The organism is Legionella nautarum (assembly GCF_001467895.1).
Taxonomy (GTDB): Bacteria; Pseudomonadota; Gammaproteobacteria; order Legionellales; family Legionellaceae; genus Tatlockia; species Tatlockia nautarum.
In genome coordinates this window covers 1-57,671 of record NZ_LNYO01000021.1, presented here as the reverse complement: position 1 = coordinate 57,671, position 57,671 = coordinate 1, and the positions used below count along the sequence as shown (strand labels likewise).

Genomic DNA, 57,671 nt, shown 5'->3' with positions numbered 1-57,671 from the left:
CGGCGAAGGTTCCATTTTAAATTTTTCTGACCAGGCAATCAGTGGCCGAAACAAAATCTGATCGTATAGAAAAATAACGATAACCATGGTCAAAATGGCATAGCCCACTGCATGCAAATCTCGCTGCTCAATCGCTAGGGCAATATAAGAACCTACTCCCGGCAAGAGAATGTCCTGGTGAGAAACGGAGATAGCCTCGGATAAGACGACGAAAAACCAACTGGCTGACATCGACATCATCAAATTCCACAGTAAACTCGACATTGAAAAGGGAACTTCAACCTTCCAAAATCGCTGCCAAGCAGACAATTGAAACATTGCCGATGCTTCTTTTAAATCCTCGGGCAAGGTTTTTAAAGCTTGATAGAATCCAAAGGTAATATTCCATACCTGAGCAGTAAAAATAGCAAAAATAGAGGCGCATTCAGGCCCCAATAAACTACCAGGGAATAAGCGGATGAATCCGGTTACGGTAATCGATAAAAAACTCAGAACGGGGACGGATTGTAAAATATCAATCGCAGGAATAATGACCTGCTCAGCACGGCGATTCTTCGCAGCCAGCGCGCCTACAGCAAAGGTAAACAGCAAGGATATACCCAGGGCAATGAACATCCTTAATACAGTGCGCAGGGCATAGAAAGGCAGTTTACTGGGGTCTAAAGAAATAACTAACGGCTCTCCTAATTGATAAGGACTCGCCATTTGTTTTCCCGCCCAACCTAGAAAAAACAAAACAAAAAAAATCAGTATCAGTAATAAAATATCCCAACGATTGATATAACGACTTACATTTTCACGGTTGGCAAAGTAAAAACGACTGTTGCGCACAATGCCCCCCTATTTTTTAACTGGTTACGTCGATGGAAAATTTGGATGGGCCTCTGCTTAAATAAGTATTTAGACCGCTAAACCCAAGATCGCCTAAAATAACATAAATTATTTGGCCTGTCGCCGATTGAATCTGAGTTTTCATCGCATCAATCCGTTTTAACCGAGAGGGAATAAAATTAACCAATAAAATTGAACTTTTTTTGACCATCAGTGTCTAATGATATGAGCATAATTTATAATGCTCTGCTCCGCGCTCCCCTCTTTACGCGGAGTAGTGTCATTACTAATTAAAGTAGGACACACTAACTTCCCCGGTTTAGCCGGGGTTTTTTTCACCTTGAAAACGACTACAATTAGAATATATTTTGCTACGATGATTTTGAGGATAACCCCATGAGGAAAATCAATGTTGGTGCTGCTTTCATGCTATTTGCTTTATCTTTATCAGCAAAAGCCCTTCCTCCTGATAATACTCAACTTGCAGTTTGGGCCAATGAAGCCATTATCGCTACTTATACTTTTGATTATAAAAATTTCCTTGAACGCCAAAAAGAAATTGCTAAATATTTTACCGCTGGCGGGTGGACTGCCTATAGCACAGCAATGACTACCTCTAAACTTCCTGATGCGGTAAAGGCCAATTCTTATTATGTGAGTGCTGTAGCCACTTTACCCCCGGAAATTACGACCATCGCGCCTAATCAGTGGCAAGCCAAAATGCCGATCTTAGTGATTTATAAAAATCCTCAATATCAACAAAAACAAAATTTGGACGTTACAATTCATTTCACACAAGCTCCTGATGGACAAGGAGTTCGCGGTTTTGCGATCATGGGGTTACAATCTAAAGTCAGCACCCCTCCCTGTCAGTGTTCCAATGACCCTAGTGAGGCCAATACCACTAGCCCGGCGGCGGCACAGTAATAAGTTTTTTATAATAAACGGATAAACACTACCACAAGATGCAAAATGATTAAGGCGATCAATAAAGCAACAATTAGGTTTAATTTCTGGGGAATGGTGATATCCAGAACCGCTTGATGAGGGTTATTCGGATTATAAAAGACATCGATTTCTGCATTGTTTTCATAAGCAATTGCAGCTTTATAAGCGACTTTACGAGCATATTTGCTATTAGGATTATTATGGGCGGTATCTAAAAAAAGATATTCACCCTGAAAATCCTTATCAAAGACTTGATAACTGTATTCAATTCTAGGCCATAAGCGCGGCCCCTCTCGAGTCCATTCAAATGAAGTAATACGACCTTTCGTGATTAACCAAGAGCGAGCTTGGGCAAGTGCTGATCTATCACGCCAAAAATGTCTTAGCATGAACAATAAAAATAATAGCCATGCTAAATCAAGCAGACTTTGCCCAGATAATAATCGATTTAACACCAAGGGATCCTTTTGCCAGTTAAGCTCTTATCCTAAAGCAAATAGCCCTTGTTTCCAAAGGGCTATCCTAAATTCTACTAAAATAATGCGGTCAAAGATTACCAGCAAGCTCTATGCCGAGGTATCCAATAGCCATTTCGCCAGTATCCTCCGGACCATCCACAATTATAATAGACAGGGCTCGGTCCTATGTAGATACCACCCCCTCGATAGAAACCACCGTAACCCCAACCAGGGCCCCAACCAATTCCTGGCCCCCAACCACCACCTCTCCAGCCACCCCAATGGCCACCCCAATGACCATGACCACCACCCCAGTATCCACCCCTATGGGCATCACTAGGGGCAGAGGCGAATAAACACAAACCCAAAAGCATGGCGCCGAGTATTTTATGGCCTTTAACATTGACGTTCATAACAATCTCCTATTTAGACCATTTGCCCCTTCTATAATTATAGTCTTTTGCAAAGGGTTATTCGGAGATAGGTTGGCCTTTGGGTCCCAATTGGATAGAGAGATCTTTTTAGATGACTTTGTTGGGTCAAGGCCCAATCTACCTGTCAAAATGTGAAAATTGATAAACTGAACTAAAGTTTAGATAAAGATGTGACATCACTCTTGTCGTAATGACTCATCTCGGTATAATCTTCAGCACCAACGCGCGAAAAGAGGGAATCGCAATGATCGCAAAAACCCCACTCCATGCCAATCACTTGGCAATTGGTGGAAAAATGGTAGATTTTCATGGCTGGGAAATGCCCCTACACTATGGTTCACAATTGGATGAACACCACAGTGTTCGTCAGCACGCAGGAATGTTTGACGTCTCGCATATGACTGTCGTGGATATACTAGGTGCTGGCGGCAGACAATTTTTACGCAAATTACTTACTAACGATGTCGATCTTCTTGAGCATACAGGGCGCGCGCTTTATAGCTGTATGTGTAATGAGCATGGAGGGATTATCGATGATTTGATTGCTTATCAACGCGCATCAGATAATTACCGTCTTGTTTTAAACTCTGCAACTCGCACCCGCGATCTGGCGTGGATTCGCAGCAAAAGCGAAGGCTTTTCAGTGGGATTACAGGAAAGAAACGAGCTTGCTATGTTGGCAGTTCAAGGCCCCGAAGCCGTTGCAAAAACAATGTCTGTCCTTACCCCTGCTCAAAATGATGCCGTATCAACTCTCACCAATTTTGAGTGTGTTGACGTTGAAAACTGGTTTTTTGCGCGGACAGGCTATACCGGAGAAGACGGTTTAGAAATCATTTTACCTAAAGAAGCAATTACCCAATTATGGTCCTCTTTATTAGCTGCTGGCATTAAACCTTGTGGTTTAGCAGCCCGCGATACGCTTCGCCTTGAAGCCGGAATGTTGTTGTATGGCCAAGATATGGATGAGTCGACCACTCCTTTGGAATCAGGTCTTGAATGGACCGTAAAATGGCAGCCTGAAGAACGAGATTTTATCGGCATGGGGGCTCTTTTATCGCAAAAACAACAAGCGGTTCAGCGCAAATTAGTCGGTTTAATTTTGCAAGATAAAGGCGTCATGCGCTCTGGTCAACGCGTTATTGTAGAAGGCCAAGCCGATGGCATTATCACTAGCGGAACTTATTCGCCAACCTTGGGCAAATCAATTGCTTTAGCGCGAGTACCTACGAAAGTCGGTGAACAAGTGATGGTTGAGATTCGTGGAAAACTTTTTCCGGCTCAAGTTGGAAAACCAAGATTTGTTAAACGAGGACAAATATTATAACGCCTAAAAACGAAATTTGGATTTTAACAACTTATAATTATAAGAAGAGGACAAGAATAATGGCAGATTTAAAATTTACTCGAACCCACGAATGGTTGGAAAGCAGTGCTGATGGCATCATGACAATTGGTATCACTGAGCATGCTCAACAATTATTAGGGGATATGGTGTTTGTCGAGTTACCTGAAGAAGGTGATGAGGTAAAGGTTGGACAGGAATTAGGCGTTGTTGAGTCTGTTAAAGCTGCCTCTGATTTTTATGCACCGATTAGCGGAGTAGTTGTCGCTGTCAATCAAAACGTGAGCGCAGATCCTGCCCTTGTTAATAGAGAACCTTATGGAGCAGGTTGGTTAGTTAAAATTAAAGCGCAGAACCTCGCTGAATTAAACGATTTATTAAATGCGGATCAATATCAACACGAGATAGCTGAGGAACATTAATATGCCTTATATTCCACACACAGCCGAAGACATAGAAACTATGTTGGCTCAAATTGGAGTCAGCAAAACCCAAGATTTATTTGATGAAATCCCCTACTCATTACTCTATGGGGAACTTAAAAACATCCCTGCAGGCTTGAGTGAAATGGCGATGCTTAAGGAAGCTCAACAGCTCGCGAATAAAAATCAAAATGGCCTTTGCTTTATGGGTGCCGGTAGCTATGAGCATCATATTCCGGCTGCAGTGTGGGATATTGCCTCTCGTGGCGAATTTTTAACAGCCTATACACCCTATCAAGCGGAAGCAAGTCAGGGCACCTTACAGCTGCTTTATGAATTTCAAACCATGATTGCTGAATTAACCGGCATGGAGGTAGCGAATGCGTCAATGTACGATGGCGCCACCGCCTTGGCTGAAGCGGTCTTGATGGCTGTACGTATTAATAAACGCAGCAAAACCAATCGTGTTTTAGTAGCAGGTACTATTCATCCTTTTTATCGAGAAACCTTAGAAACGATTGTTCGCACCCAACATATAGAGGTCATAACACTGCCCTTTGATGAAAAGCAGGGAATTACTGCCCTTTCTGCATTGGAGAAATACCAAGGCGAAGATATTACTGCCCTAGTTATTGCGCAACCTAATTTCTTTGGCTGTTTAGAATCGGTTGATGAACTAACCCATTGGGCGCGTGCGAATCAAACCATTAGTATCGCCAGCGTGAACCCCATCTCACTGGCGCTTTTAACACCACCAGGACAGTGGGGTGAGCATGGAGTTGATATTGTCTGTGGAGAGGGACAACCCCTCGGCTCACCCATGGCCTCTGGCGGACCGTATTTTGGTTTCTTTAGTACCCGCATGGAATATGTACGACAAATGCCAGGGCGTTTGATTGGACGTACTTTAGATAAAGACGATAAAACTGGCTACAGCCTCACACTACAGGCTCGAGAACAACATATTCGCCGCGGTAAAGCCACTTCCAATATTTGCACGAATCAAGGCTTATTGGTCACAGCAGCAACCATCCACATGAGTTTATTAGGCGCTGAAGGACTACTACAAGTTGCCCGTCAATGCCATCATAATACTCAAGCCCTTGTTTCTGCACTCACTCAAATTGAAGGGGTAGAGGCTGTTTTTTCAGCACCTGGTTTCCATGAGTCACTTCTTCGCCTTGCTCAACCAGTCGATGAAGTACTCCGACGCTTACGTGATGAAGGGGTCATCGGGGGATACTCGGTCGAAGCTCATTATCCACAATTAGCAAATACCCTCCTTGTTTGTGCAACTGAAATGCGCACGGATGAGGATATTGCTCATTATGCAAATGCATTGAAGCAAATTTTAGCGAAGCGAGGTAGCTGATGTTTATCATACAGTTAACTTATAAAGAACCGATTAATGAGGTAGATAAGTACTTACAAGCCCATCGTGAGTTTCTTGAATACTATTACAAACAGGGCTTACTTATCGCTTCAGGACCAATGAAACCTCGAACAGGTGGAATTATTATTGCAGCAACCAACGATAGAGTGAAGCTGGAAGAAATATTTAAGCAAGATCCTTACTACCTCGCTGAAATTGCTGATTATCAAATTATCGAATTTACACCCGTTAAATCTTGTAAAGAACTCAAAGATCTGATTCATAGAACGGAGGGGGAATTATGCTAATCTTTGAACGCTCCAAACCTACCCGCCAAGCGACGGCACAGGCTCCGTATAATACAGCAGTGAAATCAGCAATTCCTGAGCAATTCTTGCGCTCCAAACCACCGCGTTTGCCGGCTTGCTCTGAATTACAAGTAGTCCGCCATTATACTAAGCTTTCGCAAAAGAATTTTGCTATTGATACCAATTTTTACCCTTTAGGCTCCTGCACAATGAAATACAATCCGCGTGGAGTGCATAAAGCAGCCTCTATTGCCGGTTTTAGTAATCGCCATCCTTTGGCTCCAGAAGAAGCAAGTCAAGGCTTTTTGCAGATTCTTCATGAACTGCAAACTAACTTGGCTGAAATTACTGGCATGCAGGCGGTGTCATTAACACCTATGGCAGGTTCTCAGGGTGAATTTGCCGGCGTTGCTATGATTAAGGCTTATCATCAATCACGTGGTGATACCCTACGTGATGAAATACTCATTCCTGATGCCGCTCATGGTACGAATCCGGCATCCGCGGTGATGTGTGGTTTTAAGGTTGTTGAAATTGCCACAGCCAAGGACGGGGATATTGATTTAGAAGAACTACGCCGTAAAGTCGGTCCTAAAACAGCAGGAATTATGCTCACCAACCCCTCTACACTAGGGTTGTTTATGCGTCAAATAAAAGAAATAGCGCAGATGGTACATCAGGCTGGCGGCCTTCTTTATTATGATGGTGCCAATTTAAATGCTATTTTAGGTAAGGTAAGACCAGGTGACATGGGTTTTGATGTTATGCATTTAAATTTGCATAAAACCTTTGCAACGCCTCATGGCGGTGGTGGACCAGGAGCCGGGCCAGTAGCCGTGGGCAAACGCCTATTACCGTACATCCCTTTACCCACCGTTATCAAAGAAAATAATGCCTATCGTTGGGCTACTAGCAATGATTTCCCCCAAAGTATTGGCCGTTTATCTTGCTTTATGGGTAATGCAGCTATTTTACTTCGTGCTTATTTTTATATTCGTGTTTTAGGCAAAGAAGGGATGCTACGTGTTTCTGAGTTTGCTACGCTTAATGCGAATTATCTACTGGCTAAACTTGAGAATGCGGGCTTTAATCCAGCTTATCCTGGACGACGTGCAACGCATGAATTTATTCTCACTTTAAACCAAGAGAAAAAAAGGTATGGCATTAATGCGATGGATTTAGCAAAACGTTTACTGGATTATGGCTTTCATGCACCAACCACCTATTTCCCCTTACTGGTTCCCGAGTGTTTACTTATTGAACCGACAGAAACAGAAAGCAAAGAAGAATTGGATGGTTTTATTAGCGCCATGCAAGCCATTCTTCATGAGGCCGAGACCAATGCGAATCTTTTGCGGGATGCGCCACATACTTTGCCAGTGAAACGTTTAGATGATGTAAGAGCGGCAAGGGAATTAGACTTAAATTATTTTAGTCATCATGATTAGTCAGACTCAGACATTTGCTGTCTCGAACTGATTTATCCTCACGGCTAATTGCCATCCCTGCACAGGGATGGCAATTAGCGTATAATAGCTAAGTGGGATTGCTGAGGTTGTTTGCGTTATACTTAACTTACTTCTTCTATTTATGATCCGATTAAATTGAACAAACAATTGATACCTGCGATATTCGCCAGACAGGCAATTTATGATACTCATGCTTCTGTATGCGCTTATGAACTTCTCTATCGAGCAGGTGATCTGAATAGTGCAAATATTGATACCACTGATGAGAAGGCAGGAGACAAAGCAACTGCCCAGGTACTGTCCTATCTGTTTAGACATCTCGATCTCAATTTGATCCTCGGACATCACCCCGCTTTCATTAATTTTACCCGTAATCATTTGTTGCAAAAATTACCCGCGTCGCTCCCTAAACATCGAATTGTGATTGAATTATTAGAAAATATTTTGGTCGACGAGCTCTTATTAGAAAATATAAAAACATTTTCTAAAGAGGGTTATAAAATCGCTCTGGATGATTTTATTTTTCATGAAGACTTAATTCCAATGATTAATCTTGCTGACATCATAAAGATTGAAGTGTTAGGCTTAACCAAGCAAGAAATTAACAAACAACTGACCTTAGTTCGCGAATCTGGATTTAAAGGCAAACTATTAGCTGAAAAAATTGAAAATCGCGAACAATTAATTGTATGCCGCGATTTAGGGTTTGATTTTTTTCAAGGGTTCTTTTTAAATCACCCTAACTTAGTGCAAAACCAAACGCTTGCAGAAGATAAAATTCTTCTACTGCAGTTATTTGCTGAGCTTTATAACCCTGACACCCAGATTGCCCGAGTTGAGGAAATGATTTTGCAAATACCCAAGTTGGGGGAGCGCATACTTAAACTGTCCAACTCAGCCTCAATGTATCAAGGTAAGATGATTAATTCTTTAGTCGATGCCATTCAACGCCTAGGACTTTCAGAAATACGAAATTGGATGAGTCTACTTTTAATAGCAGAACTCGATAATGTAACCGATGATTTACTCGAAAGAACGCTCATTAGAGCCAAAATGTGTCAAATTCTTGCAACTCATTTCGATGAAAAAGACTCTCATCAAGCATTTACAGTGGGCCTGTTTTCTACTTTAGATGCTGTACTGAATCAACCAATGCCTTTTTTATTAACTAAACTGCAATTGGAAAATGAAATTAACGCCGCTTTACTGACACGTCGAGGTACTCTTGGTTATTTATTAGATATGACTCAAGCTTATGAGCAAGCCTATTTTAATAAGCTAGGGTATTCGAAATTTAGCGCAGAAGATTATACAAATGCTTACTTAAAAGGCATTTCTTATGCTAACAATATCATTGCTTTAATTCGTTAAGGTTAGCGGGATAACTAGTTGTTTTTAAAATAAATAGAAAAATACTTTGCTACAGAAAGAAAATAAGTTATAACAGACATACCTGTATCAAGGATAGATAGGTATAGCTTCAAGTTCAAATACTAGCCAGGTTAACCATTCATTTTCAGTGCCGCAACGGAGTAAGATACCTATTCAGTTAGATGGATATAGGCAAATGCGAGCAGATCTGCAGAAAACTTGTGTCTGACCTGCGATAGTATTGAGCAACTGAACCAAAAAATGGTAATTGATTCAGTCCTCCAATCGAACCGTTTACAGAAATTTTTTGTTTTAGGGATCTTAGGCTATTACCCAATAAGCTGTCAGTCTATACTGACCAAATTATTTTTTTCATGGAGTGAAAAAATGAACAGTAAAGTATTTTCTCAACGATTCAATCGTGAATTGTCATTATTAGGATTCCCCGAAGAGTTGTCTGACAAGATTAAGGCAGTTTCTAAAGTCTTTGGCGTTACACGTCATTTGGCTAACGCAATGATCTTCGGCCACATGTTGCCCTCTCCAGAACAACTAGACAAGATAGCAAAAGTATTGGAGGTCTGTCCTCAATGGCTGAGTGGCGCGACAGACAGGAAAAAAGCTTATCCCGGCCAAGAAACCGCTGATAGCGTATAAGTTGACTGCTAATTAGGTTATAATCATCCTAATTGAGCTGCTCGTAATACTCCAAAAAGAGTATTGCGAGTTCTAATATTGTGCAAGGATTATTTTTATCATGGAATGCTTAAGTTATTGCATTGCCAACGCGATTGATTTGTCACGCCTAGATACTTACTTCAAGACCAGCCTACCTGGCTACAGTTCTATCCGCTCTCGAGACGTCTTGAGATTAAACCGCTCTGATATAAATAATACTCTTATCTTTGTTTTTAAAAATGGTACTGTGGTGTCCTGGGGTGTTAAACGTTATCAAATTAAACACTATCTTGATATTATTAAACAATTTGCAGATAAACCCATCTCATTTTTAGTCCGTGATGAATTCAGCTATAAACTGGGCGATAAAACCGCTATAGAACCTCATGGTTTTTTTGATGTGGACTGTTTAACAATGGATGAACCTGGGGAAGACTTGAAGCTAAGCTTCTCTTATGGCTTTTCGCAATCAGTAAAGTTACAGTACTTTGAAACGATCATTGAAACCCTCATCGATAAATATAATCCAATGATTCAAAGCCTTTCGAATAAAGGCCATATGCCTATTAGCCGCAATCAAATTCGTCAAGTTATCGGTGAAATTCTTGGCTCTAAAAGCGAAATGAACTTGATTTCTAATTTCCTTTATCATCCAAAATATTTTTGGCAACACCCAAGCTTAGAAGAATATTACACGATGCTTGAGCGCTATTTACACATTCAACGACGAGTAAATGCCATCAATCACCGCTTAGATACGCTCAATGAAATCTTCGATATGTTTAATGGTTATCTTGAAACTCGTCATTCTCATAGCTTGGAAATCATTATTATCGCCTTGATTGCAGTCGAAATTGTATTTGACGTCCTTAACTTTATTTTTTAGCCAGTTAACATGAATAACCTCAAATCTAGGTTGTCTAAGGATTCTTCTTTTAAAACAGAAGTCTTAGCAGGGATTACTTCTTTCTTAACGATGGCCTACATCGCCTTTGTTAATCCTAGCATTTTGCATGAAGCCGGAATGGATCAAGGGGCAGTTTTTACAGCAACCTGCCTAGTCACTGCATTTGGCTGTTTTTTAACTGGGTTTTTAGCAAATACTCCAATTGGGATCGCGCCCGGAATGGCCCTCAATATTTATTTTGCTTATTCCGTTGTTCTCACCATGGGAATTGATTGGCAACATGCTCTCGCAATGGTATTCATTTCTGGCTTATTATTTTTTCTCATTAGCCTCACAAGATTACGACGCTTGCTGATCGAAGCAATCCCTCATAATTTGCAAATAGCTATATTAATTGGAATCAGCTTACTTATTGCCCTGATTGCTTTGCAATCCAATCAATTGATTGTCAGTGATAATCACACCATGATCCGCTTAGGCGATCTCAGTCGGCCGCAGAGTGGCTTGTTTTTTTTGGGATTCTTGACGATCTTGGTACTTGATTACTATCATATTCCTGCTGCGATTATTTTAGGGATTCTGAGCGTTAGTGTTTTAAGTTTACTCTTAGGCTTAACCCCTTGGCAGGGTTTAGTGGCTTTACCACCCTCCATAGCGCCGAGCTTCTTAAAACTTGACTTTTCTGGTCTTGCTAGCATTCCCTCGCTTAAAGCAATATTTACTTTTTTCTTAATTGCAGTTTTTGATGCAACAGGAACACTTGTTGGGCTTCTTAATCAATCAGTCTTTAGAGAGCATCCCAATTATCAACAACGTCTCAGTAGAAGTTTAACTGCAGATGCAGCTGCATCCACCTTAGCTGGCCTTTTAGGTTCAGCAAGTACGTCTCCTTACATTGAATCAGCCGCAGGAATTCAAGCAGGAGGGCGCACTGGCATAACCGCTTACATCATTGCAACAGGCTTTATCTTGATGTTGTTTTTCTTTCCTCTTGCGCAAATGATTCCTAGCTATGCAGTAGGCCCCGCTTTACTTTACGTGGCTTGTTGCATGATGAAACATTTAGGGGAGTTAAAATTAGAAGATATTAGTGAAACAGCACCTTGCATGGTCACTATTATGCTCATTCCTTTTACCTCATCCATTGCTGATGGTATTGGGGCTGGAATTCTGCTTTACAGCTTACTTAAATTATTCACTCGTCAAACCGTTAATCCGCTATTGATGACCTTAAGTTTAGTCTTTATTATATTTTTCCTTATCCGCTAGAATGTCTTTTTTTTGAACTTTGTGCTCTTATTGGTTGCATTTTGATCAATAAAATGGTTTACTATACTTTACAATACTCCTAATTGTTTTTTGACTAGAATATGTGCCCTCCAACCTCAGAAACTGCTAGCTTTTTCTTCCTTGGTACAAGCCAACATAGAGTGACCAATAAGAATGCTATAACTGCCTTGTATAGGGCAACTAAGAGGAATTATAAAGACAGTGATCCGGAGCTTAGCAGCCATGTTTGCCTTTTCGATGGAGTAGGTTCTAATCCTCAGGGGAAAAGCTCTGATCCTAAGCATTTATCTGATCACAAGTATTCACAGGAAAAAAGAAAAGCAAATCCTATGCCTGGTCGCTATATATATAATGTTGAAACGCGCAAAAAAATACTAATAGAAACCACTGTGCTGCCTCAAAATATTAAAGACTTAATGAAACGTCTAAGTGGCACTGTAGCGGGTGAAGGTATCGACGAATTACTGTTTGAAGCTATTTTGCGTTTAGAGCAGCTAAAAGAAGAGGGGAAATTCCCCAAGCACATCAATCTTCATGGTTTTAGCCGCGGGGCAGATACTTGTGTCAGACTTGCTAATTTATTAAATGACCTTTATCCCGAGCTCAAAGTTAACCTTTTTCTCATCGATCATGTCTCCGGTCCAGGACATAGTGCGGATCCTCAGGCTTATACGATTCCTGCCAATGTACAACATTTTGAATCAGTGACGATGTTGCATGAATACAGGCCCTATTTTGATCCCCAAGATAAATCCAGGTATGTTTTTACCAGTCCAACTACCACCGAAGCAACTTTTAAAGTTTACCCAGGTGGACATGGGAAGGGGATGAATCTTGGTAATAGTGACAAATCTAATCAAGTAGCCAGGCTACTCCATGATGATCTTTTTCGGTTTGCTAAAAAAACGGGCAGCCTTGACGAAGGACAGACGCCTCCAGACATCAATAAAGAAGTTGAGTTTCGTGTGTATGAACCTCAACAAGTTGATCCTCTTGAGGACGAAGAACGCTTTAGGCTTTATACAGAAATACTAGAAAATTGGGGAGATTATTCAGCAGGAGTTCGTCTTAATACCCGTAACATTTTGCAGCAGTACGAACTTAATCCTCTACATCGTTTATTCGTTAACCAAGAACATGCTGAGTTATTCGCAGCTCTGTACCCCAATACTTACAAGTGGTTTTATAGAAATGCTGAAAACTCTTTGGGGCAAATGGAAGATCTCCAAGAAAAAGTAAATTCAGAGCTAAACGCGCTTAAAGATGCGACTCAAAAAGCCCCTCTCTTTTATGAGCGCTTTTGTGAATTCCATAAAATAAAAGATACTTCTTTTCCGGGCCCTGGTTTCTTGCCCGCATATAGCGACCATAAATCAGGAACCCCATTGGTTAATGATGAATTATCTTATTTAAAGCATGCGATAAATTCTATTATCAACTATGAAAATAATCATAGAAAATACTATTCTTTTGATAATGAGGTAGCAATAAGAGTATTAAAAAATACCTTGAAAAAAGTAGAACTTTTCCCTCCCGATCAAGCCTGTCATATCTTAAGAAACTCAATAAATAGTTCACTTGCCTATTTGAAAGGCGAGGGTCATAAACAATACCTATATCATCAACTCTCTAAAGTAAAATTAGAGCTTGGTCCTAGAAGAATTGATTTCGATAAAATTATTGAAAAATATTTTAAAGATTCTGATACTGAAGAACCTTCTCAGGAAAAAAATTATCTTGATGAAGTAAGCAAAACGCTGGAACAGATAGAACAATCTGAGTTAACTTATTTACAAAAATCCCTAGAAGCAAAAAAAATAATAAACCAAGCTGTCCTCTATTTAGAACAACAATATGGAAAAGATGAAGAAAAAGTCCTGAAAAAATTAATTAACGAACTCAATCAACTTACCGTTCCAAGCTTTGACACACCAAGCTTAGCTTTTGAGACTGCTAAATTGTTTGCTGCATACAACAAACGCAATCTGTTTTTGGAGATGGCCCACAAAATTTTATCCAAGGTCACACCTATTAAATTACCCTTTGTATCACCCGAAAAATCTGCCATTTCAAAAGAAATTTATGAGAAATTGGAAAGTTTGGATTCGCAAGGAGAAGGTAATGATTTAAAGAAAATATCCGATATTCTTTCGCTTGGTCAAACCCAATTGCACATGCATTATCAAAATCATTTTAGAGAGCATCATTATTTAAATAAAGGAGAGTTTGATAAGATCCTTATGATGGCTAAAAAAAGAGTTATTGAACAAATGACTGGTTTTAGTATCGCCAAAAATACTGAATCTATTGAGCAGGATCAACCCGACAGTGATGAATTTGAAAGTTTCAGATTTAATTGATCAATTTTTCACAACTCTTATCCCTGTCATTCATCTCTAAAAAAAGCAAATATTATCTTGGATTTTTCTGAAAATTATACTTTAAAATAAACCAATTTATTCTGCGAATGGGTATATAATAAATGAGGATAAGCAAGGAAATTTTGGAGTGCATCATGAATGATAAAGATAATCAGAATGAAGGCATTGGCATTATTGCAATCATTGTTATTGTCATTTTAGCAGCTATTGGCCTTTACTATTTTTTCTCCACTCATCGTCCTGTTACGGCTTTGGCCCCAAATAATCATGTGCCTTTAGAAGCACCTGTTCCAGTATCTGGAAATACAGGCACCTAGTGGAAAGAGCAAAAGGAAATCCTAAATGGGCTACCAACACTTTTCTAGACACTAAGTGGATAAAATGTGAGATACTATTTTTTATTTTAAACCAATTTTGAATAAAATTATGCTTATTTTTAATAACCAACTAGACCACAACCAATTAAGCGAAGTGCATAAGCTAGCTACTTTATGCCGAGAAGTTGATAGCAGCTCCCCTCCTTTATATCCTCATATCCTTGAACAAAAAAGAGCCAATGACAGCAATCTACTCTTTTTTGAAGAGAGCAAGTTGATAGGTTTTTTAAGTGTTTATTTCTTTTATGCAAACGCTTGTGAAGTAACTGTTATCATAGCGCCCTCTCACCGCCGGCAGGGTATTGCTAAACGCTTACTGCAAACAATCATGCCATTATTATTAGCAAAACAAATGGATACTCTGCTTTTCGCTACACCAACAGAGGTCAATAAGCGTTGGCTTTCGCAACTTGGCTTTAGCTATCATAATAGCGAATATCAAATGCAGCGCCATAGCTACGAACCCATTTTGATTACCAAGCAAAGACTTCAAATTCGCAAAGCGAGCGAAAAAGACATGCTCGACCTCTGTACCATCGATGAACTTTGTTTTCCTGAAGAACAGGATGACATGATTGCCCGATTTAATAGTTTGCTCGAAGAAAACAATTACACCGTGCTGCTTGCGTTTTATCAAGGAAGAGCTATTGGAAAAGCGCATATCCGTTGGCAATCAGACAATGCTATTCTATCGGATATTGCTATTCTCCCGCATAGCCAAGGCCAAGGTTTAGGCAGCGAGTTATTATCTTTTTGTATCAATCATGCCTTATCATTAGGTATAACAAAATTGATACTGGATGTGGAAACTTCTAACCACAATGCACTTAATCTTTACATGAGACATGACTTTAAAACGATCAATGCAACAGACTATTGGGCAATTTCCACTAAAAAATTACATACTCTACTGGAAGCACAATAGCTTAAATTTGAATTTTTATTTAAATTCAATCGGTTATGGTTTGAGAGGTCGCATGGAATGTTGAAACTCTAGGATCTCGTACAATCTATTCTATATACCCAATAATCAGGTTATCATTAGCGCTTTGTTGAATAGCGTTGACAATTTATCCTGATGAATTGCTATTATCTTTGCCTGCATTTAAACCAGCTAAGACGCTAATTTCAAACAAAATATCTCAATACAATGAATTCGGCTTGACAGCTTTTCTACTGCACATTTAGTATTGCGTTTTACTGCGGAAGGAAAGCGCTACGGGGATAAGGAATGAAGAAACGGGTTGTAATAACTGGTATGGAAATAGTCTCTTCCATTGGCAATGGCCTTGAGACTTTCTGGCAAGCCGCAATTAAGGGTCAATGTGGTATTAAACGGGTTGAAAGCTATGACCCAACACCTTATCCTACTCAAATTGGTGGCGAAATTACTGATTTATCGCTCGCCCACCTACCCGAGTTTGATAAAAGTAAACGCTTCCCCCGGGTGGCGCAATACGCACTCTTCTGTGCTCACCATGCGATTGAGCGCTCAGGCTTGTCTGCTGAAGACTTAGCAAAAACAGGAACTTATATCGGTACAAGCTTAGGCGGAACGCCTGAACTTGAATCTGCCTACGAATCCTTTTTTAAAGAAAGTTGGAAAAAGATTCCTGCCTTATCTGTGATTCGTGGTATGCCTAATTCGGTCGCCAATCATATTGCAATCGCTTTTGGTTTAGGCGGACCTAATTCAACGACTTCCAATGCCTGTGTATCCTCTGCGGAAGCGATTGGTAATGCCTATCAACAGATTGCTAATGGCAAACTCTCAACTGCTTTATGTGGTGGGACAGAATCACTGCTATGGGAAACCCTCATGGCCGCTTGGTGTAAGCTACGTGTGATGTCTACTCAAAATGAAAACCCTACTTTGTCTTGCCGTCCTTTCGATCAAAATCGGGATGGTATGGTCATGGCTGATGGGGCTGGCATTTTAATCCTTGAAGAATTGCAACAAGCTAAGGCAAGAGGGGCTAATATTTATGCTGAAATCATTGGCTTCGGCGCTAGCTGCGATTCCTACCATGTGACTGCGCCGACTGTACAAGGCCAAGTGCGTGCCATTCATTCTGCTTTAGACGATGCTAAGCTTGCTATCGGCGATGTTCAGTATATCAACGCTCATGGTACAGGAACTCAGTTAAATGATGTCACTGAAACGGAAACGATAAAAGCGGTTTTCGGCCAGCGTGCTTACGAGATTCCAATTACTGCGCAAAAGGCAATGACTGGTCATGCTATAGGTGCAGCAGGAGCCATGGAGATTATTGCAACAACATTAAGCTTGCAACATGATATTTTACTCCCGACAATTAACCTGCATAACCCTGATCCAGCATGCGACTTAGATTACGTGGCAAATCACGCTCGACCCAAGAAAATCGATATCGCTTTATCAAATCATTTTGCTTTTGGTGGTGCCAACGCCGCTATCTTGTTACGTCGGTTTTAATTTCCAAGGGGCTTGGCCTATAGCTGTCAGAGGCTAAGCTGATTTTTCCCTATCTTACTATGGCTCCTCAGCCTGAACGGATAATTATTAGCCGTCCCCAGGCATAGCCTGACAGCAATGGGCAAGGCCCAGCCTACATTTTAATCCCTAGCGAAAAGCATTAAACACGGCTTTAACCCCATGGAAATACAAGAAAAACTGCAAGTTTTATCCTTAAATTCAAAATAATGTGAAATTTCTGCATAATCTTTCTAAACTTAGTTCGCAACTGAAGCTACATCGCGCTATAATCGCCCTATTTTGCATGATTTTATAAGGTTAATAATGAATGCTTCGCTGTATGAAATAGCCAATTTAGTGCAAGGGCTGGTTGTAGGTAACGAGAAGGTTACTATTTCGTCACTATCACCTATCGATAACATCGTGGCTGGCGCTCTTGTTTTTGCCGACGGGCCAGAAAATCTGCAGTTAGCAGAGCAGTCTCCAGCCGCAGCGATTTTGGTTTGCAGCAGCACAAAAAGTGAACTTAAACCTGTTATCCAGGTCTCCAATCCGTTTAAGTCATTTATTCAACTTCTTAGTTATTTTTATCCGAGTAGAAAACCGGTTCCCGGCATTCATCCCACAGCGTCTATCGCTGAGGATGTAAGTCTGGGAAAAAATGTTTTTATCGGTCCTTACACTAATATCGAACCTGGTGTCAGCATTGGCGATAACTGTATTATCAAAGGCCACGCAAGTATTGGTGCCGATGTCTCTATCGGTGCAGATACCGTTTTACATCCTCATGTGACCATTTATGACCGTTGCCAAATAGGGAACAGAGTTTGTATCCATGCTTCATCAGTAATTGGCTCTGATGGTTTCGGCTATACCTTTATCGATGGCCAGCATATGAAAGTCCCTCACGTAGGGCATGTGGTTATCGAGGATGATGTAGAGATTGGTGCTAATACCACAATCGATAGAGCGACCTTAGGCGCAACAATTATTGGTGCCGGCACCAAGATCGACAATTTAGTGCAAATTGCTCATTCAGTAAAATTAGGTAAACATAATATTCTCTGCGCTTTTACAGGTGTAGCAGGAAGCAGCACTAGCGGTGACAATGTTATTTTTGCAGCGAATGTGGGCGTTAGTGATCACGTACGCATTGACGATGGTGTTATTTTAGGAGCACGGGCGGGGGTACCACCCAAGAAACATCTTAAACAAGGCAATATCTATCTAGGCAGTCCAGCTCGCCCAAAAGATAAAGCGATTGAACACGAACTGTCCGTCACACGAATACCCATTATGCGCAAAAATTTAAAAGCCTTGAGCGAGAAAGTAGATGAGTTGAGTCGACGTTTAGCGCAATACGAGGCCGAAAAATAATGTCTCGCCCTTTAATTCTGATTGATGGCTCCTCTTATTTTTTTCGGGCTTTTCATGCCTTGCCGCCGCTTACCAACTCCAAAGGGCTGCCAACCGGGGCAGTCTACGGAGTAGCCAATATGGTGAGAAAATTAATCAAGGATTTTCAACCCGAAGAAATTGCCGTCGTTTTTGATAGCAAGGGCAAAACGTTTAGAGACGAATGGTATCCCGAATATAAAGCCCACCGCCCGCCAATGCCTAACGATCTTCATTGTCAATTTCAGCCGCTAATGGAGTTATTAGCCGCCATGGGCTTACCCTTACTCATCGTTGACGGTGTGGAAGCGGATGATGTTATTGGTACTCTGGCTCATTTAGCAACAGCACAAGGACAGACCGTACTCATTTCCACCAGTGATAAAGACATGGCTCAATTAGTCAACGAGCAGGTCACCCTCATTAACACTATGACGAATAAAACCCTCGATATTCCTGGTGTTATTGAGAAATTTGGCGTTGGTCCCGAGCAAATTATTGATTACCTCGCCCTGATTGGCGATAGTGTTGACAATGTCCCTGGGGTCACCAAGTGTGGACCAAAAACAGCGGCAAAATGGTTGCAAGAATATCAAAATTTAGACAACATAATGGCCAATGCCTCTGCAATCAGCGGCAAAATTGGCGAATATTTACGCGCTAGCCTAGCGCATCTCCCTTTATCAAAAAAATTAGTGACGATTAAAACCGATGTCGAACTGCCCTTAACCTTAGCTGATCTAAAACATAAAGCCGCGAATCGTGAAAAACTAATTGCGCTACTACGTGAGTTAGAGTTTAAAACCTGGTTAAAAGAGCAATTAGAGCAAAAATCGATTGAAGAAGCAGGAACTTCCGTTGAAACACCAGTCATTGAAGAAAGTCATCTCACAATTATCAATACCCCAGCCCAACTCGATGAGTTGCTAATCCAATTAAACTCCTGCCAACTGTTCTGCATCAATGTAGAGACAACGAATATTAACGTCATGGAAGCTGAAATTGTCGGTATTGCTTTGGCAATTGCAGCGGGAAATCTGATTTATATTCCCTTAACTCACAAAGATGGCAGTCAGCAATTATCCCGAGATAGCGTATTAAATGCCTTAAAACCCATTCTTGAAAATGAAAACCTAGGAAAAATAGGTCTCAATTTAAAATACGATTATAACGTGTTTAAGCACTATGGTATTCATGTTAAAGGGCTAGTTTCCGATCCCATGCTGGAATCTTACGTTTTAAATTCAAACGCTAGTCAACATGATTTAGACTCACTCTCGTTAAAATACCTCGGCCATCAACCGATTAGCCTGGAGACCCTTGTCGGTAAAGGTGTAAAACAATTAGGCTTCGATGAAGTACCTGTCGCAAAAGCTGCGCCCTATGCTGCGGAATTCGCCGATCTTTCTTTAAAACTGCATCAAAAACTCTACCCCATGCTCGATGATAAGTTGAAATCGGTACTCAATACCATTGAAATGCCTTTACTCACTGTTTTGGCTGATATGGAGTATGAAGGGGTTCTCATCGATCAGAAAACCCTAGCAAAACATGGTGAACGGCTAAAAGAGCGCATGATAGCCCTTGAAGAAGAGGCTTTAAGCTTAGCGGGAAAATCTTTTAATCTTAACTCCCCCAAACAACTTCAGGAAATTTTATTTGATGTGCTAAAAATCCCTGTCCTAAGCAAAACACCGACGGGACAGCCTTCGACCGCAGAAGCAGTATTACAAGAGCTCGCTTACGATTATCGCCTTCCTGCGGTGATTCTCGAATACCGCAGCCTTAGCAAGTTGATCTCAACTTATATTGATGCCTTACCAAAATGCATCAATCCGCAAACAAATCGTGTGCATACTTCTTATAATCAAGCAGTTGCCGCAACCGGGCGTTTATCGTCGAGTGATCCTAATTTGCAAAATATTCCTATCCGCAGCGAAGAGGGACGTCTAATTCGTAAAGCCTTTATTGCTCCGCCCAATCATCTGTTATTAGCTGCTGATTATTCGCAAATTGAATTGCGTATCATGGCGCATTTGTCCCAAGACGAGAATTTACTAAAAGCTTTTACTAATAATTGGGATATTCATGCCGCTACAGCCAGTGAAATTTTTCAAGTTCCTCTGACCGAGGTTAGTAGCGAACAGCGACGACGTGCTAAAGCAGTCAATTTTGGTTTGATTTATGGAATGTCTTCCTTTGGTTTAGCAAAGCGACTTGGCATTGAACGCCAAGATGCGCAATACTATATGGATCGCTATTTCCAACGTTACCCTGGGGTTCTTGCATACATGGAGCGAACACGCCAACAAGCCCATCAACAAGGTTATGTGGAAACGCTTTTTGGTCGACGCCTTTATTTACCTGAAATCAATACCCAAAATATGATGCGACAAAAAGCAGCCGAGCGAGCGGCCATCAATGCACCGATGCAAGGAACCGCCGCAGATATTATAAAAAAAGCAATGCTCGCTTTAGCCGACTGGCTAGCTACCCAAGAAAAGCCGCAGGCAAAAATGATTATGCAGGTTCATGATGAGTTAATTTTTGAAGTGCATGAAACTGCTATAGTTAGCGTAAAAGAAACTATCCGAGAATTAATGGAAAACGCAGCACAATTATCTGTACCTTTGTCTGTATCAGTTGGTTTAGGAAAGGATTGGGATGAAGCTCATTAGGAGATAATTTTATGCGATTTACGATTGCAATTTTTACCCTCAGCTTAAGTTTTTCTTGCAGCGCCGTTGAGCTCCCTGCAACAGCAACTAATAATAAAAATAATGCAGTAGAAGCCTTACGTTTAGACTGGCGCGATACCACTGCATCGCCAACAACCGATTTCTTCGCCTATGCCAATGGTACCTGGCAAAAAAAGAACCCCATTCCACCTGAATATGCAAGTTGGGGTAGTTTCAATATCTTGCAAGAAAAAGTACAAAATATCATTCATCAAATGCTCATTGCTGCAGCGGATGATAAAAAAGCAGCGCCCGGCAGTATCGAACAAAAGGTCGGGGATTTTTACTACAGCGGCATGGACGAAGCTTCCATCAATAAACTCGGAATTACCCCTCTATTGCCTGAGTTCGAACGGATTGCAGCGATCAAAAATTTAGCTGATTTACAGCAAGTCATTACTCATTTACAACAGATTGGCGTCGATGCTCTCTTTAATTTTGGCTCTATGCAAGATTTTAAAAATAGCCAAGAAATGATTGGCGCGGCTCAACAAGGGGGGCTTGGTTTACCCGATCGTGATTATTACCTCAAAGAGGATAAAAAATTTCAACAAATTCGTGCCGCTTATGTTGAGCATATGACTAAAATGTTTGAGCTACTCGGCGATGCGCCTGATAAAGCGGCGGCAGAAGCAGCAACGGTCATGAAGATTGAAACCATTTTAGCTAAAGCTTCCATGTCGCAAACTGAACAGCGCGATCCTCACGCTATATATCATATGATGGATTTGCAACAACTCGAAAAAGTCACGCCTAATTTTGCCTGGCCCCGATATTTAAGTGAGCTTGGCCAATCGTCAATTAAACATATCAATTTAGCGACACCAGAGTTCTTCAAAGTGATGAATGAACAACTTCAGGCTATTCCTCTGGATGATTGGAAAACCTATTTACGTTGGCATTTAATCGATGCCTTCGCTTCTTATTTATCCAAACCTTTTGTCGACCAAAATTTCAAAATGGTTTCTTCTTTAACCGGCACCAAAAAATTGTTGCCACGATGGAAACGAGTGGTTAGTACTGAAAATGGGGCTTTAGGCTTTGCTATCGGTAAATTGTACGTAGAAAAATATTTTCCTCCCGAGTCAAAACAAGAAGCACGGGAGATCTTGAGTGACATACGCCAAGCTTTAAAACAAGATTTACAAACCCTCAGTTGGATGACTCCACAAACAAGACAAGCTGCCTTGAAAAAATTAGATCTAATGGAAGAGAGAGTGGGTTATCCCGATAAATGGTGGGATTATTCAACCTTGAAAGTTGATCGCGGCCCCTACGTGCTGAATGTTATTCGGGCTAACCAATTTTTGAACCATCGCGATCTCAACAAAATTGGTAAACCAGTTGATCGCAGTGAATGGGCGATGCCTCCGCAAACTATCAATGCTTATTACGATCCCTCCATGAATAACCTCAATATTCCGGCAGGAATCTTACAACCACCATTCTTTGATCCCAATGCGCCTGCAGCCATCAACTATGGCTCAATCGGTTTTGTGATGGGTCATGAAATGACACATGGCTTTGATGATCAAGGGGCTCAATTCGATGGCTATGGAAATTTAAAGAATTGGTGGACTAAAGCTGATCTGAAAAAATTCCAAGCGGCAACCAATTGCATCGTAGAGCAATTTTCTAAATATAAAGTGGATGGCGATTTACCCGTACAAGGAAAATTAGTCGTCGGTGAAGCAACCGCTGATTTAGGCGGCCTCACCTTAGCCTATCATGCTTTTCAGCATTCTAAGTATTATAAAAATGCCAAGACAATCAATGGAATCACGCCGGAGCAACAATTTTTCTTAGGAACTGCGCATGTATGGGCATCCAATATCCGTCCTGAGCAAGCCCGTAATTTAGTAACAACTGATCCCCATCCACCGATGATTTATCGCGTGAACGGCACACTCGCCAATATGCCACAATTTCAAATGGCCTTTTCCATACCTGCCAATAGTGCGATGGTTAATACCAAGCGTTGTGTGATTTGGTAATGTACGGAGTCAGTCAGGATACGTGTGTGATGGATAAGGTTTTTCATCCATTTCAACTAAAGGAAGGGTTGATAATTTCAATGGTCTTATCGGCTATTAACCTATTTTTATAGATTTCCAGCGCGTTGACTATTGTTTTATCCTGAGAGTCTTTTTTATTGTTAGTCGCATTAACTATTGGCTCAATTACTTCATTATTGAGTTGTCCAATGGAGTGATTATTGTTCTCAGCAAGATGTTCTTTTACTTTAATCTCATATATTGCTCTAGCTTCATTAGTAGAAGCATATCCTAAAGACGCAGCTATATTGTATTTCAAATAGGTACCATTATTACTGGCAAGTAAACTGTAAATTAACAAATCTAAAACGGCCTGATCTTCACTATATTCTGCAAAAAGGTCTCTGAATGTTTGAGCACGTATACGGCCACGTTCATTATCAAAAAAACGTGAGAAATATCCTAAAGTAAAGGGTCTATCTTGTGTATAGTTCCCTACCGCTGTCTGACAAAGTTGAGAAATATTTTTAGTTTCTTCATCGATATAGTTTGCCTCCCTATTAAGAAAAACAAACCGACGAAATATTTTTTGTGCCTCACAGGGATTGTTTGCTGTAATGGTTTCAATATCCTCTATTATTCTTTCATATGAGTCCTGCAATCTTGGATTGATTATTCCTTCTAGTCCACGAAAATCCTCTATCAATCCTTTGATATGTATATCTAATCTTTCGCTGAGCTTTTTTTCTAATTCTTCATTTAGAAAACTCAAATCTTCTCGATTTAGAAGAGAATCATTTAGTAACAAACTAATTTCTTCATAGGCTGTAAAATCAGAATCTTCGTGATGAGGAAAGGCTTTTAGTATTCCTACTAATTCCTGCAGTTTTTCAATGGCTCTTGTTCTAGCCGCTCCTCTACGTTCACATTTTTCATCTTCTTCAATCAATAAATTAATTTGTCCGATTTCTTCGTTATATTCTTGTTGTATTTTCTCTATACCCTCCTTAATTGTAAGGAGCTCAAAGTTGAAGTTAAATTTATCTTCATCATTTTTAGCAAAACTCCTTTCGTGGCTTCGAATAAAATCAATTGACTCTAAAAGTTGTTCTAAAGAGGATTTAAAATGGTCTTTAAGATATTTTATATGGGCAGCTTTTGCCTTAGCCTTATCGAATTGCAATCCATAGGCACGAATGTTCTTTGCTGAGAATTGAATATGGTGCAACGGGTGATTTGGATCATAAAAATCATTATTATGTTCACAATCCTTAAACAAAATTCCATGCCTTTTTTGCCATTCCTTAGGTGCCGTTGTAAAAGTAAATGAAAAGGGAGTCGAAAAACTCTCCATCCGTATAGCTTTGTCGCCGGGTGGGGTAAAACTGTGTAAAGGAACATTGGCTTGCTGAAGTTTATACCAAAGAGTGAGCATAAGTTTCTTTAAGTGCTCAATATTATGCTTGTTTCCCTCCAGGATTGAAGGTAGATAAATACATACTTCCTTACCTCTCTGATCCCTATCATTACCAAAACTATTTGTGGTGCCATCAAAATCTTTTAAAGCTTGTTGATCATCTAATTGTATGATCTTGATATCTACTTCTTCGCCTTCAAAAACCTCTTCGAGGATCCTTCTCACCAGAGCAAAATTTTCTCTATTCATCAAATAAGTTGGATCAACATGGACGCGAAATTCCTTTTTAGGACTCTCGTATGAAATTTCTTGCTTTATAGTTAAGAATTTTGACATCGTTTAGCTACCCCATGAAAAAGATTTTGATAAGTATTTTAGTAGTACATACATTTAGTTAAACCGGTTTCTTACTATAAAGCGATTGGCAAGATTAATTTGCGGGCAATTATAGCATATTTTGAGCAACCCAATAACTTTGTACGCATCATTGCTGATTTTGCAAATAGGAATTTAGCTTAGAAGGCCTGGCGAGTACATCTGGGATCTTTACGGACAGCATTTAATCAACATCTTCTACCTTTAATGGAGCAATTGGGTTATCCACAATCGCCAGCAATTCCAGGCGCTCCCGCACTTAGGCCAAGAGTCCTTCATACCCATAAACCACCGCATCAACTGAAACCGGTTGACACAAAAACAAAACTAATTGTACAATATATATCCAACCGCGTGGATAGCCAGGATCCTATATGACTAAGTTTACCGAAAACGAAAAGGTTTCAGTGATTAATCCCACTAAAATGTCTGAAAGTGAAAGTGAGCTTTTAGGTGACTTCTTAGATGGCGATGATGATCCTGAAGTTTTTTTTAAGAATAAAATTTATCCTTTCGACAACGGTCTTAAACTGACTAAAGAAATTTCCTGGCGCTCAGGCAAAGATAAAGGGAGTCAATGCTTCGAAGTCATTGGCAAACGGGTCGGTAACGGAAATTATGGGTATATCGATAAGGTAAAAGGAAAATTATTTTTTAGCAACGATGAGTTGGTTTATATGCCAGTGAGCCAAAAACCTCATAAAGCTAGAATCAGAAAAGAAATACCGCGAAAACCACATGTGAGTGAATCCCAATGGCGACGTGATATTAAAAAAGAATATAAGCGTACTAAAGAAGCCGGTCATCTATGTATTAGAAAACCGGTCTTTTTCCAAGATGATGGTAATCTACGTGCCTATTTATTCATGCGCGAAATGCCAGGACAAACTTTAGAGCAAGCCTTAAAAGGAAACTTTGATGAAAAAACACGTTTAGCCCTTTGTCTGGCTATCATAAAAGCCTATAAGCAACAGGTTCAAGCAAGACAGTTAGTACATAATGATATTTCTCCTAGAAACATTATGGTTGATCTTAGTGAGCCACTGAATCCTCGTTGCTTTTTTATTGATTTCGCTTTTGCTAAAAAACAAAGCACTAATGATGCTATGGTGTTCCCAATAAAAGGGACAGCTTTGTTTATAGCACCAGAACGTTTTGAAGGAAAAGGTTCAAGTACTGCAAGTGATATTTTTTCTTTAGGCCATATCCTTGCTCAAGTTATGGGTGAAGAACCGCCAGAATCTTGCAACAAAGTTGATCTAATCTTCAAACGTAGTCTGCGAGGTCAATTTGATAGTGAATTAATCTATTTAAAAAACCAGCAAGTAAAAAATCAAATTCAGAATATGTTACACCCTGATCCGGAAAAAAGATCTCTACTTAATGAGGTTTCTTCAACAATTTCTGCTGCACTGGAAGAAGATAGGCTCACTTCTTCTCAAATCGCTATATCAGCATAAATTAGTTGGTATCTACTGTCCTTAAAATGCAAAAGGAGTTTTCATTAAAAGTCCTTCCATTTTTTAAGACTTCAAAGATGATATGAGCTAATTTACGCACAACAAGCGCTCTTCTAACCAGCGATTAATTGCTTGTTTAGTTTCCCCTATCACTTGAATTAATTGATAATATAATTTCTCAAGCAACCGGCTCTGACCTGCTTTACAATAGCGCTCAAGATATTGGCAGGCATATTGTAGTTTGGTTGTACAACAATAGACTGCACCACTTTTTAATTTGTGCACTAAACTTTCAATCTTTAACCAATCACTTTGGATATAAGCCCGACGAATAGCGAGCTCCCCATGAGGCAAGTCCTCAGAGCTTAACGTCAGTAAAAGCTCGCTCAACACCGTTAAGCTTCCTAAAGTGGCGATCCCTTTCTCAATATCGAGCAGAGGGAAGCTATTTAAGGCAAAAAGTTCCTCTTCTGTTTTAGGTAAGTCGGAGCCTAAGACCAAAATAGTCTTGTCGGCTTCATTTTCCCGAGGTTGAAACGAGTCTAACAAAATCCTCAAATTAATCGCTGTCATTGGCTTGGTAAATAGGCCATTCATACCTAGATCTAAGGACTCGGCTTCTGCAATTTGTCCAGCATGGCCTGTTAAACCATAGATTAATAAGGGGGAAGCAGAACCTTTTTGCTTCTCCCAATCGCGAATTTGTCGTGTCATCTCATTACCTGAGATGCCTGGCAAGCCGATATCGGTGATAATTAGATCAAAGGGTTCTGTTTTTGCTAATAATAAGCCTTTCTCTCCCGAGGTAGCCGATAAATAACGGCAACCCGCTTTCATCACCATTCTTTCAAGAACTTTTAGGGCAACAATGCTGTCTTCCACCAGCAGTAGATAAGGAGAATGCGAAGACCTCTGTACAGGGGGAGGCGAAATAATTTTCTTCTTTTCATCAATTTCAGGGGCTACAGCCGAGACTAAAGGAATGGAAAAATAAAAAGTAGTTCCCTTTCCTTCTTCACTGTTGATACCAATTTTACCTCCCAATAACTCAACATATTTTTCGACAATATGAAGACCAACGCCATGTCCATGATGATTATTTTTATAGGAAGGTGAAATGCGATAAAAGCGTTCAAATACTTTTTTCTGTGCCTCTTTTGGAATGCCTTTTCCAGTATCAACTACTTTAAACATTAAGGATTTTTGCTGAGCATCAGAACTTGTTAAATCAACCATAAGTTGAATCATTCCTTCGTCGGTAAATTTAATTGCATTACCCAGTAAATTGAGTAAAACACGGCTTAGTTTAAACCGATCTGTGCGGATATATTCAGGAATATTGGGATCAATTTTTAATTGGAAACTAATATTTTTTTGCATCATTGCAGGTCGTTCTAATTGATATAAATCATCCAAACAATCTTTAAGGTAAAATGATTCTAAATAGAGATCATCTTCTTTCATATCATCGGCAGAAACCACATCAAGAACACCATTTAAAAGTTTTAACAATTGCTCACCACTTTCATTAACCCAGCTTGCATATTGCCTCTCTTCTTCAGATCTAGCTGTTTCCTCTAGCATTTTTGTCATACCGATAATGCCTGTTAACGGAGTGCGAATATCATGACTCATGTTAGCCAGAAACTCTGTTTTGGCTTGGCTGGCCTTTTCAGCGGTTTCCTTAGCTATTTTTAAATCTGCCTGCGTTCTTTTTAATTCAGTAATATCTGAGGAGTTCCCCAAAATACCAATGATATTTCCCTCATCATCAATGAGAGGCATTTTAATCACAGTAAAATACATTTTTTTACCGTTAAGGGTAACGGTTTCTTCAAAAAAAATAGGTTTTTTTCCCTTTATCACTTGTTGATCGTTTTTCTTTAATTCCTCAGCATGTTCTGGCCAAAGATCATGATCCGTTTTTCCCACAAAATCATTCATGGAGTTTAGCCCAAGTGTTTTAAGAAGAATTTTGTTGCAACCGAGGTATTCTTCGTCTTTATTTTTCCAATAAAAATTACCAGGCACACAGGCTGAAATTTTTTTTATTTGATCAAAAATAGTGACATGTTGCAAAGCTAAACGTTTCGTATCTGTATTATCTTTTCCAAGTAAAATGAGTTGATTCGATTGACGTTTAAATTTCCATGTAAGATAGCGTTTAATGTTATTTTTATACAACATGCACTCAAACTCACCTTGCTCATTTTGCAAAATAAATTCGTACTGAAAAAAAGGAAAAGGAATTTTTTTTCCTTGCTGAAAGTAGATTGACGCAAAGGGTTGCCCACGCATTTCTTTGTCTTTCCAGCCCAGAAAGGATGTAATCGCTTCATTAAACTCAAGAATACAATAGTCTGCATCTAAAACAATAATGCAATCCTCAGACAGTAACAGAAAGGCTTGCAATTGCGGATGCAGAGAAGATTTTAATGTGGCTTCTTTTCCCATGATAATCACCCCCAACTATTCAATTGGTAGCACTCTGCCTCATTCGGCGTCCCTCATATTACGTCAGCTACTTTTATCGCTAAAAATCCCCTTTTTTCTAGAAAATTAAAATAATTATCCAGAAGCTGCTTATTAATAAACGGAAATTTCATACCATTTGCTTGAAAAGCATAATGCGTATTCTGATTATTTGCACTAGATATTCGATCAAGTTTTTCCATCCAAACATTATCACTTTGATTAATATATAAAGTGAGCAGCGAATACAGAGTACTCTCCGGGCTCATTTCGGTCAGTAGTTTCTTTTGCCATGCATTGGGAGAAATGAGCTGCATGTTATAGCCTCGTTGATTAAGATAAGTTATTAACTCCTTCCAAGATAATTTATTTGTATTTACCAAATTAAATAAGCTATAGGGTATTTTTGTATTTAGTGACGTTTTAACAATCATTTGACCCACATAATCTACTGGAAGAATATCGAGCTCAATATCCCATGAAGGTGCATAACCCAATTGACAACAGCCCTTAATTAATCGCAGTAAATGATTCTGCTCCGCAGCAATTAATCCCGAAATGGAATCACCTAAAATCCAGGCTGGCCGATAAATTTTGATAGGTATTTGTTGTTGATGGGCTTTCGCTAAAATTTGCTCCGCAATCCATTTAGTTTGACTATAACCATCTTCTGGAGGTGGGTTGGGATGGGAATAGATAAAATCTTCAATAATACTATTAAAATTATCCAAATAATTGCTAGCGGCGGACAAGGTCGAAATATAATGAATAGGAATTAGTTTTTTAATAGTTGCTAATTTCAATATTTCTTTAACGCTTAGCACATTGGCAGCTCGCAACATTTCATAGCTATAGAGATGATGAACAGCGGCACCATTATGATAAATGATATCGATTTTTTCCGCTAACACCATAAACTCTTCAATAGGCAAACCGAGATAGGGTTTTCCCAAATCGCCAACTAATAACTGGATGCGCTCCTTATCTTCAAAATGCAGATCATAGAGTTCTATTGATTTTTGTAATTTATTTTTGGCATCTTCAAGATTAGCTCCCCTTACTAAACAATAAATTGTCGCTGAAGTTAACTGATAGAGTTGCTTCAAGAGATTTGCACCGAGGAATCCGTTGGCACCCGTCAATAATAGAGCTTTCGGCTGAACATTTGCCGCTTCCAGCTCCTGCAAAAAATTTGGCTCCCTTTCTCTTTTCGAGGGAAAATCAGAGAAAATATTTGGCTTGGTTACACGTAAACAGTGGGGCAAATTTAGTTCAATATCAAATTTCCAATGGGCCATGAATGAGGAGGGCTTTATTTCTTCATTGATTTCAATCAGTTGGGCTAAATGAAAGATAGTCGGTTTTTCCAAAAATTGTTGCAATGATAAATCATAAAGTAATTGCTCTTTAACTTTTAAAACCAATTGAGACACCATCAGTGAATGCCCGCCGAGATCAAAAAAAGAATCATGAATACCAATTTGATCCAGCTCAAATAACTCACTCCATATTTTTTCTATCTCTTTCTCTGTTTGTGTCTGTGGTGCTACATATTCGCTCGTTAGCGTATTCGTTGAAGAATCGGGGGCGGGTAATTTTTCAAAATCGACTTTTCCGTTTAAGGTGAGAGGAATTTTATCTATTCTTATAAAAAAACTGGGGATCATGTATTTAGGCAACTGACTTGCCATGTACTGTTTGATATTAATCATCGGGCATTCATGTTTTAACACTAAATAAGCAACTATTGATTTTTGCTGCTTCTCATTTTCGCAGACCCTCACAGCACATTGATCGACTGCTTCATGATGCAATAACACGGTGCAAACAGCTTCTAATTCGACACGAAAACCACGTATTTTTATCTGGTTATCTTGACGACTTAGGTATTCAATATTGCCATCTGGCATCCATCGAACAATATCTCCCGTTTTATAAAGCAAGGTTTCGGCACTAGAGTCGAATAAATTAGGAATAAAACGAGCTGTGGTAATTTCAGGGCGATTCAGATAGCCCAAGGCGACACCAGCTCCTCCAGTGTATAATTCGCCAGGAGCGCCAATTGGTGTAGGACGCAGGTATTTATCAAGAATGTAAACCGTGGAATTGGCGATTGGTTTGCCGATCGGAATGGATTGATAACCTTCTTTTCTCGCTTTAATTAGGTAGGTCGTGGTAAAGGTGGTATTTTCTGTCGGTCCATAGCCATTTAAGATCTGTCGCGGGGCCCCTTTTTCACAACGAAGTACTCTCATTACTTGCTCCGCATTTAAAATATCCCCCCCAATTAATAAATAGGATAAGGTCGCGAACATGGATGGCTTCACTGACGCGTATTGATTAAATAAAGCTGAAGTCAGCCAAAGCACTGTGATTTTCTTCTTAATTAGAAATTGACTAAATTGCGTGACATTAACTAAGGTTGCATGGGGAACTGCGACTAGTGTTGCTCCATTTAATAAGGCTCCCCAAATTTCAAAAGTTGCGGCATCAAAACTAATACTTGCAGCCTGAGCAATGCGATCGTTTTTCGTAATTTTAATATAATTCGTTGAATTGACTAAGCGGACAATTCCTCGATGAGGGATCATCACCCCTTTGGGTTTTCCCGTGGTTCCCGATGTGTAGATAATATAAGCGAGACTATCAGGATCCACAGAGGCAAGATTAAGATTCTCCGAACTTTCAGCAGAGGCGCTCTTGATAAAATTCTCGAAAATAATCAAAGGTACATTTTGATTATCGCAGCAAATCTGCATTTTAGCTTTTAGCGATTTCGAAGCGATCGCTACGGTCGCGCTACTATCACTTAAGATAAATTGAATATGAGATGAAGGATAATTAGTATCTATGGGAACGTAGGCAGCGCCGATTTTTAAAATCGCTAATAAACCAACGATGAGATGAATTTCCTGATTAGTACAAATCACTACATGCTGACCTGCGCTTAGACCATTTTTTTGCAAAAGACGGGCAAATTGATTGCTTTGATCATTGAGTGCTTGATAAGACAGTACTTGCCCTTCATAAGATAAAGCAATTTGCTCCGGTGTTTTCTGTACTTGCTCAACGAAAAGTTGCACCACAGATTTATTCTGGGAAGGAGAAATTTGCGTTTTATTCCAGGTCATTAATAATTGGCTGCTTTCTTTGGCTGATAAGAGAGGAAGTTGTGAAATCAACATCGTCGGATGTTCAAGCATACTAGCAATCAGAATAGGCAAATGTTGGATGCTATTGCGTAGGATCGTGTCTAAATCATCATTTTTTTCACGGCTAAACCATTGTATTTTGTAGGTATTAGAAATGGTCACCACCACCGAGGAATTAATATGATGAATTCGTTTCAAAAACCCTTTCTCGTGGCCAATCATTACGGTAATAGGATAAAACGACTGCAAATTTGAGGATAATTCAGGATAACGAACAAAAATATCGCGCGAAAAACTTAAATGTTTATCAAATTTTAATAGCCTATCAAAAAATTCCTTCAAGGTTTCTTCAACAGTGAGATCTTCATTTAGTTGAAAAGAAAAAGGGATAATTTGGGCAAATAAGGGTTTGATCGCTTCAGGTAATTGCTGCAAGAGAGGATGCGAAAAACCAACACCAAATTTTTCTTTATTTCCCAAACGATAAAGATAAATATATAAAGCGGCAAATAAAATATTACAGGGATTATTAGGGTATTCATTCGTAGGAAATGAGAATAAGGTTGACGCATTAAACATAGCAACCTGTTTCAGAGGATAATTCTTTTCGGGGCTTAGCGATAACGTTTGAAAAGGCAAGGTCGCAGGGATAAATGATTTCTCTTGCCGCACCCAAAAGAGCTCATGAATGGCATAAACCTCGCAAAAATATTTATATTCAAGCCGTGATTTTTCCGAAATAGGCGGTAGAACTGACCCTTTCTTCAAATGAAAACGCTCAGCCAGCTCTATAAAATCCACTGTTTCATTATGAAAGGAAAGAATTTGCTCTAATTGCACAACTCGAGTTTTGGTTGCAATTTGCCAATACTGCGCTGTTATCTCTACAAGAGTACCAGGTGCATGAGAATTTTCCTCATCCAAAATATGCAATTGAAGAATGAGGAAAAAATTCTTCCCGATATTAAATTTCGGCAAACTGAAGCGATTACGATGATGTTGGCCTAAATTCAGCGCGCGGCACATTCGATCAATGGTTTCCGCCGAATCATGCCAACTAATCCAACCTCCATTCATCGGTTTCTGGCAATAATCAAAATAGCTGCGATTCTCTAAATTTTGTGGAATTGGGCGCAGTTGTTGGAAACTAATTTCATAAACTAATTCTTTGAAGGTATTAAGCGCCTCTTGATAACATTTGACACTTAAACTTAACCCTGTTTCATCAGCCTCAATTTCAATAGGTGCTTGTTTTAAAATAGCTCCGGCATCAATATCTTTAACCATTTGGTGCCAAGTCACGCCATGTACTCGTTCATTATGCAAAATAGCCCACGAAGGAGCATGCAAACCGGCGTATCGGGGCAGAGGGCCATTATGATAATTGATAGCCATGCATTTGGCTTGCTCTAGTAGAGAAAGCGGTAAAACCGTTCCATTGATAATGCTAAATAAATAGTCAAACGCAGTCACTGATAAAATCGGTACTGCATCGCTAACTTTTAAAAAATAGGGTATTTTTTTTTGAATCGAAAACTCTTCTGCGGCTGGAAGAGGAGAGATAATACCCAAGATCGAATGATTATAGGATAAAAGAATTTCTGCACACTCCAGTAACAGACGATCTTCCCCGATCAAATAGCAAGTAACTAATTTCTTTTCCAAAGAAAAATCCTAAAATTTTTGCCTATTGCCGACTATATTACCTTATACGATAAATAATACACAGAGTGTTCCTGAGCCTGTGGATAAAAATTGAGATAAGCCTTTTTTCAGGAGAAATCAGCTCATCATTACCCGTTCAAGCTGAGGGAATCTATCTCTAGTGTCTGTCACTCTGGGCCAATAAAGAGATCCATTGAAAAAGGTGTAATATACAAAATGCCTCCTTGCTTAGGGTGAACCTGATAGAAGCTTCAAAATCTACTTGCTTTAATTAAGAAATTTTAACTTTTGAATCTGAATTGGGTTCTGCTCCTAATTTCATTTGCTTATTAGTATCAATGACTTTGTTTATGGATTCTTGTATTGCAATAAGGCTATCCAATTCAGGTATTACAGGGCTATGAAATAACAGCGATTTAAATTCTCCCAATTCTTTTTTAGTCGTTTCAATTCTGTCCACTGCAGCCGATAAATTTCCTAAGCTAAGCTGTTCGATTATTTCATTAAGATTATTTTCAAGTATCTTATGTCTCGTAGATCCTTCTCGATAATAAGAGAAATACTCCCCACTGATTCGAGTTTGATTTGTAACAATTAAATTTTGTAATTGGATTGCTAAATTAAAGCAGGATTGAGCATTGTCAATATCCTTTATTAATTTTATAAAATTTTCTTGCACTTCTGTAGGCAAATTCGAATGAGCAATCGATGCTTGTAAATTTTCTTTGTCGAATTCTTTTTTTTGTAATTTTATTTCTTGATTAACGCTAACTATTTTGAGAATTTGATTATTATAGCTAATCGCTTTTTTTAAAGCTTTATCAAATGCTACTGGGTTATTTGTTAGAAAAAGTTCTTGCAGATTGAAAGTATCAAACCCGTCAATATCTGAAAAAGCATTTTTAATCTTATCTAGCCCGATTGGCGCAACAAACTCATGCAAGCTATGTCCACCTGAATTAAATAGAAGTGCAGCGATAAAAACAGTTAAAAAAGTCTCCATTTTTTCTTTTGAAAAGGGAAAATATTTATCTAAACCTGGATTGCTTCCTTTCTCTTTTTTGCTAATTTGAGATAGCTGCGAAATCCGTTGGTCTTTTATCTTAAGTAATGCGCGTAACTGTAAGAGCATTGTTCCTGATATCGAATTTGAAAATGGATGAACGAGTCTCGAAAAACTATCATCGGTCCAAGCAGTACCGAGTACATAATGAGATTGATCGGAGGGTTTAGCAAAATTTTGCGTTTTTTGCATAAGAGCCACATCATCTTTCGCTATTGGCATATGACCCTTTAAAATTCCTAATGCCCTTGTATGCGTTGTTTGTTGCCCAGGTTTACTTTTTTTTCCACGATTTTCTTCAAGATAAAAACCTTCTTCATAAATATTTAAAGGTAACAATTCCGAATTAGTATCGCCAATTACAAGTGCTACAAATGAAGCAGAGACTATAGCGATTAATTTTCTTCGCGCACTTTTAGGTAGCTCTGCATAAATCTCTCCGTTTCTTATTTTTTTAAAATAATCGCCATATTCTTTATCAAATTTATCGTTAAAATTTGCTGTTTTGGTATTTAAGACATAATCATAAAGGTCTCTGTATTTACGTGGCGCTAATTTTTTCACTGATTGCAGGTAATTCTTAAGCTCGTTCACACTTAATAGACCCAGCTTAACCACTAAAGTTTCATATGCAAGATGAGTTTCAAAATACCTACGAGAACTATCATTATTAACCACTTCGGGATCGGCAGAAACTTCATACTTTAATAAAATGGGGTCTTCTAAATAATTAGCAATGACAAGACGACTTTCTTCATCTTTTGCACCTACTAAATATAGTTTTTTTAGCTCGGCTAATTCTAAATTTAACTTTTCAATTAATTCTGATTCTTCTTGTTGTTTTGATTTGCTTATCAACTTTAATTTATGATCGATCAGAATTAATAAAGCTTGGCCGACAGAAATTTTTGACACTCAAAATGCCCCATACAGATCAACAATACATCTAAATTATGGAACAATTTTATTAAGTGAGTATTAATTTAAATCATTTTGCATTACTTTATTGAGCATGAAGCATTTATTTCTGACTTAACTTTTAAGGAGCAAATTGTCTTATATGTTATACGATTAATTTAATAATTGTGACACATAAGACGTGAACGAACTCACTATATTAGATAAAGCTGATTGCCGAGAGTTAAAAAAGGTAGATTGATTGCTACTACTTTCAAGAAAAGGGTTTTGTTTACCATCCCAAGGAATAAATTTTTTCATACTATGGAAAAAGGTTAGCTGGGGTGAATCTAAGTATAATTTTTCTTTTTTCAGACAAGTCGCTAAAATTTCAGTGCACTCGTTTTTAATAGCAGCAAAATCCTCTTCATTAATCGAAAAATTATACAGATAGCCTAAAGTGATATGAAAATATTCTGGAACCTTTTTTTCTAAACCAAACTGTTTGGCTACAGCTTTAATTTCCTCTTCTTGATCTGGAGGTAATGAGACATTTAATTGCAAAACATCAGAAACATTCAAATCTTCGATAGTAATTTCAGGAATAATCGGGGTTTTACTTAATTCCACATGAAGCTGTTGCAAGAAATGAAGTTTCTGATTAATAAACGATGACCAACGACTAAAGTACCATTCTTTTACATAAAGATTACAGGTTGTCATATGATAACTTTGGTAAGGTAGTGGTTTAAAATATTTACAGATGAGCGGGGAGCTATTCAATTTCTGATAAAGCGTTTGCCAAAACTCGTTATCATTATCTCCGATTCCAGCAATAACTGTAACGCCTGGATATGGCGTATATTTACCATCCTTATTAATTTTTACCATAGGCTACTCGAGTGACTTTTTTGACTTCCGTATAATAATTGTGAAGATTTTATCATAAATAAGCAAATCTTTAAAATAATCGGGCGATCTCCACAGCCACGTCAGTAAGGATGCGTCGACGCTAACCATCCACAAACAAAGCAACATAATCAGAATGCGCCAAGTCGGGTAATTCCATAGCGTTACCTGGTAGGGAATAGATTTTCATGCTCAATTGATTAGTCTCACTCTTATAGCTTGGCTCACCCAAAACGATCGAGTAACTCGCAGATTGTCCCGATTGATTAATCGTATTTAAACGAACAACCTCCAATAAAGCCCTCGGAGGTTCTTTTTTGTAGGAACCTTGGCTCCACTGGTTTAAAAAACGTTTCAATTCGAGTTGCCCACTAAAACGGGCTGGCCGATCAGCGAAATAAACAACCTGGGGATTCACCTTGTTTAAATTAAGGATAAACTCTCGTTTTTCCCTATTAGCTATTTCGATGGTTCCTTCTTTCGCCAATACGACAAAAAGAAAACGTAAATTCTTAGTATTTCCAGGGTTAGCATTAATTGCAGACCAGGCAGGGGCTGTAAAAAACGCTGAAACGAGCATCAATAGACTTGCAAGGTGTTTTTTCATGCTTTCACTTATTGTAGAGCCTGTAGGTTTAAATTGTAGCGCAAAATAGTTTCGCTTATTTTTGCTATAATTCTAGCCATAACGGATTTTTAATTGGCAACCAGTCACAAAAGGACTTGTCCTATGAAACTCATCCTAACCCTCGTTATTCTCTGCTTCCCTTTTTCTTTACAAGCCTCCTGTGCCTGCACTTGCGACCTCCTGGATCGACGTTTATGCGAACCGGGCTACGATCTAGACAACCCTTGTGGCACTATCTGTCCCTCACATACTCCTACGATGCCTCCACCCAGAACTGCTTGCCCTACCCAAAAAGTGTATATTCCAGCAAAAGGTGCTGATGTGTGGATTACTCTATGCCCTGATATTTAGGATCTTCTTTTAACAATAGGTAACTGACTATCATGGCAATCACCAGACCGACCATTACATTTAAAAACCGACCGATAACAACATGTAAAGCGGTATCAGGCAGTCCGGCTAAAAGCATTATAGCCAGCGCACTGCCGGCATGATTACCGGTCGCTGAAAATTTGGTTTCATAACCAATCAAGAACCCGCAGAGGAAAAATCCACAAACTAATACCAAACCAATAACCATCATGTCAGTGGGAAACAAAATCGCGACAGCGCCGCCTAAAACAGCAGCAAAACATTGCCCCAGAAAACGTGCCAGTGCTTTTTCTTTTGTTCCTTTTGTGGTGTCTTCCATCACAACAAACAGAGTAATGGTTACCCACACACCTTCAGGATAACGAAAAATTATCCAGGAGAGAAAAGTTAAGGATGCAGCGAGGCTGATAATTGCTGCATTGATTAAATCAGGCTTCGACCAACTAATATCCTTAAACGATTGGATAATTTTTTTATTCGCCTCACGGTCAATAAGCGGTGATTTACTGGTTAAAAAATTCGATATACTCCAACCCACAAGGGCCACCACAATGATCCCTATACAGACTTCGAGAGTACGATCAATTGCGACGGCTTGAATATCACCCAAAACAAATGAAGCGATTACAATAACGGCACTAAAACCAGCAACGACGGATAAATAGTTGTAAGGTCTCGTTTGCAAACCAATGTACGTTGTGGTGAAAGAAAAGATTAAAATAGTAAAAAAAAGTTCAAAGGGTGAATAGCCGATATGCTTAGCAAGGATAAAACCGACTATGGCGCCCACTAAAGTGCCTACCAATCTTAGTGCTGACTTGATAACCGTTGCTGAAAGATTCGGACGCGTGATCGAAGATACGGTCACTACCGCCCAAAAGCCTTCGTGCAAATGATAATATTGCAAAAGAAGGAGGCAAATTAAGCCACTTAACCCCATTTGCAAACCTACGATTGATGCTTTGTTAATTCTCTCAGTCATGCTATTTATTTCGCTATGCTATACTCCAAACATCGGTCCCAAAAAGGTCATAGGATATGACAAACTCCTCATTCCGTATAGAAACAGATAGCTTGGGTGAAGTACAAGTACCTAACGACAAATTATGGGGAGCACAAACACAGCGCTCACTCCTTCATTTTAGTATCGGTGACGATCTCATTCCTAAAGAAATGATCAAGGCTTACGCCATATTAAAAAAAGCGGCTGCTCTTGCCAACCATAAAGGTGGACGATTATCCGATGAAAAATGCCAATTGATCGTAAAAGTCTGCGATGAAATTCTTTCTGAACAACATCAGGAAATGTTTCCCTTGCATGTTTGGATGACAGGTAGTGGTACACAATTTAATATGAATATGAACGAGGTCATTTCCAATCGCTGTGCGCAACTAAAAGGTTTTCCTTTAGGCAGCAAAAAACCCGTCCACCCTAATGACGACGTCAATATGTCTCAATCGTCTAATGATTCCTTTCCTTCAGCCATGTACATGGCAGCAGCGATCGCTGTGGTCGATCAATTAATTCCGGCATTAAAAGATTTACGCAATGCCTTAGATAAAAAATCTAAAGCCTGGATGGATGTTGTGAAAATCGGTCGCACTCACCTGCAAGATGCGACGCCTCTGACTGTTGGGCAAGAATTTTCTGGCTATGTGGGCATGCTAGATGATGATCTAAACCGGCTTCAATACGCTTTAAACGACGTTTATTGTTTGGCCTTGGGGGGCACTGCAGTTGGAACTGGGATTAACGCAGCTCCTGGTTTTGCTGATGCAGTAGCTGAAGAAATTGCTAAACTGACACAGCTTCCTTTTATTTCAGCACCTAATAAATTTACGGTCCAAGGCGCCCATGATGCCTTGGTTGAACTATCTGGAACACTAAAAACCTTAGCCGTATCCCTTTATAAAATAGCGAATGATATTCGTTTATTATCCTGTGGACCACGAGCAGGTTTTTATGAACTGCTTATTCCATCTAATGAACCTGGTTCTTCTATTATGCCAGGTAAAGTCAATCCGACACAGTGTGAGGCTATGACCATGGCAGCAGTGCAAGTCATGGCTAACGATGTGGCGGTAACCTTTGGCGGCGCAGGTGGTTATTTGGAAATGAATGTTTACAAACCCTTAATGATTTTTAATATCTCTAAATCGATTCGCATCCTTGCCGATAGCATGAAAAATTTCCGTGAATTTTTAGTTGAAGGAATGCGGCTTAATGAAAAGAAAATTGCCCATTATGTGGAGCGCTCATTAATGCTAGTGACTGCATTATCCCCGATTATTGGCTATGATAAGGCATCACAAATCGCTCATTATGCCTTGGATCATGATCTTTCGCTTAAAGAAGCCGCTTTGAAACTTAAATTCATCAGCAGCCAGGATTTTGACAAAGCGATGGATCCTAAAAAAATGATTCACCCCTTAGAATAATCAAGCTACTCGCGAAAAAAGGCGAGCCCAATTCGGTTTTTATTCCTATTAAATCAGAATTAATTCGCGAATTATATTGGGCAAACAAGCCCATTAATTTTTCGCAAATCGCTTGATATGAAACCTGCTGTGAAAGCGAAGGAATCAAGCCAATTAAAGATGCCCTGCGTTGTGTCTTACTGAACTCCATCCGACCTCTCACGCCTTATTCACGAGCTCCAGAGATTTGGATCTCAAATGAGAAAGCTTGGATACCATGGACAAGCTGCGGGACAGAGGGGGTTAATTCTTAAAAACTTAATTGTTATTGGAATACAACGATCTTTCTGACGCTATCATTTCAAATAGCTTTTGCAATTTTTTATGGCCCTCTACGCATTGCTCATAAATGGATATTCCAGAAAGCGTCTGATTCAAATTAACTAACACCTCTTTAAATTTAAAGAGCTCATCTTCCTTTAATGGTTCGCAAACAAAAATTTTCTTTAATGAAATGTTGTAATTACTAGCAATCTCTACGGCAAATTTTTGCATATTTCTATAGGTCTCGACGCAGTTATCACCCACGAAGGTATTACAAATACCCTCTTGACCTTCAATATATTTGACTAATACGAGATCTTTATCAGCAAAAACGTGCTGAATCATACTTTTTACCTGTGGTAATTGAATGCCTTGCAATTGCAGGGGCCGATTGAAATGATCAGAAAGCTTATTCCGCGAAGCGTTGATATCGCGTGCGGGATCAATATCTATCGATTTTAGAGTCGATGCAACAACTGCTACAGGGCATTGTACATACTCTTCTGGAATGTAACCGTTTTCATCGATAATATCTAATGAAGCGCCGAGTTCTACAAGACAGGAGGCTAACTTATAGCGCCCAAGAATAATTGCATAATGTAAGGCAGTTTTTCCTGTTTTATCTTGATAATTTAAATCAAGCCGATGTTTATAAAGCTCAATAAATTTAAGAGCGACAGAATCACTTGGAGGCAATAAACAGAGTAAAATTAATAATGATTTTCTGCCAAAAGCCTCCCCATCACAGAGATTAGGATTAATACGTTCAGGAATTAAATCTATTAGCCTCTCAAATGATGAATAGAATTCATTCGCCAAAATAAGATGCAAAAAAGGATTATCTTTAGCCCATAATGCATTAGGATTAAAAAAATTTCGCCTTATGAAAGACAATAATTCTTCATCCGGAAAATGGAGAAACTCCAAGGATCTAAATTTGGGATCAGTGCAATAATAACCCATACTTTATCTATATTATGCAAAATACGCTATAATACTGCCTATATATTAAGAAAAGATTAAGTAAAGTTTGATCGAACTGATTATTTTATTTCTATTAAACTATTTGGCCTTACTCCAATTAAACTAATTAATTCCCGCATGGCAACAAAAAACATAGGGTAATCAACAGTACCACTGCCATGCAGTTGCTCCAATAACCTATTCCAGCGTCTTATCATTCGCTCATTACGATCCATCCATTTTTGGATGAGGGTAGGAACGTCATCGGATTTGTTTTTATCTGATTTTAATATTGATTCAGAAAGTGCTCTTTGAGCAAAATCCAATTCATCACGAATGGTTAAGCGCGATAAAGTATTCCAATGCCCTTCACGAGAATCGCGTGCGATCTGATCTCGGAACCAGAGCAAATTAAAGTGTTCGCCAACTAGAAAATAAACTTCTGTTGTTCTGAGCAAATCAAAATGATTTTGTGCTGCCACTTCGATAATATTTAGACCAGTATAAATTGCTCGATAAGTAGCAATGCGCTTAGCTGCTTCAGCCGGCAGTCCGGCAACTGTAAATTGCTGAGTAAGCGTCTCGTAATATTGTTTGGTTACACCGCCCATCAAGTCTGGTGTTACTTTTTCAATGGCTTTGATTTTCTTAGAAAAATACTTCACCAGCGTAGTCAAATCTTCTTGGAGATAATTAGAGTTTAAAAACCATCGAGTCGCTAAATTAAGAAAATTACGGATATTGTAGAGCATGTTGTATTGCTCGTTCATTTGCAGTTTAAAATCTAGCGAGAGAACAAGTTTTTGTACTTCGCGTGTTTCAAAAATGAGGGCAGTAACCATATAAGCGCGAACAATTTCACTCACTGTCGCACTATTTTCCATTTGTAATCGATAAATAAAGGTAATTCCCATTTCATTCACAACTTGATTACTCAATTGCGTGGCAATAATTTCGCGATGCAATCGATGCTCCTTCATTGCTGATTTATATTTTGCAACAATCGATTTGGGAAATGCTGTTTCTACCAATTGTTTAAAAATAGGTTCCTCAGGCAAGGATGAATTTAAGATTTCATTTTTAATATAAATTTTACTATAGGCTATTAAAACAGCTAGCTCAGGTCGAGTTAATCCTTCACCGATTGATTTGCGCTCTATCAATTTTTTATCGTCAGGTAAAAATTCTAATTTTCGATCTAAAAGACCCAAGCTTTCTAATTCTTTAATATAGTGGGTATGTAAAGTAATATTGATTTTTGCGCGTTGGGCTGAATAACTCATTAGTAAAGCCTGTTCGTAATTATCCTGTAATACCAATTCAGCCACTTCATCGGCTACTTTCGCTAATAATTTATTACGGCTTTTTTCTGATAATTTTCCAGCGGCAACCTGATGGTCTAATAAAATCTTTAAATTGACTTCATGATCGGAAGTATCAACACCTGCTGAATTGTCGATAAAATCAGTATTAATTAACCCTCCCGTTAATGCATATTCCACTCGACCTAACTGAGTAAAACCCAAATTTCCACCTTCAGCGACTACTTTACAGCGCAGCTCTTCACCGTTGACGCGGCAGTAGTCGTTGCTATGATCACCTACATCAACATTAGTTTCTGTGCTTGCTTTTACATAAGTTCCTATACCACCGTTAAACAAGAGTTGCACTGGCGCTTTGAGGATGGCACAGATGAGTTCATTGGGATTGAGTGCTTTTGCAGTGGTACCCAATACCGTTTTTATTTCTGGGCTCAGCGTAATCGATTTTAAACTACGGCTGAAAACACCACCGCCTTTGGAAATTAATTTCGGATTGTAATCCTCCCAGCTTGAGTTAGCTAAATTAAAAAGACGGACACGTTCTTTATAAGAGACCTCAGGATTGGGGTTAGGATCAATAAAAATATGACGATGATCAAAAGCAGCTATTAATTGAAGGTGCTTGGAATACATCATTGCATTGCCAAACACATCACCACTCATGTCACCAATACCGACGACGGTGATATTAGCGCTGGTTGCATCAATATTTAATTCGCGAAAATGACGTTTTACCGATTCCCAGGCGCCACGGGCAGTAATGCCAATCTTTTTATGATCGTAGCCGGTGGCACCTCCCGAAGCAAACGCATCGCCAAGCCAGAAATTATAACTTTTGGAAATTTCATTCGCGATATCCGAAAAAGCAGCCGTCCCCTTATCTGCTGCTACTACTAAATAAGGATCAAAATCATCATAACAAATAACATGCTTCGGATGCTGGAAAGTTTGTCCGACAATATTGTCGGTTAAGTCTAATAAACCTGAAATAAATAATTTATAACAACGAATCACTTCTGCTCGCAGAACTTCGCGAGTAGGATTGCTCAATTGTTTTTTTAATATAAATCCACCTTTCGCACCCGAGGGAACAATAATCGCATTTTTCACTTTTTGTGCTTTCATTAATCCCAACACTTCTGTACGAAAATCTTCTAAACGCTCAGACCAGCGAATTCCCCCACGAGCAACTTTCGCGCTGCGCAGATGAATCCCTTCAAATTGCGGCGAATAAACAAAAATTCCATATAAAGGGATAGGTAAGGGAAGATACGGAACCTCTGTTAAAGAAAATTTTAATGATAAATATTCTTTGGATTTTTTATTATCTGCTAACTGAAAATAATTGGTGCGTAAGGTAGCTTTAATCAGGGCTAGAAACTGGCGAATGATCAAGTCTTCATCGAGGCTTGAAACCGCTTCGAGCCTTTGTAAAACCTCTTGTCCCATTTCTTCCTTATGGTTTTTCACTTTTTTACTGGGATCGTGCATTTTTTTGAAAAGCTCAATCAAAACCTTGGTTATATCCGTGTTATGAACGAGTGTTTTTTCAATATAGGGCTGCGTGTAACGAAAATGAATTTGCTGAAGATAGCGCGCATAGGCTCGCAAAACCATCACCTCATGCCAGGCTAAGGATGCGCCTAAAACCAGCTTATTAAAGCCATCATTTTCTGCAAAACCAAAATAAATCTGCGCGAACGCTTTCTTAAATAAAGTAGAAGATTTATCAATTTCAAGTGTATCTTTTACATAACACACTGAAAAATCGCAGACCCAGACTGTCTGATTGCGGCTTAAAGTTAAATCATGCGTACCTACACTATAAGTAATTAAGCCCAAATTTTCGAGCATGGGCAAAATGATTGAAAGCGGTTTGGGCTGATCCCATAAAAAAAGACGAACACTCAGTGGATAGGTTTGTTTAGCAGTGTAATAGAAATCAATTTCAAGAGGGTTTTTTGCAGATAATTTTTCTATGTAAGGCAGATCATTGATCGCAACCTCAACAGGATAGGCATCGATATAGCAATGCGGAAAGATGTTTGCATAATTCTTAATAAGGGGAGAGCTTTTTTTACCTTTGTATAACTCAATAATTTTTTTTTGAAGCGCTTCTTTCCATGTCATCGCCATAATTTCCTGTCCTTGTGGTCGATTTGAGTAATAGCTCATTCCGTATGTTATTCCGAGCCTGGACCGCTCTACGCTCGGAATAAGGTACGAGGAGAAGAACTATTAACGATTTAACTTCTAGGCTTTTCTTTATCTGTTTGATCCTATACATTAATTTAATTGATGTAAACTGAGCCCACCAATGATTATCTCTTCTCCTTTAGATTATCGCAAAGCTGCAGAACGTAAATTACCTCGTTTCCTCTTCGATTATATCGATGGAGGCTCTTACAATGAACATACTTTGCAGGCCAATACTGCCGATCTCAAACAAATAATCCTACGTCAACGCGTTCTAAAATCAATCGAAAATTTGAGTTTTGAAACTGAATTATTTGGGCAGAAATTAGCAATGCCCATTATTTTAGCTCCCGTCGGGATAACAGGAATGTATGCTCGCCGCGGGGAAGTGCAGGCCGCTAAAGCGGCTGCGAAATATGGTATACCCTATACACTATCTACGCTATCGATTTGTCCGATAGAAGAGGTTGCTTCGCAAAGCCCGCAGCCTATTTGGTTTCAACTTTATATCCTCAAAGATCGTGGTTTTTTAAAAAATATGCTTGAGAGAGCTCGCGCAGCCGGCGCTCAAACATTGGTTTTCACCGCAGACATGGCAGTGCCTGGAGCTCGATATCGTGATGCTCATTCTGGAATGTCAGGCCGTTTCTCAGCAGGAAAACGGATTTTACAAGCTCTTACTAAACCTTCTTGGACTTATAACGTGGGTATTAGAGGGCGCCCGCATACGCTGGGTAATGTTTCAAAATACTTTGGTCACGCGATGACCCTGGAAAAATATATTGATTGGTTAACCACGAACTTCGATCCAACGATTAGCTGGAAAGATCTTGAATGGATACGTGACTTTTGGCAAGGCCCAATGATTATTAAAGGAATTCTTGACCCCCAAGATGCGAAAGATGCTATTCAATTTGGTGCCGATGCCATTGTTGTCTCTAATCACGGCGGGCGACAATTGGATGGCGTGATGTCAACAACGAAAGCACTGCCTCTCATCGCCGATGCCGTAGGCAATGAGCTTCCGCTCCTCGTTGACTCAGGCATACGTTCCGGGCTTGATGTTGTAAGAATGCTCGCTCTTGGCGCAAAAGGTGTCCTGCTTGGGCGCTCAGTGGCTTATGCATTGGCTACAGCAGGCCAAGCAGGTGTTGAAAATCTCTTAGCTATTTTCGCTAAAGAAATGGAAATAACCATGACCTTGACGGGAGTTACTTCCATTGCAGAAATTAATAAAGAGATACTTGCTTAGGCTGTGAATACGCACTAATAATAGCTCTTTTTTGTCGTGCGTAAAGGATTGATGGCTAAGCCCCCTCTTCGCGAATAGCGTCCGAAAACAGTCAATTCTTCGGGTTTACAAAAACGCATAATATCCATGAAGATTCTTTCTATACAATGCTCAGCAAATTCATTGTGATTGCGAAAGGAAACTAAATAGCGCAACAATCCAGCATGATTTATCTTTTTTCCTGAATAAATAATCTGCACACTAGCCCAATCAGGTTGGTTGGTAACTAGGCAATTTGATTTGAGTAAATTGGAATAGAGCTGCTCCTTAACCAGCGCTTTCTCCACCGTTAACAACAAAGGATCAACAGTGTAAATTGAGCAAGCCACATCCAATTCGTCGAGGCATATACCTTCAAAAGGCTGAATTTCTTCTCCATGAAATGGATTAATTTTAACAATAACTTTAGCCGCTATTTTTTTCTCAAGATCATTTATTATTTGACGTTGCACTGCCTCTGAACTAGCAAATTTTGTATTATTGAAAGAATTAAAATAAAGTTTCAATGACTTAGATTCAATGAGAAAAGGAGAGTGACAAGAATAAATAATTTCTGCTAGGGCAAAAATAGGTTTTCCCTTTTCATTTAACCAGGACAGTTCATAATGGTTCCACTTATCACATCCAAAGAAAGGCGGGGTCGATGAGATACCAAGTTCTTCGCGCTGTGCTCTCCTTGAAATAGAAAATAATTGTTCAGGATTATAATAAGGTTCATAGACTGTACTTTTGCCTAATAAAGAATCGTTTTCCTCTTTCATAGTATTACCCTAATTGAATCAAATATCTGACACTATAGGGTAAAAAAAAATCCATAAATACCGTATTAATACCCTATATGTTTCAATGATTATTAAGGTTTTTTTCTTAGAAGATCGTTTAGCTTAATAATTAATTCTGTCTTATTCTGGCAATGCAATTTCGTTTTAAGATTTTCGATGTAATGCTCTATTGTTCGATAAGATAAATTAATTTGTTTGGCGATTTCTTTAGCCGTTTGACCCTGAACTAAAAGCTGCGCACACTGCCTTTGTCGATAAGTTAGATTTAAATGGGTTGAATAATAGGCATTCTCCTCATTGGCTAACAAACCAATTTTCATCAGTATTGAAAGTGTTTCGGCAAGTGGATTTTCTCCTACTACAATGGAACAACCAAATAGACCTATCAGTTTATTTTCTAGATTAAACCAAGGGCATTTAATGGAAAGAGTCCGCAAAACCCCTTCATGCTCATCACAAATTTCTTCGTCAAACACTTTGCGCTTAGCAGATTGCATGACTGCTTTATCATTATCACGAATCGCTTCGCTTGTTTTTGATAACCGCAACCCAAAATACTTTTGACCAATCGCCTGTTTTGGAGAATCAAAACCACAGAAGTCTGCATTGCATTCATTCAATTGATAAATGATTCCCTCTGTATTTTCAAAATAAACAGAGCAGGGCCATTGCAATACATCTCCAACCGTATGCTGGATATCGAAATCAAAGGATTCTTTTTTGTAAGGCTTTGCACCAATTAATTTGATACCTTGATTGCTTCGATATAGGGATAACTGTTTACTAACATCCAATTTTACTGATTTCATTGTTTAATTAGACAGTGGTGATTTTTGCCTAGTATTTTACCATGGGAATGACAGATAAAACTGTCATTTTCTAAGGGCTCAAACTACAGTTGATAACTATGAGAACCCGCAAAAACAGGAAAATTGTATTATAATTAAGCAAAGGATTTCTAAGAATAAGGTCAAGTAAGATCATTCTTGGAGTTTAAAGATGAATAATTTTGTTAACGAAGTCATTGAATGCCAACAGTTAGATCAGGAGGATTCAACGATAGCTCACGAACAATTTTCGATTCCAACCGATATTGTTATAGATGGCATAGATCTGGTGGCAACCGTGCAAACAGCTGCCTAAAGTGGTAGTGGATCTAGGAGGTTAAATATGAACAATTTTATTAACGAAATCATTGAATGCCAGCGATCAGATCAGGAGGACTCAGCAATTGCTCAAGAGCAATTTTCAATTCCAACTGATATCGTTTTAGATGGCATTGATCTGATTGCAACAGTGCAAGCACCTGCTTAAGGTAGGCATTAAATTAAAATATGGATAACTATTTAGTTGAACCCAATCCGCATCAAGCTGGTGCAGGAATACTGCATCAGCTCTTTCGGGAGAAGCTCAAAGCTAGTTTTATTACTTTAATTCAAGAATGTGCCCGTGTTTTAAATCAATCTTTTCAACAGCAGCTCGATTTTATAACTAATTTAAAGGTTGCAAAAAAATTTTCATCTCGGCTTTACTCTAACTACTACTCATTATTGGCTTTTATGGTCAAAAACGACAGACAAAGTTGCAGAAAATTATGTGAGAATTTAACTACGAGCTTAGCGAATGATGATCTTTATGCATCAGAGCTTAATATTATTAATTTTCGAAATAAAGAATGGGATCTAAATTTTGTCAATGAGATTTTAAATCAAGGTCATCAGGGGGTTTACAATTGTATTAGCGAGCCCGATTTTGAATTAAATAAATCCCAAATTTATCAGGCGTTGGAAAATATTAAACTATCATCTAAGGATATGGATTCCGAAATTAGAGATCATCTGAATTTAATAGAATTAGTGGACGGAATTTTCAATATTTATTCCGCATCCAGCGTGAAATACTTAGGTGCCTTACCCGTTGCTATACCCCCTCCATCCATTGATCCAGTTTATTATTATTTTGATGTAATTATCCATGAAGGCTCCCATCAGCATCTCAATATTTTAATGGGTTTAGATCCAATTGTCTTAAATAAACCCGATCAAATGTTTATTTCGCCCGCCCGAAAAGTCCCTCGGCCAATGAAGGGTATTTTTCATGCTCATTTTGTGTTTTATCGACTGATACTCATGTACAAATTAGCTTATGCTTTTTTTGATGCCACTGACAAAAAGCATGAATCAAAAGACAAGTGTTTTGATAACATACGAATTAAAGAATTGCCCTGGAATTTCAATCTTCGTCTTTCTGCCTATCAGCATAAATTCAAAGAAGGCGAAATGATTATTAAAAAGCATGCTCAGCTTACAGATCAAGGATGGAAATTGTTTAATAACATGTCAAAGAATTTTAAAACTCAATTGGAATGACATTCAAAATGACTATAAATCAGCAAGAAAGAGAAATCATTCAGACCATTCGCCAATTTTCCCCACAACCCCGTTCCTTATTGGATGTAGGATGTGGTGAAGGAAAAGTCATCAAATACTGTCAAGAAAACTTGAAAATCGATGTGATAGGCGTTGATCAACACGCAGAAAATGTTGAGAAATTAATAGGTAAGGGAATTAAGGCAAAAGTTGGTGATGCTAGGGAACTTCCTTTTTCGAATGAACAATTTGATTGGGTTATTATTGCCAATGTCTTGCATCATATCCCCAATGCCAATAAAGCATTAAATGAATGCCTGCGAGTGGCTAAATTTGGCGTGATTGCGAGTGAACTCTGGTATGACAGAAGTATTAAATCTCAGCAGTATGGTCATGAGCTAGACAGCTGGTGTAAATCACTTCATCAAGCGCTGGGTTTCTATCATCGAAGATACCTCAATTCCGGAGAAATTATTGCTTTAATCCAAAAAATAAATATTGCATCCATTGACGTTCATTATGGCTTAAGTTTAATGGAAACAACGATCGATTATTGGCTGAACGACCAAAAAACCTATCTTGAGCAATTGCCTGAAAATCATGTTTTGCTGTGGGAGTTAGAAAATTTAAAAGCAAAATTTAAAAATAAACCTTTATGTGAGCCCGGTTGGTTGCAAGTTATTTTAAAGAAAGCAACTTAGCCTAAAATTTTATTCTTTTATAAAAATAACTTAATAGCAACAGTTGCATCGAGGTAATTACCCAGGCGAAAAAAATTGGCGATTCTTCAGGGATTAAAGCAACAATATAAACGGTAATAAAATTAGAAATAATATTTAAAGTCGCAAATAAACTAGCAGCAATATGTGCCTGTTCTTTTATATTTTCATAGGAATATGACGTTAAATTAGGGTACAAAATAGCTAAACCAAAAGTAACAATAGCAAAAGGAACTACAATAGCAGTTACAGAATAGGGCGTTAGATAACTACAAATTAAAAATAAAGCTACTCCAATCGAACTGATCACTAACCCAAATTTTACTACAAAATTGATATTATATTTTCTTATCAAGCTACTGTTAAAAAACGCTCCTAAGCTGAACATACATCCAATAAAAGCTGCAAGCCAACCAAAAAAAGATGCCGAAATTGCCAAACGATTTTGCAACAAAAAAGGACTAGCCACATTATAGCTAACAATAATATTGACTATCAGAATTGAATAGACAGTATGAGAAAAAAAATGCTTATCATTTAAGTATTCTTTAATGTAAAAAATATAGGATTTTTGCAGCTCTTTGCTTTTATTTTTGATTTTTGGAAAAATTAAAAAGGTTGTTAGCATGAGTCCAAGAGAAAGAAACAATAAAATGAGAAAATTACCTTTCCAACCATAAGTATCTTGGATATAACCGCCAATAAATGGAGCCACAATTGGTACTAATGCCAAAGCCGACAATAAAAAAGAAAAGACTCTTATCGACGCCTCCTTTTCATATTGCTCTCTGATAATAACCATAATTATAAACACGGATCCTAAAGAGCAACCTATCCCTTGAAGCACCCGTAAAATTAAAAAAATTGATATATTATTAATGAAAAAAATTAAAGCCGTCGCTAAGATAAAAATGAAATTATTGATCAGTAGTAATTGCCGATAGCTGCTTTTTCTAATCAAATATCCCGAAAAAATAATTGCTAACCCCATACCCAACATAAAATAAGAATAAGTTAATTGAATGTGAGCATTATTAGTATGCATTGCAATTCTCATTGCCGGCATCGAGGGAAGATATAAATAGAGTGATAACTGCGTTAATAACGCATTCATTACAAACGTCAAAAAAACAATCAAATTTGCAGGAATCTTAAGGCGAATCCACATTATTTTCCTTTGCATGAGACAAATGAGATAGGTATTTGTGATAATCATTAATAAAATCATCGCTATTTTGATATTCCAATATAGCCATATTCAGCGCGGGGAGGAGATTTTGGTCAGCGGGGCTCACGGCGATGCCCAAACCAAGACCATAAACCATTGGCTTACCTCTCGCTTCTAAAACACCGGATGAATGCTCTTGCCAATAAATTGCGCTAGGATTATCAATTAAACCCACATCAACCTTACCGTCATTCAAAGCTTGTATTAGGGCATCATCGCGAGTAAAAGCAACAAATTGTGAATCACCAAGCCCCAGCAACCTAAGTTGTTCAGCAAAAGCTTTATCCGCTAAACCAATTTTTTTGTTGGCCAACGATTGCAGCGTGAATGGTTTTTCGTCAGGCTGTTTTACTGCAAGAAAACGAGTTTTACTGACTAAATAAGGTACTGAAAAATTAACTCTTGCTGTTCGCTCTGGCGTAATGATAATTGAGCTAATAGCAAAATCTATTTTATTCAACTCTACGGAATCAAGTAGTTCATTAAAGGGCATCGGATTAAATTGGCATTCATAGCCCATGGTCTTACACACATGTTCCATCAATGAGATATCGAAGCCATAGACTTGGTTATTTGCCCCCAAGATGACAAAAGGAGGATCGTAAAATGAGACGCCCACTTTCAATATTCTGGCTTGAGCTTGAACAGACATTAGAATACACAACAAAAATAGCGCGAAACGATAAATTCTCATTGTTAATCCATTAAGTTAGCATCGTTCTTTTTATTATAAGATAGGTTGAGTACTAGCCCAACAAATTCGTTTGTTCTTAGAACACATAGATGCAAAAACTAAAATCGTGCTAGAATCCACCGCCTTTTTAGTGTTCTTAGCTCTTCTTTTTAATTAATCGACTTAGGATTTTTATTGATGATATTCGTTATTGGCCAACGTTGGATCAGTAATGCCGAATCACAACTCGGCTTAGGTATTATTACAGCTGTTAATGGCCGGCATATTTGCCTTAGTTTCCCTGCTGCCGCTGAAGAACGAATTTATGCAGCAGATAACGCGCCTTTAAGTCGAATTATTTACCGCGAAGGCGATACTATTTTTACCTTAGACCAACAACAAATCAAAATCACGAAAGTGACAGAAGATCAAGGGATTATGGTCTATACCGGCATTGACGATACTGGACAAGAAATAGATATTGAAGAGCTCGATTTAGATTGTTTTATCAAATTAACCACACCAGAGCAGCGGCTTTTTAGCGGTCAATTCGATAAATTAAGTTCATTCAAATTGCGCGTAGATACCTTAGCACACTTAAGCCGACTGCAACAATCGAAAGCACGAGGTCTATTAGGTTCGCGCACTAATCATTTACCACACCAAGTATACATCGCTCATGAAGTTGCCCAACGCTACGCACCACGTGTATTACTTGCCGATGAGGTGGGGCTGGGTAAAACAATCGAAGCAGGCATGATTATTCATTATCAACAACAAATTGGCCGCGCAACTCGGATACTTATTGTGGTTCCCAATACCCTCATTCACCAATGGTTGGTCGAGATGCTGCGGCGTTTCAATTTAAGCTTTGCCATCTTGGATCAAAGTCGTTACGAACGACAAGAGGATGAGGATAGTAGGATTGAAGAAGATTTTGATATTATTACAGAAACGGTCAAAGACAATCTTTTTGAAAGCGAGCAGCTTGTTCTCTGTAGCTTAAATTTTCTGCTCGAAAACGAACAGGCACAGCAGCATGCGATTGACGCCAATTGGGATCTCTTAATCGTCGATGAAGCCCATCATCTCCATTGGTCAGAAGAAGCAGTAAGTCCTGAATACAAGCTTATTGAACAATTAGCGGCGCAAAGCAAAGGCTTGTTGCTACTCACAGCGACTCCTGAGCAAGTCGGCATTCAAAGTCATTTTGCACGCTTGCGTCTGCTTGATCCTGCAAGATTTTATAGTTTTAGAGAATTCAAAAAAGAAGAAAGCAATTATCAGTTGCTCAATAAATTAGTACAGCGGCTAATGAGCTATCAGGAAACAAATCAAACTGATCAATTAAGTAGTGAATTAGCAGCGGAGGTTAAAAAATATCTTGGGGATCATAACTCTTTAAGCATCCCTACGATTATTAATCAATTAATTGATCAACATGGAACTGGTCGTGTTCTATTTCGCAATACGCGAGCGGCAATTTATGGCTTCCCCCAACGAAAACTGCAAGCCTATGCTTTACCAAAAACAGCTATTTATTCTGCAACAACAGAACTAGAATCTAACCTCTATCCTGAAACAAGGGTTGATCAGGTAGAATGGCTAAAAAACGATCCGCGCGTGGCTTGGCTCGTTGATAAACTAGTAGAACTTCGTCCTCACAAAGTATTAGTTATTTGCGCCAAAGCGGAAACGGCAATTGGCTTAGAAAATCATTTAAAATTAAATGCCGGTATACGAAGTGCCTCTTTTCATGAGGGTTTATCCATTATAGAGCGCGACCGTGCAGCAGCGTATTTTTCAGAACAAGAACAGGGTGCACAAACGCTCATTTGCTCGGAGATAGGCAGCGAGGGAAGAAATTTTCAGTTCGCCCATCACCTGGTTTTATTTGATTTACCGCTCAATCCCGATTTACTTGAACAACGAATTGGTCGATTGGACCGCATTGGTCAATACTATGACATTGAAATTCATGTCCCTTATCTGCTTAATAGCGCCCAAGAGAAGCTTTTTCGCTGGTATCATGAAGGGATAAACCTGTTTGAGAAAAGTTGCTCCGTTGGTTTTTCCCTTTTTGAAGAATTTGAAAACCGACTGCTGCCCCTTCTTGTCCAAGCCGATGGAGAGCCAGAAACTCTCAACCAGCTCATCGTTGATACAAAAACTCGTACAAAACAAATTACAGAGGCTCTGCACGAGGGCCGTGATCGTTTATTAGAATTAAACTCCTGTAAACAACCTGTCGCAAGAGAATTAATCGCCGACCTTGAAGCTGAGGAAACCGGCTTAGAACTTGAAAATTACATGGCTGCCGTTTTTCAGGAATATGGTATCGAGCATGAATATCACTCAGAATCTTGCGAAATATTGCGCCCCACCGATCACATGAAAACCACTCATTTTCCAGGTTTGAAAGAAGATGGAGTGACCGTCACTTACTCGCGTTCAAAAGCCTTAATCCGTGAAGAGATGGAATTTTTAAGCTGGGAACATCCCATGGTGTCTGAATCCATGGAGATGATTGTAGGCACTGAGATGGGTAATGCAACGATCTGCTCAATATCCCTCAAAGGTGTGATACCCGGGACACTCTTGTTAGAAACATTTTATACAATGAACTGTGCTGCCCCTAAACAACTGCAAATTGAGCGCTTTTTACCCGTTTCTCCCATTAGAGTATTAGTTGACCTGACAGGTAAGAATTTGTCAAAAATATTAAACTATGAGCAACTTAACAAACTCTGTGAGCCGCTGAAGCTTCATACGGGGCAAGCTATTATTAAACAAGTTCACAATGAAATTGAGAAAATGTTAGCTCACAGCGGTCAAATTGCCGAAGAGCAAGCACCAGAAATTCTTGCGAATGCAAAAAAGTTAATGCATGAAACCATTAGACCAGAGATTCAGAGGCTGCAAGCTTTACAGCAAGTTAACCCCTCTATTCGCAAAGAAGAAATTCTATTTTTCCAAAAACAACTTGAAGATTGCGAGAGTTTTATTGATCTTTCTGCAGTAAATCTTCAGGCCATAAGGCTAGTTGTTTCTAAGTAGACCTTAGCTTAGGCCCTCATCCCAAACGTAGCGAGGGATTGTAGATGACAGAGTGCTCAGCGATTATCTAAAATTTATTCTTAAATTTGATTAAGTAATCAAGCGCATCGAAAGCCTCTGTCACTCGCTCGCAATTCTCAACTCTATTTGTCAAAATATCCATACTAGGCGCAGCAATGATACCGTTTCCAAGCAATATTCCATCTTTCGCAAATTGGATAAAGCACTCTTTTACATGCTCCCAGATGAACTCATAATGATCCGTACTTCCTTTAAGAAGTAGGCTAAGGGGTAAATAGCCAGCGTGTGGATTACGTTGATGATAATATTGGATAACAACAGGAATCTCATAGGTTCCCGCTTCCACCGTCTCCACGGCATATTCATATTTCGATTGATTTAATAGATTCAAACAACTATCCAATTGTTTTTTTGCTAACTCTTTGTAGTAATTTGACCAAACAACCAATATCTTATCTGTGGACACAATTTATCCTGTCTAATTTTTTATGTGCTCATGAAGGCGCATTTTAAGGGATCTCAACCAGTATTGTCCATGTTCAGCTTGTCAGTTTTTTGTATAAAAAAAGCAATAAGCGGGGTGGAGTTTATATGTATTTAATATTTACATCTTGTAATTGAAACACATTCTTTGCAAAATCTATCCGCATGATTGTAATATACAACCTAGGTTTTTTGCCCTTTTAAGCTTTAAATGGTATATCCTATTGTCATTTTGGCTCACAAGCGTTTAACTTATGAGGCTAATAAGCAAGACTTTTAGTTTCATATAAGGATTTATATGTCTACAGAATTACTTAAAAAATTAAAACTTCCTATTTTATTGCTCGCAATACTGATTTTACCTATGATTTTTGGCCACCAAATTCCTGTCGCTCTAAAATCGTTTAGCTATGCTTTAAGCTTAAGTATGAAAAGCATTCTTGAGTTTTTACTACCTTTTATTATTTTTAGTTTCATTTTCTCTTGTCTTTCTAACCTACAAAAGGGAGCACTTTTTTTTGTCTTACTACTCATTGTGTGCGTATTTACCTCTAATTTCACCGCACTCATGTATGGCTATACCTCAGGTTATATAGGACTTAACCTTCTGCATTTTACTGCCACACCAATTACTAACTCACTACAGTTAACGCCAACTTGGCAATTTCACCTGACTAAGCTCATTACGAATGACGTAGCTTTATTAATCGGATTTGCTACCGGTATTTTCTTTTCTTTTTGGCCAAATGCAGCAGCTAAAAATATCGCCGCTAAATTAAATAAGTTAGCAAATGGCTTTCTAAAAAAGATATTCATTCCTTTATTACCTTTGTTTATTCTAGGATTTATATTCAAACTTGAGCATGAACATCTTTTACAAACTGCATTAACTTTGTATGGTCCAGTACTGGTTTTAATTATTCTCAGCCAGTGGCTATATCTGACTTTTTGGTATTTTCTTGCTAGCCAATTTAGCTTAAAGAAATTTCTTTCCTACATTAAAAATGTATTACCCGCCAGTTTAGTGGGCTTTAGTACGATCTCAAGCGCAGCAGCAATGCCCGTGCTTCTTCTATCGACAGAAAAGAATCTTAATGATGCTGATAAAGCAAAGATGCTTGTTCCTGCTATCATTAACATCCATACTGTGGGCTCTGCGATCGGTATTCCTATCCTGAGTCTTGCTACTATATCCACCTTTGGATTACCGCTTCCTTCTATTTCAACCTTTGTTATTTTTGCTCTCTACACTGCCCTAGCTAAGTATGCTGTTGCAGCAGTACCTGGTGGTGTGATTATTGTCGTTGCACCTATTTTGGAAGCTCATCTGGGTTTTTCCAGCGATATGGTGGGCTTAATAACCGCTGTTTATCTCATTTGCGATCCTTTTGGTACAACCGCAAATGTCACAGGAAACGGCGTATTTCCTATCATGTTTACCAAGCTACATAAGAAGTTCTCGCAGCTCAAACTACCTGCTTTCTTGGGTGGAAAAAGAGCCGAGCCCTCATCACCGCTCACGGGTATTGAAGAAGCTGAAGCTGGTTAAAAATCTTTGCGCATGCTCTAGCATGCGCCTATTTCACAATAAAAAATTTCTAAACCTCAGCTTGCGAACGCACTAGCCATGACAAAATTATCCATGCTGTCAGTGTTTTCTGCCTTAGTAAGATGATTAAAGCTATTCTGAATCATTAAAAAAGGTAAAGATTGTTGGATTAAATCCACCTTCACTTCTTTTTTCCAGCAACTATAGTCATTAAATTCTTTATTGTGCTTTCTAAACACAGCCGAAAAAGCAGTCCGCATCTCTTCGGAGTCAGACCAAGCAATAATAGGTATGGAGGGATGATTTAACCAGATAACATCGGCTAAGGCGGGACCATTGCATTTTACGCCATCGCTAGCACCAAGATCACCATCAAGAATAATGAGGGCAACCTCATATTGAGCTAAGTAGCACAACGCGCTCAAACTATCGTTAACAAGCTTTAACTTGATTTGCTTATTAATCGTTTCCAACAAACGTGACAAGCAAAAAGCATTAAATGCATTGTCTTCAACAATTAATATACGCATGATGAACTCCTTTCGACATTGCAGGCAGTATATCGAGCGAACCTTAAGGGAAAATTAAGCTTGCATAAATAAAACAATCAACGCTCTGCACAGGACAATTTTTATGAAGAAGATGAATAAATAAGAAATAACTCACTGATTTTAAAATAATTTCATATAATTC

At 38.8% G+C, this 57,671-nt stretch carries 45 protein-coding genes (1 of these 45 running past the window's edge); 27 read left to right on the top strand and 18 right to left on the bottom strand.

Going from position 1 to position 57,671, the window contains the following annotated elements; genetic code table 11:
• Positions 1-831, bottom strand: the 5' end (the start) of a protein-coding gene (locus tag Lnau_RS10620) for an ABC transporter permease (RefSeq protein ID WP_058505130.1). 909 nt of this gene lie to the left of the window's left edge; 831 of the gene's 1,740 nt are visible here — the first part of the coding sequence; it begins with the start codon at positions 829-831; the stop codon falls past the left edge of the window.
• Between the two features lie 396 nt (positions 832-1,227).
• Between Lnau_RS10620 and Lnau_RS10610 the strand changes: the two genes are divergently transcribed.
• Positions 1,228-1,758, top strand: a complete 531-nt coding sequence (locus tag Lnau_RS10610) for a DotI/IcmL family type IV secretion protein (RefSeq protein WP_058505128.1) — start codon at positions 1,228-1,230, stop codon at positions 1,756-1,758.
• Positions 1,759-1,766: 8 nt separating this feature from the next.
• Here the strand turns inward: Lnau_RS10610 and Lnau_RS10605 are convergent, their stop codons facing one another.
• A complete protein-coding gene (locus Lnau_RS10605) occupies positions 1,767-2,168 on the bottom strand; it encodes a DUF3592 domain-containing protein (protein ID WP_083503826.1) in 402 nt (133 codons plus the stop codon).
• A 164-nt stretch (positions 2,169-2,332) separates the two neighbouring features.
• On the bottom strand, positions 2,333-2,650 hold the full coding sequence (locus tag Lnau_RS16555; RefSeq protein WP_058505126.1) for a hypothetical protein: 318 nt from the start codon (positions 2,648-2,650) through the stop codon (positions 2,333-2,335).
• A gap of 265 nt (positions 2,651-2,915) precedes the next feature.
• Between Lnau_RS16555 and gcvT the strand changes: the two genes are divergently transcribed.
• From gcvT to Lnau_RS10520, 16 genes are all read left to right on the top strand, one after another.
• Positions 2,916-3,998, top strand: coding sequence for a glycine cleavage system aminomethyltransferase GcvT (gene gcvT, locus Lnau_RS10595; RefSeq protein WP_058505125.1), 1,083 nt, complete (start codon positions 2,916-2,918; stop codon positions 3,996-3,998).
• A gap of 59 nt (positions 3,999-4,057) precedes the next feature.
• Positions 4,058-4,438: a glycine cleavage system protein GcvH gene (gcvH, locus tag Lnau_RS10590; protein ID WP_058505124.1), complete on the top strand. Its 381-nt coding sequence runs from the start codon at positions 4,058-4,060 to the stop codon at positions 4,436-4,438.
• Between the two features lies 1 nt (position 4,439).
• Entirely contained in the window at positions 4,440-5,810 is a 1,371-nt protein-coding gene (gene gcvPA / locus Lnau_RS10585) for an aminomethyl-transferring glycine dehydrogenase subunit GcvPA (protein ID WP_058505123.1), read from the top strand.
• Positions 5,810-6,118 carry a YciI family protein gene (locus Lnau_RS10580; RefSeq protein WP_058505122.1) on the top strand — a complete coding sequence of 103 codons (309 nt, stop codon included), beginning with the start codon at positions 5,810-5,812 and terminating at the stop codon, positions 6,116-6,118. The genes gcvPA and Lnau_RS10580 overlap by 1 nt, the downstream gene beginning before the upstream one ends.
• Entirely contained in the window at positions 6,112-7,566 is a 1,455-nt protein-coding gene (gene gcvPB, locus Lnau_RS10575; protein ID WP_058505121.1) for an aminomethyl-transferring glycine dehydrogenase subunit GcvPB, read from the top strand. The genes Lnau_RS10580 and gcvPB overlap by 7 nt, the downstream gene beginning before the upstream one ends.
• Positions 7,567-7,722: 156 nt before the next feature.
• The gene (locus Lnau_RS10570) at positions 7,723-8,958 is read left to right on the top strand and encodes an EAL and HDOD domain-containing protein (protein ID WP_083503825.1); all 1,236 of its coding nucleotides are present in this window, start codon (positions 7,723-7,725) and stop codon (positions 8,956-8,958) included.
• A 387-nt stretch (positions 8,959-9,345) separates the two neighbouring features.
• Positions 9,346-9,615: a hypothetical protein gene (locus tag Lnau_RS10565; RefSeq protein WP_058497015.1), complete on the top strand. Its 270-nt coding sequence runs from the start codon at positions 9,346-9,348 to the stop codon at positions 9,613-9,615.
• Between the two features lie 100 nt (positions 9,616-9,715).
• The gene (locus Lnau_RS10560) at positions 9,716-10,522 is read left to right on the top strand and encodes an RMD1 family protein (protein WP_058505119.1); all 807 of its coding nucleotides are present in this window, start codon (positions 9,716-9,718) and stop codon (positions 10,520-10,522) included.
• A gap of 9 nt (positions 10,523-10,531) precedes the next feature.
• Complete coding sequence (locus Lnau_RS10555; RefSeq protein WP_058505118.1) at positions 10,532-11,812, top strand: NCS2 family permease; 1,281 nt, start codon at positions 10,532-10,534, stop codon at positions 11,810-11,812.
• A gap of 101 nt (positions 11,813-11,913) precedes the next feature.
• Positions 11,914-14,193: a DUF5621 domain-containing protein gene (locus Lnau_RS10550; RefSeq protein ID WP_058505117.1), complete on the top strand. Its 2,280-nt coding sequence runs from the start codon at positions 11,914-11,916 to the stop codon at positions 14,191-14,193.
• 155 nt (positions 14,194-14,348) lie between these two features.
• Positions 14,349-14,531: a hypothetical protein gene (locus Lnau_RS10545; RefSeq protein ID WP_058505116.1), complete on the top strand. Its 183-nt coding sequence runs from the start codon at positions 14,349-14,351 to the stop codon at positions 14,529-14,531.
• A gap of 109 nt (positions 14,532-14,640) precedes the next feature.
• The gene (locus Lnau_RS10540; protein WP_058505115.1) at positions 14,641-15,516 is read left to right on the top strand and encodes a GNAT family N-acetyltransferase; all 876 of its coding nucleotides are present in this window, start codon (positions 14,641-14,643) and stop codon (positions 15,514-15,516) included.
• Positions 15,517-15,822: 306 nt separating this feature from the next.
• The gene (locus tag Lnau_RS10535) at positions 15,823-17,046 is read left to right on the top strand and encodes a beta-ketoacyl-[acyl-carrier-protein] synthase family protein (RefSeq protein ID WP_058505114.1); all 1,224 of its coding nucleotides are present in this window, start codon (positions 15,823-15,825) and stop codon (positions 17,044-17,046) included.
• Between the two features lie 324 nt (positions 17,047-17,370).
• On the top strand, positions 17,371-18,423 hold the full coding sequence (gene lpxD, locus Lnau_RS10530) for a UDP-3-O-(3-hydroxymyristoyl)glucosamine N-acyltransferase (protein ID WP_058505113.1): 1,053 nt from the start codon (positions 17,371-17,373) through the stop codon (positions 18,421-18,423).
• Positions 18,423-21,119, top strand: a complete 2,697-nt coding sequence (polA, locus tag Lnau_RS10525; RefSeq protein WP_058505112.1) for a DNA polymerase I — start codon at positions 18,423-18,425, stop codon at positions 21,117-21,119. The genes lpxD and polA overlap by 1 nt, the downstream gene beginning before the upstream one ends.
• Before the next feature lie 11 nt (positions 21,120-21,130).
• Entirely contained in the window at positions 21,131-23,173 is a 2,043-nt protein-coding gene (locus Lnau_RS10520; RefSeq protein WP_058505111.1) for a M13 family metallopeptidase, read from the top strand.
• A 52-nt stretch (positions 23,174-23,225) separates the two neighbouring features.
• Here Lnau_RS10520 and Lnau_RS10515 read toward each other — a convergent pair whose 3' ends face one another.
• The gene (locus Lnau_RS10515) at positions 23,226-24,926 is read right to left on the bottom strand and encodes a hypothetical protein (RefSeq protein WP_058505110.1); all 1,701 of its coding nucleotides are present in this window, start codon (positions 24,924-24,926) and stop codon (positions 23,226-23,228) included.
• Between the two features lie 413 nt (positions 24,927-25,339).
• Here Lnau_RS10515 and Lnau_RS10510 point away from each other — a divergent pair, with 413 nt between their 5' ends.
• Positions 25,340-26,425: a protein kinase domain-containing protein gene (locus Lnau_RS10510; RefSeq protein ID WP_058505109.1), complete on the top strand. Its 1,086-nt coding sequence runs from the start codon at positions 25,340-25,342 to the stop codon at positions 26,423-26,425.
• An 87-nt stretch (positions 26,426-26,512) separates the two neighbouring features.
• On the opposite strand, the gene Lnau_RS10505 is transcribed toward Lnau_RS10510, so the two are convergent.
• From Lnau_RS10505 to Lnau_RS10485, 5 genes are all read right to left on the bottom strand, one after another.
• Positions 26,513-28,879 carry an ATP-binding protein gene (locus Lnau_RS10505; protein ID WP_058505108.1) on the bottom strand — a complete coding sequence of 789 codons (2,367 nt, stop codon included), beginning with the start codon at positions 28,877-28,879 and terminating at the stop codon, positions 26,513-26,515.
• A gap of 53 nt (positions 28,880-28,932) precedes the next feature.
• Complete coding sequence (locus Lnau_RS10500) at positions 28,933-33,714, bottom strand: amino acid adenylation domain-containing protein (RefSeq protein ID WP_058505107.1); 4,782 nt, start codon at positions 33,712-33,714, stop codon at positions 28,933-28,935.
• A 271-nt stretch (positions 33,715-33,985) separates the two neighbouring features.
• Positions 33,986-35,692, bottom strand: coding sequence for a hypothetical protein (locus Lnau_RS10495; RefSeq protein ID WP_058505106.1), 1,707 nt, complete (start codon positions 35,690-35,692; stop codon positions 33,986-33,988).
• A gap of 156 nt (positions 35,693-35,848) precedes the next feature.
• The gene (locus Lnau_RS10490) at positions 35,849-36,565 is read right to left on the bottom strand and encodes a DUF1868 domain-containing protein (RefSeq protein ID WP_058505105.1); all 717 of its coding nucleotides are present in this window, start codon (positions 36,563-36,565) and stop codon (positions 35,849-35,851) included.
• 121 nt (positions 36,566-36,686) lie between these two features.
• Positions 36,687-37,190, bottom strand: a complete 504-nt coding sequence (locus tag Lnau_RS10485) for a hypothetical protein (protein WP_058505104.1) — start codon at positions 37,188-37,190, stop codon at positions 36,687-36,689.
• A 123-nt stretch (positions 37,191-37,313) separates the two neighbouring features.
• Here Lnau_RS10485 and Lnau_RS16420 point away from each other — a divergent pair, with 123 nt between their 5' ends.
• Positions 37,314-37,562 carry a hypothetical protein gene (locus Lnau_RS16420; protein WP_133134926.1) on the top strand — a complete coding sequence of 83 codons (249 nt, stop codon included), beginning with the start codon at positions 37,314-37,316 and terminating at the stop codon, positions 37,560-37,562.
• On the opposite strand, the gene Lnau_RS10480 is transcribed toward Lnau_RS16420, so the two are convergent.
• The gene (locus Lnau_RS10480; protein ID WP_058505103.1) at positions 37,540-38,565 is read right to left on the bottom strand and encodes an FUSC family protein; all 1,026 of its coding nucleotides are present in this window, start codon (positions 38,563-38,565) and stop codon (positions 37,540-37,542) included. The two genes, Lnau_RS16420 and Lnau_RS10480, sit on opposite strands and share 23 nt — an antisense overlap.
• Positions 38,566-38,621: 56 nt before the next feature.
• Here Lnau_RS10480 and fumC point away from each other — a divergent pair, with 56 nt between their 5' ends.
• On the top strand, positions 38,622-40,022 hold the full coding sequence (fumC, locus tag Lnau_RS10475; RefSeq protein ID WP_058505102.1) for a class II fumarate hydratase: 1,401 nt from the start codon (positions 38,622-38,624) through the stop codon (positions 40,020-40,022).
• Positions 40,023-40,319: 297 nt separating this feature from the next.
• On the opposite strand, the gene Lnau_RS10465 is transcribed toward fumC, so the two are convergent.
• Entirely contained in the window at positions 40,320-41,288 is a 969-nt protein-coding gene (locus tag Lnau_RS10465) for an ankyrin repeat domain-containing protein (RefSeq protein ID WP_058505100.1), read from the bottom strand.
• A gap of 80 nt (positions 41,289-41,368) precedes the next feature.
• Positions 41,369-44,746 (bottom strand): NAD-glutamate dehydrogenase domain-containing protein, encoded by a 3,378-nt coding sequence (locus Lnau_RS10460; RefSeq protein WP_058505099.1) that lies wholly within the window; start codon positions 44,744-44,746, stop codon positions 41,369-41,371.
• A gap of 181 nt (positions 44,747-44,927) precedes the next feature.
• On the opposite strand from Lnau_RS10460, the gene lldD reads away from it, so the two are divergent.
• A complete protein-coding gene (gene lldD, locus Lnau_RS10455; RefSeq protein WP_058505098.1) occupies positions 44,928-46,058 on the top strand; it encodes an FMN-dependent L-lactate dehydrogenase LldD in 1,131 nt (376 codons plus the stop codon).
• 14 nt (positions 46,059-46,072) lie between these two features.
• Here lldD and queF read toward each other — a convergent pair whose 3' ends face one another.
• Positions 46,073-46,858, bottom strand: a complete 786-nt coding sequence (queF, locus tag Lnau_RS10450) for an NADPH-dependent 7-cyano-7-deazaguanine reductase QueF (RefSeq protein WP_058505097.1) — start codon at positions 46,856-46,858, stop codon at positions 46,073-46,075.
• Between the two features lie 92 nt (positions 46,859-46,950).
• Positions 46,951-47,688: a response regulator transcription factor gene (locus tag Lnau_RS10445; RefSeq protein WP_058505096.1), complete on the bottom strand. Its 738-nt coding sequence runs from the start codon at positions 47,686-47,688 to the stop codon at positions 46,951-46,953.
• A 190-nt stretch (positions 47,689-47,878) separates the two neighbouring features.
• Between Lnau_RS10445 and Lnau_RS16415 the strand changes: the two genes are divergently transcribed.
• Genes Lnau_RS16415 through Lnau_RS10435 form a run of 4 tightly spaced genes read left to right on the top strand, consistent with a single transcriptional unit; the run spans position 47,879 to position 49,949 of the window.
• Positions 47,879-48,022: a hypothetical protein gene (locus tag Lnau_RS16415; protein WP_157070652.1), complete on the top strand. Its 144-nt coding sequence runs from the start codon at positions 47,879-47,881 to the stop codon at positions 48,020-48,022.
• Between the two features lie 27 nt (positions 48,023-48,049).
• A complete protein-coding gene (locus Lnau_RS16410; protein ID WP_157070651.1) occupies positions 48,050-48,193 on the top strand; it encodes a hypothetical protein in 144 nt (47 codons plus the stop codon).
• Between the two features lie 20 nt (positions 48,194-48,213).
• The gene (locus Lnau_RS10440; RefSeq protein ID WP_058505095.1) at positions 48,214-49,248 is read left to right on the top strand and encodes an aKG-HExxH-type peptide beta-hydroxylase; all 1,035 of its coding nucleotides are present in this window, start codon (positions 48,214-48,216) and stop codon (positions 49,246-49,248) included.
• 8 nt (positions 49,249-49,256) lie between these two features.
• Positions 49,257-49,949 (top strand): class I SAM-dependent methyltransferase, encoded by a 693-nt coding sequence (locus Lnau_RS10435; protein WP_058505094.1) that lies wholly within the window; start codon positions 49,257-49,259, stop codon positions 49,947-49,949.
• 1 nt (position 49,950) lies between these two features.
• Here Lnau_RS10435 and Lnau_RS10430 read toward each other — a convergent pair whose 3' ends face one another.
• Together Lnau_RS10430 and Lnau_RS10425 are read right to left on the bottom strand one after the other, a co-directional pair.
• Positions 49,951-51,135 carry an MFS transporter gene (locus Lnau_RS10430; protein ID WP_058505093.1) on the bottom strand — a complete coding sequence of 395 codons (1,185 nt, stop codon included), beginning with the start codon at positions 51,133-51,135 and terminating at the stop codon, positions 49,951-49,953.
• Positions 51,119-51,889 (bottom strand): transporter substrate-binding domain-containing protein, encoded by a 771-nt coding sequence (locus tag Lnau_RS10425; protein ID WP_058505092.1) that lies wholly within the window; start codon positions 51,887-51,889, stop codon positions 51,119-51,121. Before Lnau_RS10425 ends, Lnau_RS10430 begins: the two co-directional genes overlap by 17 nt.
• A gap of 177 nt (positions 51,890-52,066) precedes the next feature.
• On the opposite strand from Lnau_RS10425, the gene rapA reads away from it, so the two are divergent.
• Complete coding sequence (rapA, locus tag Lnau_RS10420; RefSeq protein ID WP_058505091.1) at positions 52,067-54,925, top strand: RNA polymerase-associated protein RapA; 2,859 nt, start codon at positions 52,067-52,069, stop codon at positions 54,923-54,925.
• Between the two features lie 67 nt (positions 54,926-54,992).
• Here the strand turns inward: rapA and Lnau_RS10415 are convergent, their stop codons facing one another.
• Positions 54,993-55,412 carry a 6,7-dimethyl-8-ribityllumazine synthase gene (locus Lnau_RS10415; protein ID WP_058505090.1) on the bottom strand — a complete coding sequence of 140 codons (420 nt, stop codon included), beginning with the start codon at positions 55,410-55,412 and terminating at the stop codon, positions 54,993-54,995.
• Positions 55,413-55,727: 315 nt separating this feature from the next.
• Here Lnau_RS10415 and Lnau_RS10410 point away from each other — a divergent pair, with 315 nt between their 5' ends.
• Positions 55,728-56,978, top strand: a complete 1,251-nt coding sequence (locus Lnau_RS10410; protein WP_058505089.1) for a cation:dicarboxylate symporter family transporter — start codon at positions 55,728-55,730, stop codon at positions 56,976-56,978.
• A gap of 56 nt (positions 56,979-57,034) precedes the next feature.
• Here Lnau_RS10410 and Lnau_RS10405 read toward each other — a convergent pair whose 3' ends face one another.
• Positions 57,035-57,508, bottom strand: a complete 474-nt coding sequence (locus tag Lnau_RS10405) for a response regulator (RefSeq protein ID WP_058505088.1) — start codon at positions 57,506-57,508, stop codon at positions 57,035-57,037.
• Between the last annotated feature and the right edge of the window lie 163 nt (positions 57,509-57,671).

What these genes read in the sequence shown, in the direction of transcription:
- Lnau_RS10610 (WP_058505128.1), top strand. Translation starts at nt 1,228, where the DNA reads ATGAGGAAAATCAATGTTGGTGCTGCTTTCATGCTATTTGCTTTATCT.
- Lnau_RS10605 (WP_083503826.1), bottom strand. Translation starts at nt 2,168, where the DNA reads ATGCTAAGACATTTTTGGCGTGATAGATCAGCACTTGCCCAAGCTCGC.
- Lnau_RS16555 (WP_058505126.1), bottom strand. Translation starts at nt 2,650, where the DNA reads ATGAACGTCAATGTTAAAGGCCATAAAATACTCGGCGCCATGCTTTTG.
- gcvT (WP_058505125.1), top strand. Translation starts at nt 2,916, where the DNA reads ATGATCGCAAAAACCCCACTCCATGCCAATCACTTGGCAATTGGTGGA.
- gcvH (WP_058505124.1), top strand. Translation starts at nt 4,058, where the DNA reads ATGGCAGATTTAAAATTTACTCGAACCCACGAATGGTTGGAAAGCAGT.
- gcvPA (WP_058505123.1), top strand. Translation starts at nt 4,440, where the DNA reads ATGCCTTATATTCCACACACAGCCGAAGACATAGAAACTATGTTGGCT.
- Lnau_RS10580 (WP_058505122.1), top strand. Translation starts at nt 5,810, where the DNA reads ATGTTTATCATACAGTTAACTTATAAAGAACCGATTAATGAGGTAGAT.
- gcvPB (WP_058505121.1), top strand. Translation starts at nt 6,112, where the DNA reads ATGCTAATCTTTGAACGCTCCAAACCTACCCGCCAAGCGACGGCACAG.
- Lnau_RS10565 (WP_058497015.1), top strand. Translation starts at nt 9,346, where the DNA reads ATGAACAGTAAAGTATTTTCTCAACGATTCAATCGTGAATTGTCATTA.
- Lnau_RS10560 (WP_058505119.1), top strand. Translation starts at nt 9,716, where the DNA reads ATGGAATGCTTAAGTTATTGCATTGCCAACGCGATTGATTTGTCACGC.
- Lnau_RS10555 (WP_058505118.1), top strand. Translation starts at nt 10,532, where the DNA reads ATGAATAACCTCAAATCTAGGTTGTCTAAGGATTCTTCTTTTAAAACA.
- Lnau_RS10550 (WP_058505117.1), top strand. Translation starts at nt 11,914, where the DNA reads ATGTGCCCTCCAACCTCAGAAACTGCTAGCTTTTTCTTCCTTGGTACA.
- Lnau_RS10545 (WP_058505116.1), top strand. Translation starts at nt 14,349, where the DNA reads ATGAATGATAAAGATAATCAGAATGAAGGCATTGGCATTATTGCAATC.
- Lnau_RS10540 (WP_058505115.1), top strand. Translation starts at nt 14,641, where the DNA reads ATGCTTATTTTTAATAACCAACTAGACCACAACCAATTAAGCGAAGTG.
- Lnau_RS10535 (WP_058505114.1), top strand. Translation starts at nt 15,823, where the DNA reads ATGAAGAAACGGGTTGTAATAACTGGTATGGAAATAGTCTCTTCCATT.
- lpxD (WP_058505113.1), top strand. Translation starts at nt 17,371, where the DNA reads ATGAATGCTTCGCTGTATGAAATAGCCAATTTAGTGCAAGGGCTGGTT.
- polA (WP_058505112.1), top strand. Translation starts at nt 18,423, where the DNA reads ATGTCTCGCCCTTTAATTCTGATTGATGGCTCCTCTTATTTTTTTCGG.
- Lnau_RS10520 (WP_058505111.1), top strand. Translation starts at nt 21,131, where the DNA reads ATGCGATTTACGATTGCAATTTTTACCCTCAGCTTAAGTTTTTCTTGC.
- Lnau_RS10515 (WP_058505110.1), bottom strand. Translation starts at nt 24,926, where the DNA reads ATGTCAAAATTCTTAACTATAAAGCAAGAAATTTCATACGAGAGTCCT.
- Lnau_RS10510 (WP_058505109.1), top strand. Translation starts at nt 25,340, where the DNA reads ATGACTAAGTTTACCGAAAACGAAAAGGTTTCAGTGATTAATCCCACT.
- Lnau_RS10505 (WP_058505108.1), bottom strand. Translation starts at nt 28,879, where the DNA reads ATGGGAAAAGAAGCCACATTAAAATCTTCTCTGCATCCGCAATTGCAA.
- Lnau_RS10490 (WP_058505105.1), bottom strand. Translation starts at nt 36,565, where the DNA reads ATGGTAAAAATTAATAAGGATGGTAAATATACGCCATATCCAGGCGTT.
- Lnau_RS10485 (WP_058505104.1), bottom strand. Translation starts at nt 37,190, where the DNA reads ATGAAAAAACACCTTGCAAGTCTATTGATGCTCGTTTCAGCGTTTTTT.
- Lnau_RS16420 (WP_133134926.1), top strand. Translation starts at nt 37,314, where the DNA reads ATGAAACTCATCCTAACCCTCGTTATTCTCTGCTTCCCTTTTTCTTTA.
- Lnau_RS10480 (WP_058505103.1), bottom strand. Translation starts at nt 38,565, where the DNA reads ATGACTGAGAGAATTAACAAAGCATCAATCGTAGGTTTGCAAATGGGG.
- fumC (WP_058505102.1), top strand. Translation starts at nt 38,622, where the DNA reads ATGACAAACTCCTCATTCCGTATAGAAACAGATAGCTTGGGTGAAGTA.
- Lnau_RS10465 (WP_058505100.1), bottom strand. Translation starts at nt 41,288, where the DNA reads ATGGGTTATTATTGCACTGATCCCAAATTTAGATCCTTGGAGTTTCTC.
- Lnau_RS10460 (WP_058505099.1), bottom strand. Translation starts at nt 44,746, where the DNA reads ATGGCGATGACATGGAAAGAAGCGCTTCAAAAAAAAATTATTGAGTTA.
- lldD (WP_058505098.1), top strand. Translation starts at nt 44,928, where the DNA reads ATGATTATCTCTTCTCCTTTAGATTATCGCAAAGCTGCAGAACGTAAA.
- queF (WP_058505097.1), bottom strand. Translation starts at nt 46,858, where the DNA reads ATGAAAGAGGAAAACGATTCTTTATTAGGCAAAAGTACAGTCTATGAA.
- Lnau_RS10445 (WP_058505096.1), bottom strand. Translation starts at nt 47,688, where the DNA reads ATGAAATCAGTAAAATTGGATGTTAGTAAACAGTTATCCCTATATCGA.
- Lnau_RS16415 (WP_157070652.1), top strand. Translation starts at nt 47,879, where the DNA reads ATGAATAATTTTGTTAACGAAGTCATTGAATGCCAACAGTTAGATCAG.
- Lnau_RS16410 (WP_157070651.1), top strand. Translation starts at nt 48,050, where the DNA reads ATGAACAATTTTATTAACGAAATCATTGAATGCCAGCGATCAGATCAG.
- Lnau_RS10440 (WP_058505095.1), top strand. Translation starts at nt 48,214, where the DNA reads ATGGATAACTATTTAGTTGAACCCAATCCGCATCAAGCTGGTGCAGGA.
- Lnau_RS10435 (WP_058505094.1), top strand. Translation starts at nt 49,257, where the DNA reads ATGACTATAAATCAGCAAGAAAGAGAAATCATTCAGACCATTCGCCAA.
- Lnau_RS10430 (WP_058505093.1), bottom strand. Translation starts at nt 51,135, where the DNA reads ATGTGGATTCGCCTTAAGATTCCTGCAAATTTGATTGTTTTTTTGACG.
- Lnau_RS10425 (WP_058505092.1), bottom strand. Translation starts at nt 51,889, where the DNA reads ATGAGAATTTATCGTTTCGCGCTATTTTTGTTGTGTATTCTAATGTCT.
- rapA (WP_058505091.1), top strand. Translation starts at nt 52,067, where the DNA reads ATGATATTCGTTATTGGCCAACGTTGGATCAGTAATGCCGAATCACAA.
- Lnau_RS10410 (WP_058505089.1), top strand. Translation starts at nt 55,728, where the DNA reads ATGTCTACAGAATTACTTAAAAAATTAAAACTTCCTATTTTATTGCTC.
- Lnau_RS10405 (WP_058505088.1), bottom strand. Translation starts at nt 57,508, where the DNA reads ATGCGTATATTAATTGTTGAAGACAATGCATTTAATGCTTTTTGCTTG.